This window comes from Escherichia sp. WS1451 (assembly GCF_046487365.1).
In the GTDB taxonomy this organism is placed as follows: Bacteria; Pseudomonadota; Gammaproteobacteria; order Enterobacterales; family Enterobacteriaceae; genus Escherichia; species Escherichia coli.
On record NZ_JBJQJP010000011.1, the window covers coordinates 112,535 to 170,205 of the forward strand.

General features: G+C 48.4%; 46 protein-coding genes and 3 pseudogenes (1 of these 49 cut by a window edge). 30 read left to right on the top strand and 19 right to left on the bottom strand.

The features are described 5' to 3' along the window. On the bottom strand, positions 1 to 473 hold the 5' portion of the coding sequence (locus ACJHX7_RS15405) for an N-acyl-D-amino-acid deacylase family protein (protein WP_094030251.1). It extends 970 nt beyond the left edge of the window; the window shows 473 of its 1,443 coding nt (coding positions 1-473); its start codon is at positions 471 to 473; the stop codon falls past the left edge of the window. 200 nt (positions 474 to 673) lie between these two features. Here ACJHX7_RS15405 and ACJHX7_RS15410 point away from each other — a divergent pair, with 200 nt between their 5' ends. The 4 genes from ACJHX7_RS15410 (at position 674) to yjiA (ending at position 5,532) form a co-directional block, all read left to right on the top strand. Beyond that, entirely contained in the window at positions 674 to 1,894 is a 1,221-nt protein-coding gene (locus ACJHX7_RS15410; protein WP_001561360.1) for an amino acid deaminase, read from the top strand. Between the two features lie 267 nt (positions 1,895 to 2,161). Continuing rightward, the gene (btsT, locus tag ACJHX7_RS15415) at positions 2,162 to 4,312 is read left to right on the top strand and encodes a pyruvate/proton symporter BtsT (RefSeq protein WP_001314407.1); all 2,151 of its coding nucleotides are present in this window, start codon (positions 2,162 to 2,164) and stop codon (positions 4,310 to 4,312) included. Positions 4,313 to 4,361: 49 nt separating this feature from the next. Continuing rightward, entirely contained in the window at positions 4,362 to 4,565 is a 204-nt protein-coding gene (locus tag ACJHX7_RS15420; RefSeq protein ID WP_000467859.1) for a YbdD/YjiX family protein, read from the top strand. A gap of 10 nt (positions 4,566 to 4,575) precedes the next feature. Next, positions 4,576 to 5,532, top strand: coding sequence for a GTPase (yjiA, locus tag ACJHX7_RS15425; RefSeq protein WP_053292465.1), 957 nt, complete (start codon positions 4,576 to 4,578; stop codon positions 5,530 to 5,532). Positions 5,533 to 5,565: 33 nt separating this feature from the next. On the opposite strand, the gene ACJHX7_RS15430 is transcribed toward yjiA, so the two are convergent. Together ACJHX7_RS15430 and ACJHX7_RS15435 are read right to left on the bottom strand one after the other, a co-directional pair. Continuing rightward, on the bottom strand, positions 5,566 to 5,868 hold the full coding sequence (locus tag ACJHX7_RS15430) for a BrnA antitoxin family protein (protein ID WP_000063158.1): 303 nt from the start codon (positions 5,866 to 5,868) through the stop codon (positions 5,566 to 5,568). Further along, positions 5,855 to 6,142 (bottom strand): BrnT family toxin, encoded by a 288-nt coding sequence (locus tag ACJHX7_RS15435; protein ID WP_001131965.1) that lies wholly within the window; start codon positions 6,140 to 6,142, stop codon positions 5,855 to 5,857. Before ACJHX7_RS15435 ends, ACJHX7_RS15430 begins: the two co-directional genes overlap by 14 nt. Before the next feature lie 196 nt (positions 6,143 to 6,338). Between ACJHX7_RS15435 and ACJHX7_RS15440 the strand changes: the two genes are divergently transcribed. The 4 genes and pseudogenes from ACJHX7_RS15440 to symE all read left to right on the top strand — a co-directional run bounded on the left by ACJHX7_RS15440 (position 6,339) and on the right by symE (position 8,938). After that, a complete protein-coding gene (locus ACJHX7_RS15440) occupies positions 6,339 to 7,505 on the top strand; it encodes a restriction endonuclease (protein ID WP_000800823.1) in 1,167 nt (388 codons plus the stop codon). 44 nt (positions 7,506 to 7,549) lie between these two features. Beyond that, positions 7,550 to 7,723 (top strand): annotated as a pseudogene (locus tag ACJHX7_RS15445) (type I restriction-modification system subunit M N-terminal domain-containing protein); the annotation flags it as partial. Further along, a pseudogene (locus ACJHX7_RS15450) lies at positions 7,717 to 8,385 on the top strand (type I restriction enzyme endonuclease domain-containing protein); the annotation flags it as partial. The pseudogenes ACJHX7_RS15445 and ACJHX7_RS15450, both read left to right, overlap by 7 nt. 214 nt (positions 8,386 to 8,599) lie before the next feature. Next, positions 8,600 to 8,938: an endoribonuclease SymE gene (gene symE / locus ACJHX7_RS15455; protein WP_094030252.1), complete on the top strand. Its 339-nt coding sequence runs from the start codon at positions 8,600 to 8,602 to the stop codon at positions 8,936 to 8,938. A 41-nt stretch (positions 8,939 to 8,979) separates the two neighbouring features. Here symE and ACJHX7_RS15460 read toward each other — a convergent pair whose 3' ends face one another. Then, a complete protein-coding gene (locus ACJHX7_RS15460) occupies positions 8,980 to 9,144 on the bottom strand; it encodes a DUF1127 domain-containing protein (RefSeq protein WP_094030253.1) in 165 nt (54 codons plus the stop codon). Between the two features lie 176 nt (positions 9,145 to 9,320). On the opposite strand from ACJHX7_RS15460, the gene ACJHX7_RS15465 reads away from it, so the two are divergent. Beyond that, positions 9,321 to 10,733 (top strand): PLP-dependent aminotransferase family protein, encoded by a 1,413-nt coding sequence (locus ACJHX7_RS15465; RefSeq protein ID WP_410231649.1) that lies wholly within the window; start codon positions 9,321 to 9,323, stop codon positions 10,731 to 10,733. A 242-nt stretch (positions 10,734 to 10,975) separates the two neighbouring features. Here ACJHX7_RS15465 and ACJHX7_RS15470 read toward each other — a convergent pair whose 3' ends face one another. Beyond that, positions 10,976 to 11,932: an Rpn family recombination-promoting nuclease/putative transposase gene (locus ACJHX7_RS15470; protein WP_094030255.1), complete on the bottom strand. Its 957-nt coding sequence runs from the start codon at positions 11,930 to 11,932 to the stop codon at positions 10,976 to 10,978. Positions 11,933 to 12,398: 466 nt separating this feature from the next. Between ACJHX7_RS15470 and mdtM the strand changes: the two genes are divergently transcribed. From mdtM to iatD, 9 genes are all read left to right on the top strand, one after another. After that, on the top strand, positions 12,399 to 13,631 hold the full coding sequence (gene mdtM / locus ACJHX7_RS15475; RefSeq protein WP_410231651.1) for a multidrug efflux MFS transporter MdtM: 1,233 nt from the start codon (positions 12,399 to 12,401) through the stop codon (positions 13,629 to 13,631). Between the two features lie 40 nt (positions 13,632 to 13,671). Next, entirely contained in the window at positions 13,672 to 14,952 is a 1,281-nt protein-coding gene (locus ACJHX7_RS15480) for a DUF445 domain-containing protein (protein ID WP_001037380.1), read from the top strand. Positions 14,953 to 15,067: 115 nt separating this feature from the next. Continuing rightward, a complete protein-coding gene (locus tag ACJHX7_RS15485; RefSeq protein WP_094030257.1) occupies positions 15,068 to 16,219 on the top strand; it encodes a double-cubane-cluster-containing anaerobic reductase in 1,152 nt (383 codons plus the stop codon). Between the two features lie 9 nt (positions 16,220 to 16,228). Next, positions 16,229 to 16,996 carry a putative 2-hydroxyacyl-CoA dehydratase activator YjiL gene (gene yjiL, locus ACJHX7_RS15490; protein WP_032172284.1) on the top strand — a complete coding sequence of 256 codons (768 nt, stop codon included), beginning with the start codon at positions 16,229 to 16,231 and terminating at the stop codon, positions 16,994 to 16,996. Then, positions 16,993 to 17,259, top strand: a complete 267-nt coding sequence (locus ACJHX7_RS15495; RefSeq protein ID WP_000657671.1) for a DUF3343 domain-containing protein — start codon at positions 16,993 to 16,995, stop codon at positions 17,257 to 17,259. Before yjiL ends, ACJHX7_RS15495 begins: the two co-directional genes overlap by 4 nt. 262 nt (positions 17,260 to 17,521) lie before the next feature. Continuing rightward, a complete protein-coding gene (locus ACJHX7_RS15500) occupies positions 17,522 to 19,495 on the top strand; it encodes a pentapeptide repeat-containing protein (RefSeq protein ID WP_094030258.1) in 1,974 nt (657 codons plus the stop codon). 265 nt (positions 19,496 to 19,760) lie between these two features. Next, complete coding sequence (locus tag ACJHX7_RS15505; RefSeq protein WP_122992255.1) at positions 19,761 to 20,603, top strand: SdiA-regulated domain-containing protein; 843 nt, start codon at positions 19,761 to 19,763, stop codon at positions 20,601 to 20,603. Between the two features lie 67 nt (positions 20,604 to 20,670). Continuing rightward, positions 20,671 to 21,849, top strand: coding sequence for an MFS transporter (locus ACJHX7_RS15510; protein WP_001089434.1), 1,179 nt, complete (start codon positions 20,671 to 20,673; stop codon positions 21,847 to 21,849). 210 nt (positions 21,850 to 22,059) lie between these two features. Continuing rightward, the gene (gene iatD, locus ACJHX7_RS15515; RefSeq protein ID WP_122992256.1) at positions 22,060 to 27,300 is read left to right on the top strand and encodes an inverse autotransporter IatD; all 5,241 of its coding nucleotides are present in this window, start codon (positions 22,060 to 22,062) and stop codon (positions 27,298 to 27,300) included. A gap of 120 nt (positions 27,301 to 27,420) precedes the next feature. On the opposite strand, the gene kptA is transcribed toward iatD, so the two are convergent. Further along, positions 27,421 to 28,005, bottom strand: coding sequence for an RNA 2'-phosphotransferase (gene kptA, locus ACJHX7_RS15520; RefSeq protein WP_032172279.1), 585 nt, complete (start codon positions 28,003 to 28,005; stop codon positions 27,421 to 27,423). A 249-nt stretch (positions 28,006 to 28,254) separates the two neighbouring features. Between kptA and ACJHX7_RS15525 the strand changes: the two genes are divergently transcribed. The 4 genes from ACJHX7_RS15525 to hypT all read left to right on the top strand — a co-directional run bounded on the left by ACJHX7_RS15525 (position 28,255) and on the right by hypT (position 31,557). Then, positions 28,255 to 28,938, top strand: a complete 684-nt coding sequence (locus ACJHX7_RS15525; protein WP_001295597.1) for a nucleoside recognition domain-containing protein — start codon at positions 28,255 to 28,257, stop codon at positions 28,936 to 28,938. Continuing rightward, positions 28,935 to 29,396, top strand: a complete 462-nt coding sequence (locus tag ACJHX7_RS15530) for a YjiG family protein (RefSeq protein WP_000211971.1) — start codon at positions 28,935 to 28,937, stop codon at positions 29,394 to 29,396. Before ACJHX7_RS15525 ends, ACJHX7_RS15530 begins: the two co-directional genes overlap by 4 nt. A 12-nt stretch (positions 29,397 to 29,408) precedes the next feature. Continuing rightward, positions 29,409 to 30,581, top strand: coding sequence for a beta-aspartyl-peptidase (gene iadA, locus ACJHX7_RS15535; RefSeq protein WP_094030259.1), 1,173 nt, complete (start codon positions 29,409 to 29,411; stop codon positions 30,579 to 30,581). Between the two features lie 64 nt (positions 30,582 to 30,645). Continuing rightward, positions 30,646 to 31,557 (top strand): hypochlorite stress DNA-binding transcriptional regulator HypT, encoded by a 912-nt coding sequence (gene hypT / locus ACJHX7_RS15540; protein ID WP_000348506.1) that lies wholly within the window; start codon positions 30,646 to 30,648, stop codon positions 31,555 to 31,557. A gap of 86 nt (positions 31,558 to 31,643) precedes the next feature. Here hypT and nhaC read toward each other — a convergent pair whose 3' ends face one another. The 3 genes from nhaC to dhaR form a co-directional block, all read right to left on the bottom strand. Beyond that, positions 31,644 to 33,047, bottom strand: coding sequence for a Na+/H+ antiporter NhaC (gene nhaC, locus ACJHX7_RS15545; RefSeq protein ID WP_001208425.1), 1,404 nt, complete (start codon positions 33,045 to 33,047; stop codon positions 31,644 to 31,646). Positions 33,048 to 33,061: 14 nt separating this feature from the next. Beyond that, on the bottom strand, positions 33,062 to 34,432 hold the full coding sequence (gene ibeA / locus ACJHX7_RS15550) for a putative intracellular survival FAD-dependent oxidoreductase IbeA (RefSeq protein WP_000397938.1): 1,371 nt from the start codon (positions 34,430 to 34,432) through the stop codon (positions 33,062 to 33,064). 286 nt (positions 34,433 to 34,718) lie between these two features. Beyond that, entirely contained in the window at positions 34,719 to 36,653 is a 1,935-nt protein-coding gene (gene dhaR / locus ACJHX7_RS15555) for a dihydroxyacetone kinase operon transcriptional regulator DhaR (protein ID WP_001312419.1), read from the bottom strand. Between the two features lie 393 nt (positions 36,654 to 37,046). Here dhaR and gcl point away from each other — a divergent pair. From gcl to ACJHX7_RS15575, 4 genes and pseudogenes are all read left to right on the top strand, one after another. Continuing rightward, a pseudogene (gene gcl / locus ACJHX7_RS15560) lies at positions 37,047 to 38,773 on the top strand (glyoxylate carboligase). 12 nt (positions 38,774 to 38,785) lie between these two features. Further along, entirely contained in the window at positions 38,786 to 39,568 is a 783-nt protein-coding gene (hyi, locus tag ACJHX7_RS15565) for a hydroxypyruvate isomerase (RefSeq protein WP_094030260.1), read from the top strand. Positions 39,569 to 39,586: 18 nt separating this feature from the next. After that, the gene (locus ACJHX7_RS15570) at positions 39,587 to 40,474 is read left to right on the top strand and encodes a 2-hydroxy-3-oxopropionate reductase (protein ID WP_094030261.1); all 888 of its coding nucleotides are present in this window, start codon (positions 39,587 to 39,589) and stop codon (positions 40,472 to 40,474) included. 74 nt (positions 40,475 to 40,548) lie between these two features. Further along, a complete protein-coding gene (locus ACJHX7_RS15575; RefSeq protein WP_094030262.1) occupies positions 40,549 to 41,691 on the top strand; it encodes a glycerate kinase in 1,143 nt (380 codons plus the stop codon). Between the two features lie 55 nt (positions 41,692 to 41,746). Here the strand turns inward: ACJHX7_RS15575 and ACJHX7_RS15580 are convergent, their stop codons facing one another. The 4 genes from ACJHX7_RS15580 to ACJHX7_RS15595 all read right to left on the bottom strand — a co-directional run bounded on the left by ACJHX7_RS15580 (position 41,747) and on the right by ACJHX7_RS15595 (position 47,389). After that, the gene (locus ACJHX7_RS15580) at positions 41,747 to 43,288 is read right to left on the bottom strand and encodes a BCCT family transporter (protein ID WP_094030263.1); all 1,542 of its coding nucleotides are present in this window, start codon (positions 43,286 to 43,288) and stop codon (positions 41,747 to 41,749) included. Between the two features lie 300 nt (positions 43,289 to 43,588). Beyond that, the gene (locus tag ACJHX7_RS15585; RefSeq protein WP_094030264.1) at positions 43,589 to 44,953 is read right to left on the bottom strand and encodes an FAD-dependent oxidoreductase; all 1,365 of its coding nucleotides are present in this window, start codon (positions 44,951 to 44,953) and stop codon (positions 43,589 to 43,591) included. 17 nt (positions 44,954 to 44,970) lie between these two features. After that, positions 44,971 to 46,239 (bottom strand): MFS transporter, encoded by a 1,269-nt coding sequence (locus ACJHX7_RS15590; protein WP_000203402.1) that lies wholly within the window; start codon positions 46,237 to 46,239, stop codon positions 44,971 to 44,973. A gap of 67 nt (positions 46,240 to 46,306) precedes the next feature. After that, complete coding sequence (locus tag ACJHX7_RS15595) at positions 46,307 to 47,389, bottom strand: glycerol dehydrogenase (RefSeq protein ID WP_001519424.1); 1,083 nt, start codon at positions 47,387 to 47,389, stop codon at positions 46,307 to 46,309. Positions 47,390 to 47,713: 324 nt separating this feature from the next. On the opposite strand from ACJHX7_RS15595, the gene dhaK reads away from it, so the two are divergent. The 3 genes from dhaK to ptsP are packed head-to-tail and all read left to right on the top strand — an operon-like array spanning position 47,714 to position 51,808. Next, positions 47,714 to 48,778 (top strand): dihydroxyacetone kinase subunit DhaK, encoded by a 1,065-nt coding sequence (dhaK, locus tag ACJHX7_RS15600; protein WP_000733759.1) that lies wholly within the window; start codon positions 47,714 to 47,716, stop codon positions 48,776 to 48,778. Positions 48,779 to 48,790: 12 nt separating this feature from the next. Beyond that, positions 48,791 to 49,423, top strand: coding sequence for a dihydroxyacetone kinase subunit DhaL (gene dhaL / locus ACJHX7_RS15605; protein WP_000701653.1), 633 nt, complete (start codon positions 48,791 to 48,793; stop codon positions 49,421 to 49,423). 3 nt (positions 49,424 to 49,426) lie between these two features. After that, positions 49,427 to 51,808: a phosphoenolpyruvate--protein phosphotransferase gene (gene ptsP / locus ACJHX7_RS15610; RefSeq protein WP_094030266.1), complete on the top strand. Its 2,382-nt coding sequence runs from the start codon at positions 49,427 to 49,429 to the stop codon at positions 51,806 to 51,808. Between the two features lie 47 nt (positions 51,809 to 51,855). Here the strand turns inward: ptsP and iraD are convergent, their stop codons facing one another. From iraD to ACJHX7_RS15625, 3 genes are all read right to left on the bottom strand, one after another. Beyond that, positions 51,856 to 52,239: an anti-adapter protein IraD gene (gene iraD / locus ACJHX7_RS15615; RefSeq protein WP_000986218.1), complete on the bottom strand. Its 384-nt coding sequence runs from the start codon at positions 52,237 to 52,239 to the stop codon at positions 51,856 to 51,858. Next, positions 52,236 to 52,319, bottom strand: coding sequence for an iraD leader peptide IdlP (gene idlP, locus ACJHX7_RS15620; protein ID WP_120795393.1), 84 nt, complete (start codon positions 52,317 to 52,319; stop codon positions 52,236 to 52,238). The genes iraD and idlP overlap by 4 nt, the downstream gene beginning before the upstream one ends. Positions 52,320 to 52,434: 115 nt before the next feature. Then, positions 52,435 to 52,578: a hypothetical protein gene (locus ACJHX7_RS15625; protein ID WP_269217157.1), complete on the bottom strand. Its 144-nt coding sequence runs from the start codon at positions 52,576 to 52,578 to the stop codon at positions 52,435 to 52,437. A gap of 332 nt (positions 52,579 to 52,910) precedes the next feature. Here ACJHX7_RS15625 and ACJHX7_RS15630 point away from each other — a divergent pair, with 332 nt between their 5' ends. Further along, positions 52,911 to 53,741, top strand: coding sequence for a DUF2686 family protein (locus ACJHX7_RS15630; RefSeq protein WP_094030267.1), 831 nt, complete (start codon positions 52,911 to 52,913; stop codon positions 53,739 to 53,741). 140 nt (positions 53,742 to 53,881) lie between these two features. Here ACJHX7_RS15630 and uxuR read toward each other — a convergent pair whose 3' ends face one another. From uxuR to uxuA, 3 genes are all read right to left on the bottom strand, one after another. After that, entirely contained in the window at positions 53,882 to 54,655 is a 774-nt protein-coding gene (gene uxuR, locus ACJHX7_RS15635; protein ID WP_025210144.1) for a Uxu operon transcriptional regulator, read from the bottom strand. Between the two features lie 214 nt (positions 54,656 to 54,869). Beyond that, positions 54,870 to 56,330, bottom strand: coding sequence for a fructuronate reductase (locus ACJHX7_RS15640; RefSeq protein WP_000208180.1), 1,461 nt, complete (start codon positions 56,328 to 56,330; stop codon positions 54,870 to 54,872). A gap of 80 nt (positions 56,331 to 56,410) precedes the next feature. Then, complete coding sequence (gene uxuA, locus ACJHX7_RS15645) at positions 56,411 to 57,595, bottom strand: mannonate dehydratase (protein WP_000438582.1); 1,185 nt, start codon at positions 57,593 to 57,595, stop codon at positions 56,411 to 56,413. Positions 57,596 to 57,671 lie beyond the last annotated feature (76 nt).

Sequence of the window (57,671 nt, forward strand, 5' to 3'; positions counted from 1 at the left end):
GGGCGAAACAGGTCGTCCATATGGTTATTACGCAGCGCCGTATGACCAATCAGCGTGCCAACGTTCAGTGACGGCCTGGCTGCTTCCACTGCCTGGGCATAGCTTTCAACGGTAGGATAAATAAAGTGCTCTGCTTCCCCCAACAGATTCATCGGGTCAGGAACTTCACCTTTCATTTTCGCCGACGCCGCACTAATCCCGCAGTTACCGACAATCACCGTAGTGATCCCCTGGCTGATCTTTGGCAGATATCCCGGGATGCGAATAACGTTGATATCGTCATGGGTATGAACGTCGATAAACCCTGGTGCCAGCACCCGCCCTTCCCCGTCAATGACCTGCTGCGCCGTAACGTTAAGCGCAGGGGCAATATCGACAATCCGATCACCTGTTATTGCCACGTCACCGCGAAATTCAGGGCCGCCGCTACCGTCGATAACGGTCACATTTTTGATTAACCAGTCAACCTGCATGTTCGTCACTCCATTTCTGCAATGGTGACAAGTTAACCATTTACAAGGACGAAAAACAGTGGAAAACTACGCAAAACCCAGATGATTTTATGATACTTTTATTCATAAATAATAAGATAAATAAACTAAATATTTATATTTCATTTAGTTACAAATGATACTCACATCCGATACGGTGAAAAACTTAAAAGGTAAATGTTATGAAATACCACTCAGAACCTCTGGTTCCCCATAAATCTGCCCTGATGCAAATGCCCGCAAATCTCCTTGCCGAAGATGTCTGTTTACCTGCCGCGATCATTAAAAAGCAGGCCCTGGAGAACAACATTACGTGGATGCAACGCTACGCTGACGCGCGCGGCGTTTCACTGGCACCGCACGGTAAAACCACCATGACGCCGTGGATTTTTCAGGCGCAGCAGGCGGCTGGTGCCTGGGCAATAGGTGTCGGTAGCGCATGGCAGGCTGGTGCGGCAATGGCGAGCGGTATTCAGCGAGTGCTGATGGTTAACCAGCTGGTCGGCAAGGCGAATATGCAGTTGATTGCCCAGTTGCAACGACATTACCCGACGGTCGATTTTATCTGCTGTATCGACAGCATTGAGAACGCCCGCGCTTTGTCTGCCTTTTTTGCCAGTCAGCAACAGACACTGAACGTGATGATTGAGTTGGGTGTCCCCGGCGGGCGCTGTGGTTGCCGCTCAAGGGATGCCGCACTGACACTGGCTAAACAGGCAGCCCAATTACCGGGGTTACGCCTGCGGGGGCTTGAGTTATATGAAGGCGTTTTACACGGTGACGATCCACAACCGCAGGTAGAAGCTCTGCTGCGGGATGCCGCACAACTGGCCTGTGATATGGCAAGTCTGGTTGATGGCGAGTTTATTCTCACCGGAGCAGGCACGGTCTGGTATGACGTGGTGTGCAATATCTGGCTGGCGGCAGAAAAGCCTGATAACTGCCGCATTGTTATTCGCCCTGGCTGCTACATCACTCACGACACCGGGATCTACGACGCGGCACAACAACAGTTGCTTGCCCGTGATCCTGTGGCCTGCGATCTGGCAGGCGATCTCACATCTGCGCTGGAACTGGTCGCCATGGTGCAATCGGTGCCGGAAGCTGATCGTGCGGTGGTAAATTTTGGTAAGCGTGATTGCGCCTTCGACGCCGGACTGCCGCAACCAGTCGCCCACTACCGCAACGGCAAATCACTGGCATTTGATCCACAGGCGATTCGCAGTACAGGTATTATGGATCAGCACTGCATGTTGCAACTGTCAGCTAATAGCGACGTGCAAGTGGGGGATATTCTGGTGTTTGGCACATCGCATCCGTGCCTGACCTTCGACAAATGGAAAACGTTGTTATTGACTGATGACGACTACAACGTACTGGCAGAATTAGACACTCTCTTCTAAGAACGCCCCTTCGGTTAATTATCGAAGGGGCATTTTTATTGTGATCTCAATCACATATCCACCCGACGAATAATTCTTGCCCAACCGCTCACCGCCATTCCTGACCGCTTACATCCCTAAAATAACCACTCAGTTATTTACCTTACTTTACGCGCGCGTAACTCTGGCAACATCACTGCAGGATAGCGGTCAATTTACCTCCTCAAACGCAACGCAAACCTAGAACGGCTTCGGCCAACTATTAATCAATACATGCCAGGTTTTACTATGGATACTAAAAAGATATTCAAGCACATACCCTGGGTGATTCTCGGAATCATCGGTGCATTCTGCCTCGCGGTAGTTGCATTACGTCGGGGGGAGCACGTCAGTGCCCTGTGGATCGTGGTCGCCTCTGTGTCGGTGTATCTGGTGGCTTATCGCTACTACAGTCTGTACATCGCCCAGAAGGTGATGAAACTCGACCCCACGCGCGCGACGCCTGCGGTTATTAACAACGACGGTCTGAACTATGTTCCGACCAACCGTTACGTGTTGTTTGGTCACCACTTCGCCGCTATCGCCGGTGCTGGTCCGCTGGTTGGTCCGGTTCTCGCCGCGCAGATGGGCTACCTGCCTGGCACGCTGTGGCTGCTGGCGGGGGTAGTGCTGGCCGGTGCGGTACAGGACTTTATGGTGCTGTTTATCTCCTCTCGCCGTAACGGCGCATCTCTCGGTGAGATGATCAAAGAAGAGATGGGACCAGTACCGGGGACTATCGCGCTGTTTGGCTGTTTCTTAATCATGATCATCATCCTTGCCGTCCTGGCGCTGATTGTGGTTAAAGCCCTGGCCGAAAGTCCGTGGGGTGTCTTCACCGTTTGCTCAACCGTACCGATTGCGCTGTTTATGGGTATCTACATGCGCTTTATTCGTCCGGGGCGTGTGGGTGAAGTCTCTGTCATTGGTATCGTGCTGCTGGTTGCCTCTATCTACTTCGGTGGCGTGATTGCTCACGATCCGTACTGGGGTCCGGCACTGACCTTTAAAGACACCACCATTACCTTCGCGCTGATTGGCTATGCGTTTGTTTCCGCACTGCTGCCAGTGTGGCTGATCCTCGCACCGCGCGACTATCTGGCAACCTTCCTGAAAATCGGCGTTATCGTCGGCCTGGCGCTGGGTATCGTGGTGCTGAACCCGGAACTGAAAATGCCTGCGATGACCCAGTACATTGACGGTACTGGCCCGCTGTGGAAAGGCGCTCTGTTCCCGTTCCTGTTCATCACCATCGCCTGTGGTGCGGTATCTGGCTTCCACGCGCTGATCTCTTCCGGTACGACGCCGAAACTGCTGGCTAACGAAACCGACGCGCGTTTCATTGGCTACGGCGCAATGCTGATGGAGTCCTTCGTGGCGATTATGGCGCTGGTTGCTGCGTCCATCATCGAACCGGGTCTTTACTTCGCGATGAACACCCCGCCTGCTGGCCTTGGCATCACCATGCCTAACCTGCATGAAATGGGTGGCGAGAACGCGCCGATCATCATGGCGCAGCTGAAAGACGTTACCGCACACGCGGCAGCGACCGTCAGCTCCTGGGGCTTCGTGATTTCGCCAGAGCAGATCCTGCAAACAGCGAAAGATATTGGTGAGCCTTCTGTCCTGAACCGTGCAGGTGGTGCGCCGACGCTGGCGGTAGGTATCGCTCACGTGTTCCACAAAGTGCTGCCGATGGCTGACATGGGCTTCTGGTATCACTTCGGTATTCTGTTCGAAGCCCTGTTCATCCTGACCGCGCTGGATGCGGGTACCCGTTCTGGTCGCTTTATGCTTCAAGACCTGCTGGGTAACTTCATCCCGTTCCTGAAAAAAACCGACTCTCTGGTTGCCGGTATCATCGGTACTGCGGGCTGTGTGGGTCTGTGGGGCTACCTGCTGTATCAGGGCGTGGTCGATCCGCTGGGCGGCGTTAAGAGCCTGTGGCCGCTGTTCGGTATCTCCAACCAGATGCTGGCAGCCGTAGCACTGGTACTGGGCACCGTTGTGCTGATTAAGATGAAGCGCACCCAATACATCTGGGTAACTGTTGTTCCGGCTGTATGGCTGCTTATCTGCACCACCTGGGCGCTGGGCCTGAAACTGTTCAGCACCAACCCGCAGATGGAAGGCTTCTTCTACATGGCAAGCCAGTACAAAGAGAAGATTGCTAACGGTACTGACCTGACGGCACAGCAGATTGCCAACATGAACCACATCGTGGTGAACAACTACACCAACGCGGGCCTGAGTATTCTGTTCCTGATCGTGGTGTACAGCATCATCTTCTACGGTTTCAAAACCTGGCTGAAGGTGCGTAACAGCGACAAACGTACTGACAAAGAAACTCCGTACGTTCCAATCCCGGAAGGCGGCGTGAAGATCTCTTCGCACCACTAACCGTGTTTAGCCCCGCTTCGGCGGGGCTTTGTTCTTATCAGAGTGAACTATGTTTGGTAACTTAGGACAGGCAAAAAAATATCTCGGCCAGGCGGCGAAGATGTTGATTGGCATTCCAGACTACGACAACTACGTCGAGCATATGAAGACCAACCATCCCGACAAGCCGTACATGAGCTATGAAGAATTCTTCCGCGAACGCCAGAACGCACGCTACGGCGGCGATGGTAAAGGCGGTATGCGCTGTTGTTAACGGAGAGAGCATGAACCCGATTGCAGTTACCCTACTCACCGGTTTTTTAGGCGCGGGCAAAACTACCCTGCTGCGCCATATTCTTAACGAACAGCACGGCTACAAGATTGCCGTGATTGAAAACGAATTCGGCGAAGTCTCCGTTGATGATCAACTGATTGGCGACCGCGCCACGCAGATCAAAACGCTGACCAACGGCTGCATCTGCTGTTCGCGCTCCAACGAGCTGGAAGACGCACTACTCGACCTGCTGGATAATCTCGACAAGGGCAATATTCAGTTCGACCGTCTGGTCATTGAATGCACCGGCATGGCCGATCCCGGCCCGATTATTCAGACCTTTTTCTCCCATGAGATTTTATGCCAGCGCTACCTGCTGGACGGCGTGATTGCGCTGGTGGATGCGGTACATGCCGATGAGCAGATGAACCAGTTCACCATCGCCCAGTCACAGGTTGGCTACGCCGACCGTATTCTGCTGACTAAAACCGACGTCGCAGGCGAAGCAGAAAAACTGCGTGAACGCCTGGCGCGCATCAACGCCCGTGCACCGATCTACACCGTCACCCACGGCGACATCGACCTGGGCCTGCTGTTCAACACCAACGGTTTTATGCTGGAAGAGAACGTCGTCAGCACCAAACCGCGTTTCCACTTTATCGCGGATAAACAAAACGATATTTCGTCGATTGTGGTGGAACTGGATTACCCGGTAGATATCAGCGAAGTTTCCCGCGTGATGGAAAACCTGCTGCTGGAATCGGCAGATAAACTGCTGCGTTACAAAGGGATGCTGTGGATTGACGGCGAACCTAACCGCCTGCTGTTCCAGGGCGTCCAGCGCCTCTACAGCGCCGACTGGGACAGGCCGTGGGGCGATGAAAAACCGCATAGCACGATGGTGTTTATCGGGATTCAGTTGCCGGAGGAAGAGATTCGGGCGGCGTTTGCGGGGTTGAGGAAGTAATTTTGGATGATGGCCGCCATGTGGCGGCCTGAATTATTTTTTGTTCTGATCGCGCAGCATCGCTTCACGTAAAATTGCGTTCAGGCGAGTTTGATAGCCTTTACCTGGTCGCTTCAACCATTCCATCACATCAGAATCAATACGCACCGAGGCCTGAGTTTTCAATGGCCGATAAAACTTACCGCGTTCTGCGTTAGACCATTGCTCATCGCTGGAAGGTGGGATATCACTGTAATCAATATCTTCGTCGGATTTATTCGCCAGCGCCTTCAGTTCGGCCTCATGCTGCACATCGAGTGTAGAGGAGGTCCCTCGTTTATGTTTAACCATGCTCATAGCGATTCCTCTCTTTACGATCTGCTTTTCGTGCACTGATGATTCGAATAATTTCATTTCCGCTTTCGAAACGGATGGTATGCGCAACCAGAATAACCACGATGCCGTAAACCAGGCCGATTGTCTGCCAGCGATACTCACCGTTTTCTATGCGTTCTTGCTGTGACAAATGTTGTGGATCATCAAACACTAACACCGCATCTTCAAAGCGGATGCCATGTTTCACCCGATTACTTTTGGCCTTGTTTGCATCCCATTCAAACTCCATTGGCATAGTTGCCATCCCTAATTGTATATACAAAAATGTATCTACAATTATTCTGCAATTATAGCGTTGATGTTGGAAATAGCATCACGTTTTGGATAATCAACCATGAAATTGACAATGAGTGAGTTGGACTTGATTCATCCAATAGAATTTCTCGCCTGACATGGCACACTAAACACCTCGCTGTCGTTAAGGGATTACCGTGAAAAACTACAAAGTCATTACCCCGCTTTTTCCTACCTATGCGCAAGTTAAGGCTATGATGAAAGCCGTCTCAGGCTATTCCCTGAAAGCGGTGCGCAATATGATTACTGCCATTCACGAGCAAACCGGTACGCCGCAAAAACCCGTTGACTGGTCAGAACCCGACCTGTGGATCAGCGAGCGCTTAACGGGTGAAGATGCCGACATCGCCCGTCGTATTTGGGATACCGATAATCACATCTTGAACCCGCGCCACAGCTACGGCTGCTACTTATTCCTCAACTATCCCCAGTTTGAGCTGATGGAAAGCACACCAGATGATATCTGGCAGCCCACCTCGCGCGGGCAAAAATTCCTGCAAGATGACGAAAAAACGCTGCGTTCACTGGACGACCAGGAAGGCATTCTGCAACTGCTTGAGCTGCTGGCTGGCCGGGAAATGTCGCGCCGCGCCGATTTATTGCCGGAATGGCAGGCCTTTTTGCATCAGCATTCGAAATTCGCGTCAGCAAGTTCAGTGAAAAGCACGCTCTACTCCCGTCTCTATAACCTTATCGACCGTGACATGGTTAACCGTGAAGGCATGAGCTATCGCATCACCGATACCGGGCGCGCCTGGCTTGGAAAAGCGTTGCCAGCACGAAAAAGCGATCCGCGTAAAGAGCTGTTGGAAGCGGTAAAACGCTATAACGAACAGCAAAAAGAGCTGCTGCGCGAACAAATCAGCACGATGAACCCGTACAAATTTGAGCAACTGGTTGGTCAATTACTGGAAGCAATGGGCTACGAGCAGGTCGAAGTGACCAAAGCCTCAGGCGACAAAGGTGTGGACGTGATTGGTCAGGTGCAGGTCGGCATCACCACTATTACCGAAGTGGTGCAGGTCAAAAGAATGCAGAACACTATCACTCGCCCGTATATCGACCAGTTGCGCGGGGCGTTGCCTTACCACAAAGCCATTCGCGGTACGCTCATCACCACCGGGAAATTTGCGGCGAAATGTGCAGAAGCGGCGCTCTTTCCGGGTGCCGCGCCCATTACGCTTATCGACGGCGATCGTTTACTGGAACTGTTAATCGAAAATAACGTCGGCATTCGCCGCAGCAATGCAGTGGAATTGCTGGATGTGGATTTGCAGTTGTTTGATGAGCTGGAGATGGATTAAAGGGCGAAATCTGCCGCCTCTACCATTACAATACGGAGTTCATCGTGGTCAAAGCACCAACTAAAAAAGCCAAAGCAAAGAAAAGCTCTGAAGAAACATTATGTGATACCACAAACCAATTTCGTGGTAGCGTTGAGTCCTCCGAATACAAGCACGTGGTGTTAAGCCTCGTGCTCCAGAAACTCATCAGCGATAAGTTTGAAGCACGCCGCAAAAAATGATTGCCGAAGCGTTAAAAGCTGATGGGATGGAAGAAATTTATTTTTCTGGCGACAAAAAAGCGGAATCTATCGATATTTTTGACGAAGATTATCTGGCGCGAATTAACAAGATCAAACTTCCAGCAACGAAGATCCTGTTATTACAAAAATTACTGGAAAAAGCGATCAGCGAGTTCAGGAAAGTGAACCAGTTGCAAGGGATTAACTTCACCCGCCGCTTCCAGGCGATTATAGATCGTTATAATGAGCAGCGAGAAGATGATGTACTCAACGGTGAAGAATTCGATACATTCAGTCAGGAAATGATTGATATTATCTATGATATTAAAACCGAAATGGGCACCTGGGCCGATTTAGGCATTGATATTGAAGAAAAAGCCTTTTTCGACATTCTTGCTCATATGCGCGATAAATATCAGTTCACCTATGACGATGAAAAAATGCTGTCACTGGCAAAAGAGATGAAAAGCGTTGTTGACAACACATCGAAATATCCTGACTGGAGTAAACGCGATGATATTAAAGCGAAACTGAAAGTTGAACTTATTCTGCTTCTACACAAGCATAAGTTCCCGCCAGTAGCGAATGATGATGTTTATATGGGTGTGCTGGCACAGGCAGAGAATTTTAAAGAACATCATATGAGTGCTTTAAATTAATTATGAAGGCCGGATACACTTTGTTATCCGGCCATTCTGAATTAACGTTAATTTCTCTTCCAGATCTTTCCAGTAACGCTTTTATTATTTTCTATTTTTAGCTGGACTTTCCCTGTATTTACTGATGATATATCCAGGTATTTAGCGCGGTGCGAATGTGCGCCAACACACCCGCACCGCTCATCACAATCCCTATTTCACGAGAATAGTAATCATGACTGACACGCATTCTATTGCACAACCGTTCGAAGCAGAAGTCTCCCCGGCAAATAACCGTCAATTAACCGTGAGTTATGCGAGCCGCTACCCGGATTACAGCCGTATTCCCGCCATCACCCTGAAAGGTCAGTGGCTGGAAACCGCCGGTTTTGCTACCGGCACGGCGGTAGATGTCAAAGTGATGGAAGGCTGTATTGTCCTCACCGCCCACCCACCCGCCGCCGAAGAGAGCGAACTGATGCAGTCACTGCGCCAGGTGTGCAAGTTGTCGGCGCGTAAACAAAGGCAGGTGCAGGATTTTATTGGGGTGATTAGTAGCAAAACGCCACGCTAAGTTTCTCTCCCCTTCCCCATACGGGAAGGGGAATTGCCCCATCACTCCACATCCTCCCTGCGTAACCCAATATCCCTCAACCGCTCATCACTCATCTGCTGTAACACTCGTCGGGTCTGCATTTGCCGCCGCCAAAGCCTCACCGCCTGCCAGAGTTGCACAAGTCTGATAAACGGCGTTTTGGCTTTGTTTTCGTGAAATTCCATCTGCTGCCTCCTCATCTTTCAGAGGCTTCATCATCCGCCTTCTGGCAGTTCACAATACAGATGCAAATATTAGTTTTATTTAACATACAGACAGGTTAAAACAGCATCTGCATCCGGTTTTTTAGCCTCATCTGTACCGGTTTTTCCCTCTGTATGGTCCAAATAAGGAATACAGCATGACGCGTTATCAACATCTGGCGACTCTGCTTGCCGAGCGGATTGAGCAAGGGCTGTATCGTCACGGGGAGAAATTGCCGTCGGTGCGCAGCTTGAGTCAGGAGCACAGCGTCAGTATTAGCACCGTGCAGCAGGCGTACCAGACGCTGGAGACGATGAAGCTCATCACTCCGCAGCCGCGTTCGGGTTATTTTGTCGCACAACGTAAAGCCCAGCCGCCAGTACCGCCGATGACGCGTCCGGTGCAGCGCCCGGTGGAAATTACCCAGTGGGATCAGGTGCTGGATATGCTGGAGGCGCATAGCGACAGTTCCATTGTTCCGTTAAGTAAAAGCACGCCGGATGTCGAAACGCCCAGACTGAAACCGCTGCGGCGGGAGCTAAGCCGGGTGGTGCAGCATAATCTGCAAACCGTTCTCGGTTATGACTTGTTAGCCGGTCAGCGAGTGTTGCGCGAGCAGATTGCCCGCCTGATGCTCGACAGCGGCTCGGTAGTCACCGCCGATGACATCATCATTACCAGCGGCTGCCATAACTCGATGTCGCTGGCGTTAATGGCGGTGTGTAAACCGGGCGATATTGTCGCGGTCGAATCCCCCTGTTATTACGGTTCGATGCAGATGCTGCGTGGCATGGGCGTGAAAGTGATTGAAATCCCCACCGATCCAGAAACAGGCATCAGCGTTGAAGCGCTGGAACTGGCGCTGGAACAGTGGCCGATTAAAGGCATCATTCTGGTGCCAAACTGTAATAATCCGCTGGGATTTATTATGCCGGACGCGCGCAAACGGGCCGTTCTCTCTCTCGCTCAGCGTCATGATATTGTGATTTTTGAAGATGATGTCTACGGCGAACTGGCAACGGAGTATCCGCGCCCGCGGACCATTCATTCCTGGGATATCGACGGGCGAGTGCTGTTGTGCAGCTCGTTCAGTAAAAGTATTGCTCCAGGCCTGCGCGTGGGTTGGGTCGCACCGGGGCGTTATCACGATAAACTGCTGCATATGAAATATGCCATCAGCAGCTTTAATGTGCCGTCCACGCAAATGGCGGCGGCAACGTTTGTGCTGGAAGGTCACTATCATCGCCATATCCGGCGGATGCGGCAGAATTATCAGCGCAATCTGGCACTTTATACCTGCTGGATACGGGAATATTTTCCCTGCGAAATCTGTATTACGCGCCCGAAAGGCGGATTTTTACTGTGGATAGAATTGCCTGAACAGGTCGATATGGTCTGCGTCGCGCGGCAGCTGTGCCGCATGAAAATCCAGGTGGCGGCAGGCTCGATTTTCTCAGCTTCCGGCAAATACCGTAATTGTCTGCGCATCAACTGCGCTTTGCCGCTCAGCGAAACCTATCGCGAAGCACTGAAGCAAATTGGCGAAGCCGTGTATCGGGCAATGGAATGAATTCGAAATAGTGGCGAGCCCCCTGATTTCCTCTCACGAATAGCGTGTGACTCGTTTTATCTTTGCAGGGTCATCTCCACGTTCCAGCATGGCTTAGGCAAAATGCGCTTCGTTCATGCCGGATGCCATGTGAACGCCTTACCAGGTCTACAAAATTTTTAAAGTTCAATATATTGAATGGGTTATGTAGACCTGATAAGCGTAGCGCATCAGGCAGCTTTGCGTTTGTCATCGGCCTCTGATTAGTACTCGATCCATGGATCGCGCTTGCTTTCAGGCAAGGGCTGATCTAATGCCTGCATTTGCTCCGCCGAAAGTCCGGTAATCTTTTGTATCCATTCAGGATCCGCCCCATTCTGCAACAACAATCGGAGGAGGCTCTGTTCCCCTTCTTCTTTCCCTTCTTTCCTCCCCCTCTCCCTTCCCAACAGCCATCCATCATTATGAATTCGCTCTGCAATCGTCATTATTCGCTCCCTGTGTTGTGGCATTCGACTGGTTAGTTCGCTGATAAACTCTTTAAAACTCGCTTCATCGCCAGCCAGTAAAATGTAATTTAACAGCGCGGTTATCTGGCTGTCATTAGCGCACCCTGTAACCAGTAATACTGCCAGTTGATCAATAAGCCCCATTAGATCGCGCTGGCGAATATGCTTTTGGATCAACTCCAGCAGGGCGACTCTGCGATGCTGCACAATCTCGTCGTCTGGCACGACAGTGACATCCACCAGCGGGAACGCTGCGGTATAAAGCTTCCGTGCGGTAGCCGGGTCGGCAAATTCATCCAGCCAGCACAAAGACCAGGGGTAAGGACTACGGCTACCGTGATAAAACAGCATCGGGATGACCAGCGGTAGCGGCCGGCGTTTATCATGCTCGATATGGCGCTGCATCACCGCCATGGAATATCGCATCAGGCGAAAGGCCATATGGATATCCTCGCGGCTCTGATGTTCAATCACCACATAAATATAGCCATCTCCTTCGCGGGTCTTTACCGACCACAGAATATCGGAATGTAGCGCCCGCAATTTTTCATCGACAAAGCTGGCGTATTCCAGTTTTAAGCTGTCGAGATCGCACAGTTCACGTAAATCTTTGGGTAAGTGGATCTCCATAAAATCCCGCGCGGTGTCAGGGTGGGTGAGAAAAGATTTAAATAATGCGTCATGCGGCGTGCTGGTCGTGAAGTTTGTCATGGCGATCCGTCACCTGTAGATAAGATGGCCCGACTGTAGCGACTAACAAAACCATTCTCACCCGGCAATTTCTCGTTCCCCGAGGTGCTTTCCAGGCTATTTTTGTTCCTCTGCAAACGATACATTTTTCCGGAAACAGGCTCGCATTTTACATTTCCTGTACCCGGCAGATATTCCCCTTTCCACCGCACTCTTTTGATTAACCGCAAATTTTAATTACACTTAAGGTGTATATTTTCTATGCAACCCATCAATTCAAGAGGTGTAATGTGCTGATGACTATTTGTAATCGTTATACATTCTGACCTGGAGTCAGAAGGTATTTCTCTGTCTGTATGTTCACAGGCAGTGTGGTTGATTACATGAAATTCAGTACATTTGCCCGTCTCGCCTGCCTTTCGTCATTACCGACGGTATTGAATTTCGTTTTCCCCATTGGGGTTCTCCGGACAAGGAGTTGTTTGTTATGCCACGTTTTTTTGCCCACCATGCCGCCACGCTGTTTTTCCCGATGGCGTTGATTTTGTATGACTTTGCTGCGTATCTGTCGACGGACCTGATCCAGCCAGGGATCATTAATGTGGTCCGTGATTTTAATGCCGATGTCAGTCTGGCCCCTGCTGCCGTCAGTCTCTATCTCGCTGGAGGCATGGCATTGCAGTGGCTGCTGGGGCCGCTTTCCGACAGGATTGGCCGCAGGCCGGTGCTGATTACCGGGGCGTTAATTTTTACCCTTGCCTGCGCCGCGACAATGTTCACCACGTCAATGACACAATTTCTTATCGCGCGTGCAATTCAGGGCACCAGTATCTGTTTTATTGCCACCGTTGGTTATGTCACGGTGCAGGAGGCGTTCGGACAGACAAAAGGGATCAAGTTGATGGCGATTATCACCTCCATCGTACTGATTGCGCCGATTATTGGCCCGCTTTCCGGCGCAGCTCTGATGCACTTTGTGCACTGGAAAGTCCTTTTTGCCATCATTGCGGTTATGGGTTTTATCTCATTTGTCGGCTTGCTGCTGGCGATGCCAGAGACGGTGAAGCGCGGCGCGGTTCCGTTTAGCGCCAAAAGCGTCTTGCGCGATTTTCGCAATGTCTTTTGCAACCGGCTGTTCCTCTTTGGCGCGGCAACCATCGCCCTCAGCTATATCCCAATGATGAGCTGGGTGGCTGTCTCGCCGGTGATCCTGATCGATGCGGGCGGCTTAACAACTTCGCAGTTCGCCTGGACGCAGGTTCCGGTATTCGGCGCGGTGATTGTCGCCAACACCATCGTGGCGCGATTTATCAAAGATCCGACCGAACCGCGGTTTATCTGGCGTGCCGTGCCCATTCAACTGGCCGGCCTCGCACTGTTGATTGTCGGCAATTTGCTGTCGCCACACGTCTGGCTGTGGTCGGTGCTCGGCACCAGTCTGTATGCTTTCGGGATTGGTTTAATCTTCCCGACCTTATTCCGCTTTACGCTGTTTTCCAATAACTTACCGAAAGGGACCGTCTCCGCATCGCTGAATATGGTGATCCTGATGGTGATGTCTGTCTCGGTCGAAATCGGCCGCTGGCTGTGGTTTAACGGCGGTCGCTTGCCGTTTCATCTGTTAGCCGTCGTAGCGGGCGTTATCGTCGTTTTCACCCTGGCGGGATTGCTCAATCGCGTGCGCCAGCATCAGGCTGCCGAGCTGGCGGAGGAGCGGTGATTTTTGCGCGATCCTGCCGTCAGGCTCTATTCTTAACGTTATGAATAAACTCATTGAACTCAGACGCGCCAAAATGTTGGCGCTCTCTTTACTGCTTATCGCCGCTGCTACCTTTGTCGTTACGCTGTTTTTGCCACCCAATTTTTGGGTGAGCGGCGTGAAGGCGATTGCTGAAGCGGCGATGGTCGGCGCGCTGGCGGACTGGTTTGCGGTGGTGGCGCTGTTTCGCCGCGTGCCGATTCCGATCATTTCTCGTCATACGGCGATTATCCCGCGTAATAAAGACCGGATTGGCGAAAATCTCGGTCAGTTCGTGCAGGAAAAATTTCTCGATACCCAATCGCTGGTGGCATTGATTCGACGTCACGAACCGGCGTTGTTGATTGGCAACTGGTTTAGTCAGCCAGAAAACGCCCGCCGCGTTGGTCAGCATCTGTTGCAGATCATGAGTGGTTTTCTTGAACTGACCGATGATGCGCGTATTCAGCGCCTGCTTAAGCGCGCAGTCCATCGGGCGATTGATAAGGTCGATCTTTCCGGCACCAGTGCGTTGATGCTGGAGAGTATGACCAAAAACGATCGTCATCAGGTGCTGCTGGATACGCTGATCGCACAGTTGATCGCCCTTCTCCAGCGCGATAAATCGCGCAAGTTTATCGCCCAGCAGATTGTTCGCTGGCTGGAGAGTGAGCATCCACTGAAAGCCAAAATTTTGCCCACTGAATGGCTGGGCGAACATAGCGCGGAGTTGGTTTCTGACGCGGTGAATTCTTTGCTTGATGATATTAGTCGCGATCGTGCGCATCAGATCCGCCATGCGTTTGATCGCGCCACCTTCGCCCTGATCGACAAGCTGAAAAACGATCCGGAAATGGCAGCGCGAGCCGATGCCGTAAAAAGCTATCTGAAAGAAGATGAAGCTTTTAATCGCTATCTCAGTGAATTGTGGGGGGATTTACGGGAATGGCTGAAAGTGGATATCAACAGTGAAGATTCTCGTGTGAAAGAACGTATCGCACGAGCGGGTCAATGGTTTGGTGAAACGTTAATTGCCGATGATGCCTTGCGGGCGTCGTTAAATGGTCACCTGGAACAAGCCGCGCACCGCGTCGCGCCTGAGTTTTCCGCATTCCTGACGCGCCACATCAGCGATACAGTAAAAAGCTGGGATGCGCGGGATATGTCGCGGCAAATCGAGTTAAATATTGGCAAAGATCTGCAGTTTATCCGTGTCAACGGTACGCTAGTTGGCGGTTGTATTGGGCTAATTTTGTATTTGCTGTCGCAGCTCCCGGCTTTGTTCCCCCTCGGCAATTTTTAGAAATCCATGAAAAACTAAGTGGCTAACCGCGAGAGAGATCAAATAAACCGCACTAAAAGAATGGTAATAATGTGGCCTCTTTTCATTATCTCCCGTGGTACGGGGAAGGAAAATCATGTCACTTGTCACCGATCTACCCGCCATTTTCGATCAGTTCTCTGAAGCTCGCCAGAAAGGCTTTCTAACCGTCATGGATCTCAAGGAGCGCGGCATTCCGCTGGTTGGCACCTACTGCACCTTTATGCCGCAAGAGATCCCGATGGCAGCCGGTGCGGTTGTGGTTTCGCTATGTTCCACCTCTGATGAAACCATTGAAGAAGCCGAGAAAGATCTGCCGCGCAACCTCTGCCCGCTGATTAAAAGCAGCTACGGCTTCGGCAAAACCGATAAATGCCCCTACTTCTACTTTTCTGATCTGGTGGTCGGTGAAACCACCTGCGACGGCAAAAAGAAAATGTATGAATACATGGCGGAGTTTAAGCCCGTTCATGTGATGCAACTGCCAAACAGCGTTAAGGACGATGCCTCACGCGCGTTATGGAAAGCCGAGATGCTGCGCTTGCATAAAACGGTAGAAGAACGTTTTGGGCACGAGATTAGCGAAGATGCTCTACGCGATGCCATTGTGCTGAAAAACCGCGAACGTCGCGCACTGGCCAACTTTTATCATTTGGGGCAGTTAAATCCTCCGGCGCTTAGCGGCAGCGACATTCTGAAAGTAGTCTACGGCGCAACCTTCCGGTTCGATAAAGAGGCGTTGATCAATGAACTGGATGCAATGACCGCCCGCGTTCGTCAGCAGTGGGAAGAAGGCCAGCGACTGGACCCGCGCCCACGCATTTTAATCACCGGCTGCCCGATTGGCGGCGCAGCAGAAAAAGTGGTGCGCGCGATTGAAGAGAATGGCGGCTGGGTTGTCGGTTATGAAAACTGCACCGGGGCGAAAGCGACCGAGCAATGCGTGGCAGAAACGGGCGATGTGTACGACGCGCTGGCGGATAAATATCTGGCGATTGGCTGCTCCTGTGTTTCGCCGAACGATCAGCGCCTGCAAATGCTCAGCCAGATGGTTGAAGAATATCAGGTCGATGGCGTAGTTGATGTGATTTTGCAGGCGTGCCATACCTACGCGGTGGAATCGCTGGCGATTAAACGTCATGTGCGTCAGCAGCACAACATTCCTTATATCGCTATTGAAACAGACTACTCCACCTCAGATGTCGGGCAGCTCAGCACCCGTGTCGCGGCCTTTATTGAGATGCTGTAAGGAGTGGCAGTGGCATATTCGATTGGCATTGATTCCGGCTCAACCGCCACCAAAGGGATCTTACTGGCAGACGGCGTGATTACGCGCCGTTTCCTCGTTCCAACACCCTTTCGCCCGGCAACAGCAATTACTGAAGCCTGGGAAACTCTGCGCGAAGGGTTAGAAACAACGCCGTTTCTGACGCTCACCGGCTACGGACGGCAACTGGTGGATTTTGCCGATAAACAGGTGACGGAAATCTCCTGTCACGGGCTGGGCGCACGGTTTCTTGCGCCAGCAACGCGCGCAGTAATCGACATCGGTGGTCAGGACAGCAAAGTGATTCAGCTTGATGATGACGGTAACCTGTGCGATTTCCTGATGAATGACAAATGCGCGGCGGGCACCGGGCGTTTCCTGGAGGTGATCTCGCGCACGCTTGGCACCAGCGTCGAGCAACTCGACAGCATTACTGAAAATGTCAGACCGCACGCCATCACGAGTATGTGCACAGTGTTTGCCGAATCAGAAGTGATCAGCCTGCGCTCAGCGGGCGTCGCGCCAGAAGCGATTCTCGCCGGAGTGATTAACGCGATGGCGCGGCGGAGTGCCAATTTCATTGCTCGTCTCTCCTGTGAAGCGCCGATTCTGTTTACTGGTGGCGTTAGTCATTGCCAGACGTTTGCCCGGATGCTGGAATCTCATCTGGGAATGCCGGTAAATACCCATCCTGATGCGCAATTTGCTGGCGCAATTGGCGCAGCGGTAATTGGTCAACGAGTGAGAAAACGCCGATGAAAGAGTTTTTATTTTTATTTCACTCCACGGTCGGCGTCATACAAACCCGTAAGGCGTTGCAGGCAGCGGGCATGACTTTTCGCGTCAGCGATATTCCCCGTGATTTACGCGGCGGCTGCGGGTTATGCATTTGGCTGACCTGTCTGCCCGGCGAGGAAATACAATGGGTGATCCCTGGGCAGACCGAAGCGATATATTGCCAGCAGGGCAGCGACTGGCAGTGCGTGGTGCATTACGATTCAGAAGCGTCAACCAGGCAATAAGACCTTTAAATATAACGCCCGGATATTTGGCTGCACATAATCCTGCATGAAGGAAGTTGTATTAAATATCTCGCCTGATGTGAAATATTTCCCATCCACAAAATGAGCGATTTTTGATAGCACCTTACTATTGCGCGTCTAAAATACAATATACCTTGTATTATACTTAAACCCATAATTATACATAGAGCAATAAAATGATTACCACACCCCCTGATTATTTTAGATTTAGAAGAACATTTCACAATTCAAGGATAAAATTATGGACTCAACATTTAACATATACCAGGATATTCTCCCAGCATTCAACATGTATTCGGGACTAAAACCTTGCCATGAAAAAAATAACCAACCATTTGATATTAACACGGAAATTGAAACCATACAAAAACAAATTAATTATGATATAAATCATTTGAATGACGGTTTGATTAAGCGTGTTCTGAATCTTTTTATTCACCTTATCTCTAATCCCGACAATCTCGAATTAACCTTAAATCGATATTCATCAACAACAGAGCAAATCATCGGCAGAACCAAAAGAAATAGTTTACATGAGTTTGAAGTTGGCGATCTAAAAATAATATTTAATCGACAAGATGATAATGAAAGCGTATTAACTGTTAAACACAAAGATATAAGTCATGGTTGCAATGTTAAAACCGAGCAACTGCAGCAGTTTATTAAAATAATGGAACAAAAAGCGCAACTACCAATCTATATTGACAAGAACAATTTGAAAGAGAGTATTTTCTCTGTTTTGCGAAATGACCCACAGCACGTAGATAAAGAGCAATACCTTCCCTGTGATAAGTTTTTAACACATGCCTGCAAAAGTTCAAATTCATTTGAAGTGAAATTAGATGCCACTCATCAATATCAACATCTGAATAACTTCATGATTTCTTTTGACCCAGTAGAAAATCAATTAACAATACGGGATAACAATAACGAGACTGAAACTATCTCGTTGACAAACTTACAATGGGAAAATGTGCTGCAATACTACAGAGAAAACCACCAGCAGCCAAATATAGCAGGATCACGAAATCTCACGGATAATAGAGATAAAATTAAAAATACAATATCCACCTCTGAAATTATAGAGTGCGCCTCTCCTGAAATAAGAAGTAGCGTCCTGAACGATCTTTATAGCATTGCTAATTTCCTCCCGGACAAAAATCTGACACCAAATGAGAGCTGGAAAAGATTTTGCCATACATGCGAGCGCTTTTATGTTGCTCAGAAGAGTATCACTGGAGATAACAGTGAACGTCTTACGCGAAAAGTCTCTATCTCTGATGCAGGAATTACAATGACCTTCAAGATAGGTGATGTTGTCATCAATACTATTAGCACTGCTATCCCTGAAGATGAATCGGGTCAACGGTGTATAGAAGGGTTGAATTTAGCAGAGATGGATTTAACCGGCATAGACTTGTCGAAAATGGCGCTAAGGAATGTCAATTTTAATGGCAGCATTCTTAGAAATGCGGATTTCTCCGGTACGATCTGTGAAGGCGTGGATTTTACCGATTGTGATCTCCGTTATGCAACCTTTATTGACGCCTCATTAGAAAAAATCGATTTTCGTAAAGTTCGCCACTTGTTTAATATAAATTTTACAAATGCAAATCTACGGAACAGCAACTTCAGCGGAAAAGTTCTCACTGGCGTTAATTTTACTGGAAGTGACCTTAGTAACGCTTATCTTGAACACATAGATTTCACAAAAGTGATTTTCTTTCCGTCATTAATTATTGGAGCAGTATTTGATAATTCCAATCTATCAGAGAAAAATCTTTCAGACAAAGATCTTACTAATATTAGCTGCATGTATACCAATTTTACTAACGCTAATTTAACAAAATGCAAACTCTTAAATACAAACTTTTCGGCTGCAAAATTTGACAATACTAATTTCACTGGTACAAAAGGTTCTAATATTCTGTTTAACCATGCATGGTTGTTCAATACGATATTTATAGATACGATTTTTAAAAATGCCTGTTTTTTCAATGCCAAAGTGAATAATGTTTCTCTTAAGAAAGCATATATTTACAATGATAATATCGATAAAAAAGCCAATGACAGTACCGATAAACAAGCCAAGAACAGTACCGAGCAACAGGACAGTACCAGTTTTAATCAAGCCCGTTTAAAGAAAGAAGTGAATAGCAGTTTTTCCATTCCGGGTTTAACGTCTTATCAGCCAACGTATATAGTTGAAGAATAGTTCAATAATCACCCAAACAGAGTGGGTATGGCAGAGGATATAAATTAACATTTAAACGTTAACCGCCTCATCTATCATTCATGGATGAGGCGCATTTATCAGTCGATGTAAGCTGAAAATGTTCTGCCATCCAGAGACAACCGCCGCCCCCTGCGGCGTTTACTATTTCATCGCCCGCGTTAAGAATTCATTAAGCTTCATCCGTATACTCCTTATCTGTCGCACTGAATTTGACGAGAAAAAAGCAATAATAAGGAGCAACAAGTTGAAAAAGCGCATCACCTTTATCGTTTTTCTTTGCGCCATCGTGGCGGTAAGCCTGTTTTTTGTGCAATCCTGCGTCCGTAAAAGCCAGCATGTCGCAGGGTTTCAGAATTATCAGGCCACTATCGATGGTAAAGAGATTACAGGAGTAACTAAAAATATCTCCTCACTGACCTGGTCTGCGCAGAGCAATACCTTGTTTAGCACTATCAACAAACCTGCAACCATCGTTGAAATGACGACCGAGGGTGACCTGATCCGCACCATTCCGCTCGATTTTGTTAAGGATCTCGAGACGATTGAATACATTGGTGATAATAAATTTGTCATCAGTGATGAACGTGATTATGCCATTTATGTGATTTCACTTAACGCTGATTCGGAAGTGAGCATCCTCAAAAAAATTAAAATCCCATTGCAGGAAACGCCAACCAACTGTGGCTTTGAAGGGCTGGCTTATTCCTCTCAGGACCATACCTTCTGGTTTTTTAAAGAGAAAAATCCGATAGAGGTCTACAAAGTAACCGGGCTATTGCGTAGCGATGAGTTGCATATCAGCAAAGATAAAGCGTTGCAGCGTCAGTTTACTTTAGACGATGTTTCTGGCGCGGAATTTAACCCACAGAAAAATACGTTGCTGGTGTTGTCACATGAGTCACGCGCCCTGCAGGAAGTGACCGTGACAGGTGACGTGATCGGCGAAATGTCGTTAACCAAAGGCAGGTATGGCCTTTCACACAATATCAAGCAGGCGGAAGGGATAGCGATGGATGCCAGTGGCAACATCTATATCGTTGGCGAACCCAATCTTTTTTATCGCTTTACGTCGACAAAATCACGATAACAGTCTGGCAGGTTCTCCTTTTTTGTTATTAACTTGTTAACTCAAAATAATACAAACAAGGAAGAACATGAATTCGACATCGCATCCCGTAGAACGTTTTTCTTTCAGCACCGCGTTATTCGGGATGCTGGTTCTGACCTTAGGTATGGGTTTAGGCCGCTTTCTCTATACGCCGATGCTGCCAGTCATGCTGGCGGAAGGCGAATTTTCCTTTAGCGAACTCTCATGGATCGCCAGTGGTAACTATGCCGGGTATCTGGCGGGGAGCCTGCTGTTTTCATTCGGCGCGTTTCATTTACCCTCACGCCTGCGCCCGTTCTTGTTAGCTTCCGCCCTCGCAACCGGATTATTAATCCTCGCGATGGCGTGGCTGCCGCCGTTTCTTCTGGTTTTCATCATTCGCTTTCTGGCGGGGGTCGCCAGCGCCGGGATGTTGATTTTCGGCTCAACGCTCATCATGCAGCATACTCGTCATCCCTTTGTCCTTGCGGCGCTATTTTCTGGTGTTGGCGTCGGCATCGCTCTGGGCAATGAATATGTGCTGGCAGGCCTGCATTTTGCCCTCTCTTCACAAACGTTGTGGCAAGGTGCCGGAGCACTTTCTGCCATTATATTGCTTGCTCTGGCGCTGCTCATCCCGTCGAATAAACACGTTATCCCGCCAGCGCCATTGGCAAAAATCGCGCAACAACCCATGAGCTGGTGGTTACTGGCGATTCTGTATGGTCTGGCGGGTTTTGGTTATATCATCGTCGCCACCTACCTGCCGCTCATGGCGAAAGACGCGGGCCAGCCTGTGCTGACGGCTCACCTCTGGACACTGGTCGGCTTGTCGATTGTCCCAGGTTGCTTTGGCTGGCTGTGGGCAGCCAAACGGTGGGGAGCATTACCTTGCCTGACCGCGAATTTGCTGGTGCAGGCGATCTGCGTGCTGTTAACCCTCGCCAGCAGCTCTCCTTTATTACTCATCATCAGCAGTATTGGTTTTGGCGGCACCTTTATGGGAACGACCTCGCTGGTGATGACCATCGCCCGCCAGCTTAGCGTGCCGGGAAATCTTAACCTTTTGGGCTTTGTGACACTCATTTATGGTATCGGGCAAATTCTTGGCCCGGCGCTGACCAGTATGCTCGGCAACGGAACGTCGGCCCTCGCCAGTGCCACGCTCTGCGGCGCGGCGGCGCTATTTATCGCAGCATTAATCTGCGGGATGCAAATATTCAAATTGCATACGAATGATTCTTAAGTAATTTAACGAATTTAACTTTTCAGTACATCACGTAAAATAATTAAAACATCCTTTTTCTTTGGAGGTACTCAGCCACCGCCGTTATTAATCCTGGTTTAGCAATTCCACGGCTAATTCATTATTTCTGGTCATATTATAGTCAGGATCGCATTATATCTCCGTGCTAGAAAAAACAAGTTTAATTCTGTTTTTTCACGGAAGGTCACTATGGCTTCAACAAATGCGCATCAAATAAAAAATAATGATCAAAACTCTTTATGTGGTCTGGGTGACAAAATACGCCGCCTGACCGCCGGAGTTTGTTTATTTACACAAATTTTTTTCCCCGTCATGGCGACGGCACAAAATGTGGTACACGCTAAACCTCAGACGACAGTTTCATCTCCGTCCCCTCTAATAGAAAATAATACTGTGCCTTACACGCTTGGTGCGCTGGAATCAGCGCAAAGCGTTGCTGATCGATTCGGTATTTCACTGGAGGAGCTTCGTCGTCTTAATCAGTTCCGTACTTTTGCTCGCGGCTTTGATAACGTGCGCCAGGGTGAAGAGCTGGATGTTCCGGCAACAACCTTGCAGAAAAGTCATGAGCAACAAAATGCCGTACCGCCTGCGAATGGCGAAAACACGCTGGAGAATCAAATAGCCAGCACTTCGCAGCGAGTTGGCACCCTGCTTTCACAAGATATGAATAGTGAGCAGGCCAGCGGCATGGCGCGTGGTTGGGCGTCTTCAGAAGCCTCAGGCGCGATGACTGATTGGTTAAATAACTTTGGCACTGCGAGAATCTCTCTGGGTGTGGATGAAGATTTCAGCCTGAAAAATTCGCAATTCGACTTCCTGCATCCGTGGTATGACACACCTGATTATCTGCTCTTCAGCCAGCATACCCTTCACCGAACAGACGATCGTACCCAGATCAACACCGGTTTGGGCTGGCGTCATTTCACCCCCAGCTGGATGTCAGGCATCAACCTGTTTTTTGACCACGACCTGAGCCGCTATCACTCCCGCGCGGGGCTTGGCGCAGAATACTGGCGTGATTATCTGAAGTTGAGCAGCAACGCTTATATCGGCCTGACCGGCTGGCGTAGCGCACCGGAATTGGATAATGACTACGAAGCCCGCCCGGCCAACGGCTGGGATTTACGCGCGGAAGGCTGGTTACCAGCCTGGCCACAACTGGGTGGAAAACTGGTCTATGAACAATACTATGGTGATGAAGTGGCGCTGTTTGACAAGAATGATCGTCAAAGTAACCCCCATGCTATTACCGCAGGCCTCAACTATACCCCCTTCCCGCTTCTGACTCTCAGTGCGGAACAGCGTCAGGGGAAACAAGGTGAAAATGACACACGTTTTGCCGTTGATCTGACCTGGCAACCCAGCAGTTCAATGCAGAAACAGCTTAATCCGGACGAAGTGGCCGGACGGCGCAGTCTGGCCGGTAGTCGTTATGACCTGATTGATCGCAACAACAACATCGTTCTTGAATATCGCAAGAAAGAGCTGATTCACCTGAGTCTGCAGGATCCGGTGAAAGGAAAGTCTGGAGAAATAAAACCGCTGGTTTCCTCGCTACAGACCAAATATGCCCTGAAAGGCTATAACATCGAAGCCGCTGCGCTGGAAGCTGCCGGAGGTAAAGTCAGGACGTCTGGAAAAGATATCACGGTCACACTGCCAGGTTATCGCTTCACTAACACTCCAGAAACCGATAATACATGGTCGATAGACGTTACCGCCGAGGATGTAAAAGGTAACCTGTCTCGTCATGAACAAAGCATGGTAGTTATTCAGGCTCCGACATTAAGCCAGAAAGATTCTCTGTTATCCGTTAATCCGCTAACCGTGGCTGCAGATAAAAAATCGACGACCACATTGACCGTTACTGCACACGATTCCGACGGAACTCCGGTGCCGGGGCTGGCGCTGCAAACCCGCAGTGAAGGCGTTCAGGATATCACCCTGTCTGACTGGACAGATAACGGAGATGGTAGTTACACACAGATGCTGACCGCCGGAACGACATCAGGTTCAGTAACACTGACGCCGCAAATTAACGGTGAGAGTGCGGTAAAAGAATCCATCGTTGTTAATATCGTCCCTGTTGTCTCATCCCGCGACCATTCATCAATAACAATTGATAACGTATCGTATTATGCCGGAGACGACATCAAGGTTAGGGTGGAACTGAAAGACGACAGCAATCAACCGGTTGCATATCAAAAAGAGGAATTGGTAAAAGCCGTTACTGTCGAAAACAGCAAACCTGGAGCCACGATTGTCTGGCACGAAGAGCAGCCGGGCGTTTATGCCGCGAATTATCCGGCCCATAAGCAAGGGACAGCACTAAGGGCACAACTTAGCCCTCACAACTGGAATGCTCCACTGCAATCGCATATTTATAACATTGAGGCAAACCAGAATAAGGCTCGCGTTGCCACATTATCAGCGACAAATAATGACGTTTACGCCGATAAAAAGACATTTAATACCCTCACGATCAACGTCACTGATGAGAGTGATAATCCCCTGACAAATCATCAGGTCACCTTTAAGAATGAAAAAGGAAGCGCTGAATTTGTCGAACCGCCGCAGCAAAATACGGATGCATATGGTGTTGCCACAATCAACATGGTAAGTCAGGTTGCGGAAGAAAATACGATTAGTGCCACGCTGCCAAATGGTTTCTCACAACGGATAATTGCGAAATTCGTTAGCGATTCGAGTACGCCAAAATTCAAACAACTGGTTGCCGATCCAGATACCATTATTGCTGGCAACAGCCAGGGCAGTACTCTGACCGCCACCGTCACAGACTTTCATAACAACCCGTTAAAAGATATGAAAGTGAATTTTGTGGCACCTGGTGGCTCGCAACTGGACAACACGACCGCCACAACAGACCAGTCCGGTATTGTGCGAGTGCACCTGACCAGTTCAAAAGCTGGTAGCTATTCCGTCGATGCCTCGCTTGAGGCGGATAAAAATATTCACCAGTCGGTCACGATCACCGTGGTCCCAAACAGGGAACAATCGGTAATGACCTTAAATGCCGGGTCGGGCAGTGCGATCGCTAACAATACAAATACCGTTATCCTGACAGCCAGTGTGAAAGATGTTTATGGACACCCGTTGCCGGATGAGGATGTGAAATTTACCTTGCCAGCCTCCATGACCGGGAACTTCACGCTAAGTAGTGAGACCGCCCGCACCGATGCAAACGGTGATGCCGTGGTTACATTGCGAGGCACAAAAGCGGGTGAGTTTACAGTTACGGCGACGCTGACCAGAAATAACACCGTTGCTCATCAGCAAGTCACTTTTATTGGGGATACAAACAGTGCGCAGCTCCAGCCGCTGACTGCCTCATTAAATACCATTGTTGCGGGTGACAGTACGGGGAGTACCCTGACGGCAACGATCCTGGACGCTTACCAAAATCCGCTTAAAGACCAGCTGGTCACTTTCCAGAGTAACGATGTCACTCTAAGTGGAACAGAAGTCACCACCAATACGCTGGGTCAGGCGACGGTAACAATGACCAGCAATATTGCCGGGCAACATAACGTCGTGGTGAGCCGGAAAGCGCAAGTCTCCGATAATAAAACGTTTAGTTTATCAGTGCTGCCGGATGAAAGTTCGGCGAAGGTAATAAGTATAACCGGAGCCGAAAAAACGATAACGGTTGGCGAAAACATCACGCTACGGATACTCGTCCAGGACGCGTTTAACAATGTAATATCAGGTCAACGCGTCAGATTAAGTGCGCAGCCAACAGCTAACATTACGATAGGCGATACGGCTTACACCGATAATAACGGTTATGCATACGTTAACCTTATTAGCACCCAGCCTGGGGTTTATCAGGTGACGGCAACGCTGGACAATAACAGTAGTAGTAAGGTTGACGTGAATGTGGCAAATGGCAAGCTCGAGTTAACATCATCGAAGCCAGAAACCACGGTCCATAACAGTGAAGGTATTACGCTTACCGCAACGGCGAGAAATGCGCGGGATGAATTGATGCCTGGGCAAATTATCACCTTTAGCGTAACGCCTGAAGGTGCAACGCTAAGCAATACAGGGGAAATCCTTACTGACCAGTCTGGTCAGGCCAAAGTGACGCTGACCAGTAACAAAGTGAATGTCTATACCGTTACGGCCACAATGGGCAAAGATGTTCCCGTTCAGAGCCAGGTAACGGTTGCGGTTAAGGCAGATGCTAAAACGGCACATGTTGTGAGCGTCGTGGCTTCTCCTGACACCATAACCGCCGACGGCGTTGATAGCAGCACCATCACGTCACGAGTAGAAGATGATTACGGATTCCCGGTTGAAGGTGTCGATGTTAGTTATGCCTTAGACACCAAAGGCAGCCCGGTAGTTAATATTCCAACTACGCGTACCGATCAGTCCGGGCAAGTCACGGCGACAATAACCAGTACATTGGCAGAAACCTTAATAGTCAATGTGCAAGTTCCTGGTACAGCCAACCAATCCGCAACCATTACATTGGTTGCCGGCACGGCCGATGAAAGTAAGTCAATTTTGAAATCCGACGTTGACACTCTGAAGGCTGACTACCAGCAGAGCGCAAAACTTACGCTAACATTGCAAGACAAGTACGGTAACCCGATAGTGACGTCTGATCATCTGGAATTTGTCCAGTCAGGCCCCTTCGTGAACTTTCTCAAGTTGAGCGATATTGATTACAGCCAAAGAAATTATGGCGAGTACACCGTGACTGTCACTGGCGGAAAAGAGGGAACTGCGACCCTCATTCCCATGCTGAACGGAGTTCATCAGGCAAACTTAAGCGTATCGCTGAATCTCATCCACTCGATAAAAGAAATGTCCGGTCATGTCACTGCAAACAACCATACCTTCTCCACGGCTAAATTCCCGAGCGAAGGTTTTGCAGGGGCGTATTACACACTCAACAATGATAACTTTGAAGCGGGTAAAACCGTTGATGATTATATGTTTTCAAGTTCACAGAGTTGGGTGTCTGTCGATGCGTCAGGTAAAGTTTCTTTCTCAAATATCGGCGATCAAACGTCAGTCACAATAAGCGCTGTTCCCCGACAAGGAGGTACAACCTACCAGACCTTAATTAAGCTGAAAGGCTGGTGGGTGAATAATGGAAATCATACCAATATCTGGCTAGCTGCCAATGCGCTCTGTCATGCTAAAAATGATGGATATAATCTTCCTGGCATCACACATTTGACGTCTGGAGAAAACCAACGCACACAGGGATCGCTATATGGTGAATGGGGGAACGTTGGAGCGTTTTCCAGTAATTCGCAATTTACACAAGGAGCTTACTGGACAAGTGAATCTGATGATTACAATCGGCACTACTATGTGCAGATGCTAACGGGTATGACCGGAAGCGACGCTGATTCCAGCCCCCAACTGACCGCCTGCCGTAAATCACTTTAATTTCAGCAGGTTATTAAGGATACCCTTGTGCGAGGGTATCCTTTCAGACTGATAACAAACGCTACATTGCCTGATCCGCTGCGCTTATCAGTCCTATATAACCCCTGCAATATCTTGAATTTATTGTTTTTGTAACCCAGCCGGCATGAACGGCCACTCAAGAAACTCAACAGCAACCGTTGATGTCAGCCAGACCCCGTTTTCCGCTTGCCAGAAAGGGAGGCCTCGTTTCGCCATTTCCTGTGCTTTGACGGTTAAGATAACCGGCGATCCGTGTCTTGCTCCCACTTTGCGTGCCGTTGCTTCATCAGCAGAGAGATGTACGTAGTGACGCTCACCTGCAATCAGCCCCTGTTTTTTTATCTCGTCAAGGAAACGGCTTGCCGTACCGTGGTAGAGAAACTGTGGCGGTGTTTTTTCGGCAAAGGAAATAGCGACCTGCGAAGTCGAATGCCCCTGAACCGCGCGGATGCACCTACCATCACTGGAATAACTAAAACGCTTTTTATCGCTGGTGGCGACAACGGTATCCAGCAATGCACGGGTTAACCGCTTGCCCGCTTTTTGGGCACAAAGTATGAGCTTATCGATATCCGCCCATCCTTCACGGTCCAGTACGATACCAATCGCCTCCGGTTTGTGTCGGAGGACAAAACTTAAAAACTTGCTCGTATCCGCCAGCTCTTTTTCGTTGTACTTTGCCATCTCGTTTTCGTCCCTGGATTTTCTGTTTTTATTTACTTATGTCATTGTCACTGGGTTTATGAATTTACTGCAACTCAATCCAGCGCAGAACCTTTTCCCTATAGCGTAATTTTTCCGCTATGCAAAAAACGCATAGCCAGAAACATACTTGCATTTTCCCCATACCCACATGGCTGATAAGGTTTTTCAGCTCCAGGAGTTTTCCTGGCTCAAGCAACACACAAACACAAAAAAACAATGGGGATTGTTATGACACAACAAGGGGATGCTGTAGCCGGGGAGCTGGCGACAGAAAAAGTGGGCATTAAAGGGTATCTGGCTTTTTTTCTCACCATAATCTTTTTTTCCGGTGTTTTTTCCGGAACAGACAGCTGGTGGCGCGTTTTTGATTTTTCCGTTCTGAACGGATCGTTTGGGCAACTGCCTGGTGCGAACGGAGCCACCACCTCGTTTCGCGGGGCGGGTGGCGCGGGGGCTAAAGATGGCTTTCTCTTTGCGCTGGAGCTGGCACCGTCAGTCATTCTCTCTCTGGGAATTATCTCGATTACCGATGGTCTTGGCGGATTGCGCGCCGCGCAGCAGTTAATGACGCCCGTGCTAAAACCGTTGTTGGGCATTCCAGGGATCTGCTCGCTGGCGCTGATCGCTAACCTGCAAAACACCGATGCCGCCGCCGGTATGACCAAAGAGCTGGCGCAGGAAGGTGAAATTACCGAACGCGATAAAGTGATTTTCGCCGCATATCAAACCAGCGGTAGCGCCATCATCACCAACTACTTCTCTTCCGGCGTCGCGGTGTTTGCCTTTCTGGGCACGTCCGTAATCGTACCTTTAGCCGTCATCCTGGTGTTTAAATTTGTCGGAGCCAACATTTTGCGCGTCTGGCTTAACTTCGAAGAACGTCGCAACCCAACGCAAGGAGCGCAAGCATGACAACTCAGGTCCGCAAAAACGTCATGGATATGTTTATCGATGGCGCGCGCCGTGGCTTTACTATCGCCACGACCAACCTGCTGCCAAACGTGGTGATGGCGTTTGTCATCATTCAGGCGCTGAAAATTACCGGCCTGCTCGACTGGGTGGGGCATATCTGTGAACCCGTAATGGCGCTGTGGGGATTACCCGGTGAAGCGGCAACCGTCCTTTTAGCCGCATTAATGAGTATGGGCGGCGCAGTCGGTGTTGCCGCCAGTCTGGCAACCGCTGGCGCATTAACCGGTCACGATGTCACCGTTTTACTGCCCGCGATGTATTTAATGGGCAACCCGGTGCAAAATGTCGGTCGCTGCCTGGGGACAGCCGAAGTGAATGCCAAATATTACCCGCATATCATTACGGTCTGCGTGATTAACGCATTGCTGTCGATCTGGGTTATGCAGCTTATTGTTTAACAAGGAGTTACCATGATTGATTATACCGCAGCCGGTTTTACCCTGCTGCAGGGAGCGCATTTGTATGCGCCGGAAAATCGGGGAGTTTGCGATGTCCTCGTCGCTAACGGCAAAATTATCGCCGTTGCCAGTAATATCCCTTCTGACATTGTACCGGACTGCACGGTTGTCGATCTCCGCGGGCAGATCCTCTGCCCAGGTTTTATTGATCAACACGTTCATTTGATTGGCGGTGGCGGTGAAGCAGGTCCCACGACGCGCACGCCGGAAGTGGCGTTAAGTCGTCTGACGGAAGCGGGCGTCACGTCAGTGGTTGGTCTGCTGGGCACCGACTCTATCTCTCGCCACCCGGAATCCCTGCTCGCCAAGACCCGTGCGCTCAATGAAGAAGGCATCAGCGCCTGGATGCTGACCGGCGCTTATCATGTCCCTTCCCGCACTATTACGGGTTCCGTGGAAAAAGACGTGGCGATTATCGATCGCGTGATTGGTGTGAAATGCGCCATCTCTGATCACCGTTCTGCCGCACCGGACGTTTATCACCTGGCTAATATGGCGGCGGAATCCCGCGTTGGCGGTTTGCTCGGCGGTAAACCTGGCGTCACCGTGTTCCACATGGGCGACAGTAAAAAGGCATTACAGCCTGTCTATGACCTGCTGGAAAACTGCGATGTGCCGATCAGCAAGCTGCTGCCGACCCACGTTAACCGCAACGTTCCGTTGTTTGAGCAGGCGCTGGAGTTCGCGCGCAAAGGCGGCACTATCGACATCACCAGCAGCATTGACGAACCGGTCGCCCCTGCCGAAGGTATTGCCCGCGCCGTTCAGGCCGGTATTCCGCTGGCACGCGTCACCCTCAGCTCCGACGGCAACGGTAGCCAGCCGTTCTTCGATGACGAAGGAAATTTAACCCATATCGGTGTTGCCGGTTTTGAAACGTTGCTGGAAACCGTGCAGGTGCTGGTCAAAGACTATGATTTCAGTATCAGCGATGCCCTGCGCCCGCTCACCAGTAGCGTAGCCGGTTTCCTTAACCTGAGCGGGAAAGGCGAAATTCTGCCAGGCAATGACGCAGACTTACTGGTCATGACGCCAGAATTGCGCATTGAGCAGGTATACGCTCGCGGCAAACTGATGGTCAAAGACGGCAAAGCCTGCGTGAAAGGAACGTTTGAAACGGCTTAAACGGTTGTCAGCCGCCCGAATGGACGTAGAATGCCCGCAAGGGCGGCTGACAGAGTAAAACGTAATGGATGGCTGTGGTGCGGTTTTGCATAATATTGAAACAAAATGGCTTTATGATTTTCTGACCCTGGAAAAATGCCGCAACTTTTCCCAGGCGGCAGTCAGTCGCAACGTCTCGCAACCGGCATTCAGCCGCCGCATCCGTGCACTGGAACAGGCGATTGGCGTTGAATTGTTTAACCGCCAGGTGACGCCGCTGCAACTCTCGGAACAAGGGAAAATCTTTCATTCGCAGATCCGCCATCTGTTGCAACAGTTAGAAAGCAATCTGGCAGAGCTGCGTGGCGGCAGCGATTACGCGCAACGTAAAATCAAGATAGCCGCTGCACACTCTCTTTCCCTCGGTCTGTTACCGTCCATTATCAGCCAGATGCCGCCGCTCTTTACCTGGGCAATTGAAGCCATTGATGTCGATGAAGCGGTCGATAAACTGCGCGAAGGGCAAAGTGATTGTATTTTTTCTTTTCACGACGAAGACTTACTGGAAGCGCCGTTCGACCACATTCGCTTATTTGAATCTCAATTGTTCCCCGTCTGCGCCAGTGACGAACACGGAGAAGCACTTTTTAACCTCGCGCAGCCACACTTTCCGTTACTGAATTACAGCCGCAACTCCTACATGGGGCGATTGATTAATCGCACCCTGACGCGCCACAGTGAGTTAAGTTTCAGCACCTTTTTTGTCTCTTCGATGAGCGAGCTTTTAAAGCAGGTTGCCCTCGACGGCTGTGGAATTGCCTGGTTGCCGGAGTATGCCATCCAACAAGAAATTCGCAGCGGGAAGCTCGTTGTGCTTAATCGGGACGAACTGGTGATCCCGATTCAAGCCTACGCATACCGGATGAATACCCGCATGAATCCCGTTGCCGAACGCTTCTGGCGTGAACTGCGCGAGCTGGAGATTGTGCTTAGCTGACATTATTCTGCAAAACATGGAATTTTGACATTAACGCCGGATGGAGATTAATCCATCCGGCAAACGCATTTATTATCTTGAATAACTCAGGCCTTTGCTTCGTTGAAGCGCAGTAAACGGAAACCTGTAGAAGCATAGATCAACGCAAATATCATCGAGCAGAAACAGAATACACAGTACGGCAAGTAACTAAACGTCGGCACGCCTAGTGTTGTCGCCATATACAATCCGGCAGCTGACCACGGAATAATTGGCGCGCTCATGGTGCCAAAATCTTCCAGCGTTCGGGCTAAGACTAACGGTGATAAATTAAGATCTTCGAATTTCTTCATCATCAATTCAGATATAACAATCTTATTCAAACCATCAGAACCGGTAAGTAAGTTAATGATGATCGCTAAAACACCGCTTGCCAGAATAGCACCAAAGGCACTTTTTATTTTGTTTGCCGCACTTTGTAATGTGACATCCATCATTCCTGTTCCCGTCAGGATGCCAGCAAACATCATGGCGCAGATAATAAATGACAGGAATCCGCCCTGATTATTCAGGCCGCCTTGTTCAAGCAGTTCTTTCACAGAAGGTAACAGCGTCGTTGAATCAGTGATCATCGTCAGACGGAAACCACTCATTGTGGCCTTAATACCTTCGGCCAGCGGGAAACCTTGATACAGCCATCCAACCAATACGGCCACGAACGCACTGCTTAATAATGCCGGTACTGTAGGCAAACGCAAAAAGGTAAAGCACAGAACAATAAGCATAGGCAGTAGCGGTAACAGACCAAACTTATATAACTCTTTGAGCTGTACCAGCATCTGCATGCTTTCTGGTGAAATAGAGCCCGTAGAAGTATGAATCATTCCCAGCCAGGTAAAAAACAGCAGGCTAATAATCGTTGATGGGATGGTCGTCCAGAGTAGATATTTAATCAGATCATAAAGTTTAGTTTTGGTTACCGCTGAAGTCAGGTTGGTGGTATCACTTAACGGTGAAAGTTTGTCGCCAAAATAAGCCCCGGTAACAATGGCTGCCGCCAGAATTGGAAGATCGGCATGTAAGCCGGAACCGATGCCCATTAATGCAACACCAATAGAAGCGACAGATCCCCATGATGCCCCGGAAACATAGGACAATACTGCGTTCAGAAAAAACGCTATGGCATAAAGCCATGCGGGCGCAACCAGTAACATACCGTAATAAACCAGCATCGGCAGTGTACCTGCATAGCTCCATGTCGCGACCATAAAGCCAACGAAAATAACGATAAGTACCGGTGCCATCACCGCCGAAATCTTATCGATAATAAACCCCTGGATTTCATCCCAGGTATATTTCAGCTTAGCCATTGCAATAATGCAGGAAAACGCCGCTGAAATTAATAAACAGACGCTGGCAGGCCAGCCCATAACACCGATGCCAACAACCAACACGATCATCATAAAAATGATCGGTGTAAGCGCGACATAAAAACTGGGTTTTTCTCTCATAACTTTATTCCCTGTTAAAAGACTTTTACGCCATTTTGCTGTAAGCGTTCCTGTACCGTCTGAATATCTACCTGTGAAACGGTAGTGTTATTTTTAATGGCAATAGCAGCGGCAGTCCCTGCACCTTCTCCAGTGACAATACAACACCCCATATTACGGATTGTCGCATAGGCGAAATTATCTGCATCGATTGCCCGTCCGCAAACCAACAGGTTTTCAACTTGCTGCGGAATCATTACGCCATAAGGGATTTGAAAATAGTTCGCTTCAAGAGGTAATTTAAGATGACCATTTCCATCTATAAACTCAGGGAATACCCCTATTGAATCCGCATGACGTCCCTCATTACAAATATCATTTTCCGTAAGCTGGACTCGCCCAATAATATGTCTTGATTCTCTTGTTCCCACCGTCATACCGAAATTTTTTAATTGTGCCTGTTCAAATCCTGGCTGGAATTGACGCAACGCTTCAATCGCCTGCATGGCTTGCTTGCGGCCTTCTATTTCTGCACGCGTCAGGTCAAAAACATCCGTACAATCGACGGCAGGGATGCTGACAACGTTCAAGTAATTCGCATCACCATACTCGGTGACCGTACTCCAGGAACCGCCTAACGTCACATCTTTTGGAATAATTCCTGCCGACTTTCCTTTCGCAAAGACTTTACCCAGATAAGGGCTAAACATATCGCGACAAGATTCATGAACATCATAAGACCAGTTTTTATTTTCTTCATCCGCCCCCCAGTCTCCATATTTAGGTTCCGTGCTCTTAATATTTTGCATGAACGCGTTTTTATTTATATTTGCGCAACTAAAAACGGTTGTCATACACATTAGCTCTTCGCGTTCACGCTTAATAAATGGTGCTCCGGCAAACCATGCAATATCGGCATCGCCAGTACAGTCAATAATGACATTCGCCAAAATAGCCTGACGACCAGATTTACTCTCTGTTATTACGCCGAGTAAATTATTGCCCTGCTTAATAACATCAACGGCGGTAATGTGTAGTACGCGGCGCACACCTGCCTGTTCAAGCATTGCATCCGCAACCAGTTTGAAACGCTCGGCGTTAATAGCCTGACTATTCGATTGCGGCTCAGGGCTGGACGCCCCCATTGATTTTGCCGTTTCTTCTATTTCGCGTGCCAGTCCACCTGACTCTACCGTATTTTCATGACGCCACCAGGCAATTGACTCGACGCCAGCCGTTGTCATCATTCCGCCAAAACAACCGAAACGTTCAATCAGCATAGTAGCTGCGCCTTCACGAGCGGCACTCATTGCTGCGGCAATACCCGATGGACCACCACCAACAACTAACACTTCCGTGGTTGCCAGTACAGGTATATTACGAGCGGGTTCCAGATAAAATTCCATACTTTATCTCCGTATTCAATAATTGAGTAAAACAATCCCCCGAGCTTATATAAGCGCGTTGATATTTTTAATTATTAACAAGCAACATCATGCTAATACAGACATACAAGGAGATCATCTCTCTTTGCCTGTTTTTTATTATTTCAGGAGTGTAAACACATTTTCCGTCTCCCTGGCTAATAACCACATTGGCATTTATGGAGCACATCACAATATTTCAATACCATTAAAGCACTGCATCAAAATGAAACACTGCGATATTAAAATTCTTTCAATTTGAAAAGCATCAATCTGCATGCTCAACATTTGGATAGAGATTATAGATTTTAAGCTTGCGCCATAATGTTGTACGACCAATTTTTAATACTTCAGCTGCTTTAGTTAGATTCCATTCGCAGACACGACATGTATGCTCAATAGCTTGCATCTCCAATTCTGCCAGTGAAGTAAGATGAGGGATATCATCGTCGCCACTACTGTTATTTTGTCGGATATCCAGAGGAATATTCTCTAATCCGAGGACAAGCCGATTGCAGTTAATAAATACCTTCTCCATTCGATTTTTGAACTCGGAGATGTTTCCAGGCCAACGGTACTCAAGCAGAACTGAATTTGCGTCAGGCGTGATTGTCATTTTTTTTCGAGTGCGCTCCTGATACTTATCAATAATATCGTCAATCATTTGCTTGAGATCTTCACGACGTTTGCGCAATGGCGGAATTTCAATTTCATTCATGGAGATCTCATAATATAGCTGTCGGCTAAAAGCCCCTTGTTGCACGTACTCACGTAAAGAACTACTGGTACATGTAATCAGGCGAAAGCGTACGGGGATCAAACGATGGCTGTCTGAGCGAGTAACAAGCCCCGTTTTCAATACTTTCAATAAAACACTCTGAACTTCCCCTGATAGATATTCGACTTTATCCAGATATAAGGTGCCATTATGAGCCAGTTCAAATTTCGATGGCGAAGGGCCAACATCAGAGCCAAGAAGTTCGTGTAAGATATTTTCTGGTGATAGCATCTGACAATCTACAGAAATAAATGGCCCATCACGTTGCTCGCTCTCATTATGTATTGCCATCGCCAAACTCAATTTTCCCACACCTTCTTCGCCATTGATCAAAATCGGAGAGATGGATTTAATTGCCCGGCGAGCGATAAGTAATACCTGCTTCATACCACCTGAAGCCGCATGTAAACTGTCAAAGGTAAAATTTGCATTAGTGCTTATTTGCTGTTGGGCTATTTTCCTGATTTTGTCTAATGGATGAAGAAAAAGCAAAAACGAACCATCGCTTAACGGGCGAAGGGTAACCATAAGTTCAATAAATTCGCCACGGCATTCGAGGACAATTTGCTTTTGCGATAGTTTGTTCCGTTGTGTAATTGCCTCATTCAAAATCGGCGGAAATACGAATCCTTTTCGGATGTTCTGACCAATTAAACTTTCTTTATCAATATTCAGTAGTGTTTGTGCTTGAGAATTAACCATCGTAATTAAAGAATGACTATTCCAACAAATAAAACCGTCATCCATGCATTCAATCACAGCATTATGCTGGCAAAGTACTTTGTTTATTAACTTTTGTTCATTCTCAATATAGATATAATTAGCGATTTCTGTTGCACATGAATATGATGTTTTTAATTTAACAAGCTCGGCGGTAGTTTCAATTATACATACAATGTATCCATGGATATTACCATAATAATCAATGACCGGAGCAGCGCTCATCGCATAACAATGTAGCTGTTCACTAAAATGTTCTGCTCCTTCCAGTTGTGTATATAAATTTGTTTCCCGACAAAGACTATATACATTGGTTCCAATGCCATCTTCGGCCCATGACATACCAGATTCAATTCCTAACTCTCGCAATTGACTGGAATAATCGCCTGCTGCATTCAACGATAGAACCCAGCCGTGTGGGTCAATGATCAAAAATGCCAACCGGTCGTCACCAGCCAGGGTGAAATGGTCTTCAACAACTCTTTGTGAAATTCTAATAAACTCTTCGTTACGAGAAAAAATCGTCTGCAATGTTTGCCCGGAAGCTTTGACAGGCGTGTTCCAGTGGCGAGGGTCACAATGCTTGAGACATTTTTGCCATGACCTCAGCATCACATGATTAGTCGAATTTGTCGCGACCCAACCATGCTTAACAAACATTTTCCATTTATTTTTTAGATCATTATGATACGACTCTTTATTCATTATAATAATATCCATTCAAGTCATTTTCAGAACTTGTATCAGAATGCTATGCCAGTAAGCTTGATCAAACGCAATAATATCTAGTCTGGATCATTACAAAAACAGACCTTATCAACAATGTAACCATACATACATTAGAAAGAATAACCGTTAAAGCAATAAAAAACGAATAATACATTAGATAAATTTTAAAACTGCCAACAACATCTGAAATCTTTGCGTTTGATATTTATCATTATTCAAACTGAAACAACACAGGCATATGAGTTGTTTCACTGTGAAACAGTGCAGCGAAATTTGTTCTGCCCTTTTATTTCCTCAAAGATATTTCGTCGTTAAATTCCAAAATTGACTGACTATTCAACTCAGCGTAAATATCAGGAGAAATAATGTATGGCGAGGATGCGTGCAATCGAAGCTGCAGTAGAAATACTGAAAAAAGAAGGCATTAGCGTTGCTTTTGGTGTACCCGGCGCAGCAATCAACCCACTCTATGCCGCGATGAAAAAATCAGGCGGTATTGATCATATTCTGGCCCGTCATGTTGAGGGCGCCTCGCATATGGCTGAAGGTTACACCCGCAGTCAGAATGGCAATATTGGCGTGTGTATTGGCACATCAGGCCCTGCGGGCACTGATATGATTACGGGGCTTTATTCCGCCTCTGCGGATTCCATTCCTATTCTCTGCATTACTGGTCAAGCTCCCGTAGGAAAACTTCATAAAGAAGATTTCCAGGCCGTCGATATTGAGGCTATCGCCACGCCAGTGACCAAAATGGCCCGCACAATTCTCGAAGCGGGTCAGTTACCGGGAATATTCCAGAAAGCCTTCTGGGAAATGCGTTCAGGCCGCCCTGGCCCGGTTCTTTTGGATCTCCCTTTTGATGTTCAGATGACCGAAATTGAGTTTGATATCGATCTCTATCAGCCACTCACTCCCTGGAAACCCCAGGCGACGCTGGCCCAGGCAGTACGTGCATTGAAAATGCTTAACAGTGCAGAAAAACCAGTCATCATTGCTGGCGGCGGCATTATTAATGCCGAAGCGAGCGAACTGTTGCGCGAGTTTGTTGAGTTAACCGGCGTTCCCGTTATTCAAACCTTACGCGGTTGGGGCGCATTATCAGACGATCACCCTTTAATGATTGGCCGCATGGGATGTCAGGCGGGTCACCGCTATGGTAACGCCAGTTATCTTGCCTCTGATTTTGTTTTTGGCATCGGTAACCGTTGGGCAAACCGTCATACTGGAGCCATTGAAACCTATACAGAAGGCCGCAAATTTATTCATGTTGATATCGAGCCAGCGCAAATTGGCCGGATATTTGCGCCGGATCTGGGTATTGTTTCAGATGCTGAAAGCGCCTTAACGTTATTTATTCAGGTTGCCCGTGATATGAAGTCGCGCGGAGAACTGAAAGACCGTAGTATCTGGGCTGACGAATGTGCCGAGCGTAAACGTACAATGCTCCGCCGCTCAGACTTTGACTGCAATCCGATTAAACCGCAGCGCGTGTACCATGAAATGAATAAGGTTTTTGGGCCAGAGACGCGCTATATTTCGACAATTGGTCTGGCGCAAATTGCTGCGAACCAATTTTTGCATGTTTACCGCCCACGCCACTGGATTAATGCCTGCTAGGCTGGACAATGCCCGCAGCATTGGGCGCGGTAAAAGCAGATCCGTCTGTTCCCGTTGTGGCAATATCCGGTGATTACGATTTTCAATTCTTGATCGAAGAGTTAGCCGTCGGCGCACAATTTAATCTTCCATATATCCATATTTTACTTAATAACGCTTACCTTGGTTTGATTCGTCAATCACAACGCGCATTTGATATTGATTATTGCGTTCAACTGTCATTTGAAAATATTAATGCTCCCGAAATTAATGGTTATGGCGTTGATCATAAAGCTGTGGTTGAAGGATTAGGATGTAAAGCTATTCGCGTATTCGCCCCACAAGATATTGGGCCTGCACTGCAAGAAGCCCAGCGTTTGCGTGACGAATTTCACGTACCTGTTGTCGTAGAGATTATTACCGAGCGCGTGACTAATATCGCTATGGGACCTGACATTAATAAAGTCACAGAATTTGAAGAAACTCTCGACTTATAAGGAAACAGGATTATGGCAAAGTTTGCAGCGAATTTATCTATGCTCTTTACCGAGTATCCATTTATTGAACGTTTTGCACAGGCAAGTCACGCAGGATTCCACGGCGTTGAATATCTTTTTCCCTATGACTTTTCCACTGACGAGCTGGCTTCGCAACTGCATCAACATAATCTGACTCAGGTTTTGTTTAATCTTCCTGCGGGTAACTGGCAAGAGGGTGAACGGGGTATTGCATGTCATCCTGGTCGGGCAAAAGAATTTCAGGAGGGTGTTTGCAGAGCGATAGAATATGCCCAGGCCCTTAATTGTTCACAAGTTAACTGCCTTGCGGGGAAACATCCAGGTGGTTATTCGCATGAACAATGTCATGAAACACTGGTCGAAAATTTGCGCTATGCGGTAGATAAATTGGCTTCTCATGGGATAAAGTTAGTTCTGGAAGCCATTAATACAAAAGATATTCCCGGTTTTTTTGTTAACAACACCAGACAAGCCCTCAATATTATTCATGATGTAAAACATCCTGATTTGCGCTACCAATACGATATTTATCATATGCAAATTATGGAAGGGAATATTGCTATTACGATAAAAAACAATCTGGATAACATTGGACATATTCAATTAGCCGATAATCCAGGACGTCATGAACCTGGCACGGGAGAGATTAATTATCCATGGTTGCTGGATTATATTGATCAGTTAGGATATCAGGGGTGGATTGGTTGCGAATATATACCATCCACGACCACGATGGAAAGTCTACGCTGGCTCAAAAACGAGACGCATATTTAACCTATAAGGATATTTATCATGAATATTGGATTTATCGGCACAGGTATAATGGGTAAGCCGATGGCTTATAATTTACAACAGGCCGGACATACCCTTTATTTTTCAGCACATTTTGAACCTGCACCGCAAGAACTGATTGGTGAGCGTGGCCATGTTTGCTCTACACCGCGTGAAGTCGCGCAGGAGTGTGAGGTCATCATCACCATGCTCCCTGATACACCGCATGTTGAAGATGTTCTTTTTCATCCTCACTATGGCGTAATACATGGTTTAAGCCACGGGAAAATTGTGATTGATATGAGTTCAATTTCCCCGGTTGCCACCAAAGTATTTGCACAACGTATTATCGCGGCAGGCGCGGAATATATCGATGCGCCCGTCTCTGGCGGTGAAGTTGGCGCGAAAGCTGGAACGCTTTCCATTATGGCTGGCGGACGTGAAGACATTTATTTGCAGATCAAACCGATTCTGGAATTGATGGGTAAAAATATCACTCTGGTCGGTAACGTCGGTGATGGTCAAACGTGCAAAGTCGCTAACCAAATTATTGTTGCATTGAATATTGAAGCGGTGGCTGAAGCCTTGCTCTTTGCCAGTAAATCAGGTGCCGATCCCGCCCGCGTACGTGAAGCTCTGATGGGGGGTTTTGCTTCCTCTCGTGTATTGGAAGTTCATGGCGAACGGATGATCAAAGGGACATTCGCCCCTGGTTTTCGAATTAGCCTGCATCAAAAAGATCTGAATCTGGCACTGGAGAATGCTCGCCTGTTGAATACCCCGCTTCCTAACACGGCTATGACGCAACAATTATTTAGCGCCTGCGCCGCGCTTGGTGGTAAAGAGTGGGATCATTCTGCGCTAATTCGGGCGCTTGAAACACAAGCCAATTTCACTATCCGTAAATAATGAATTAAGGGAACCACCGGTTCCCTTCGTTCACTCGTTGCCCTGCCCCATTCCCCTATTTTGAGAGACCTGCTATGAAGATAGTTATCTCCCCCGACTCCTTTAAAGAATGCCTTCCCGCATGGAAAGTCGCCGAAGCGCTGGCAACCGGCTGGCGCAAGGTCCTGCCTGGCAGCCAACTGGTGTGTTTGCCCGTGGCTGACGGCGGCGAAGGCACGCTCGAAACACTCATTCATGCGACTGACGGTACGTTTTACACTAAAAAAGTCACCGGACCGCTTGGCGAATCAATACATGCGCAATACGGTATTTTAGGCAACCAAACCACCGCAGTGATAGAACTGGCACAAGCTTCAGGGCTAGAACTGGTTTCTCCTGTCCAGCGTTCTCCCCTTTATACGACGTCGTTTGGCACTGGCGAACTTATTCTCGCCGCCCTGGAACACAATATTGATACCGTTATTCTATGCCTGGGTGGCAGTGCTACAAATGATGGCGGTATTGGGTTGATGTCGGCACTTGGCGCATCGTTTACAGACGCCGAAGGGCAATCAGTCTCCGTTAATGGGATGGGGCTGGCGGCAATTCACCACATTGACTTACAGCACCTCGATCCACGATTGAAAAATGTGAAATTTATTGCAGCCTGTGATGTCACCAACCCACTAACCGGCGATAACGGCGCGACTCGGGTTTTTGCTCAACAAAAAGGGGCCAGTGCTGACAACCTTGAGCAACTGGAACAGGGAATGAAAAACTATGCCCGTTGCATCTACCGTTGTTGTGGTAAAGAAGTCGATACGATACCCGGTTCTGGGGCGGCTGGCGGCGTTGGCGCGGCCTTGATGGCTTTTCTCGATGCTCGCTTACAACCGGGTATTTCGCTCGTGCTGGAAGCGATTCAATATACCCAACATTTAAAATATGCAGCATTGGCGATTGTCGGTGAAGGTAAATTAGACCGTCAAAGCCTGAATGGCAAAGCACCTGTGGGGGCGGCCAAAATCGCCCAGATGATGGGCGTTCCGGTTATCGCAATTGCCGGGTATATCGATGATCAACTTGATTTGAATGAGTTACGCCAGTGTGGAATCGAAGCCTGTTTTTCCGTCGTCAATGGTCCTTGTGATTTACCCACCGCGCTGAGTCAGGGGGAAAATAATTTAATTCGTCTCGGAGAAAATTTGGCAGGGTATTTTCATGCAGTCCTGAGTTAATTCCCGTTCGGTAAAATGCCCGATAATGCAAATTACCGGGCATTCCTGAACATCATTATTCATCTCTCGCGGTTTTCTCTTCAGCCGCAAACTGTGTCAAAAAACTCTTCAATAAAATAAACACTACGCCGCAAAGCGGTAGTCCGGCCAGTATAGAGACCGTTTGTAGCGGTTGCAGACTTTGCGCATCAAGAAGATAGAGTGTGATGGCGACGATTCCGGTCATAATCAACCAAAATGCCACGTTCCAGAATGCCGGTTCACTCTCACTATCTGCCCGTTTTTGCGTCGCAAAACCGAGGGCATAACCCACAGTACAGTGTCCGGTAATATATGAAATTAATGCTATAGCCCCAAAAGCAACCAAAAACACCTGACTTGCGGGTAGCTGCTCCAGTAAACGAGAAACGACAACGCCTCGCCCTTGTTCGTTAAGTATGGGAACAAAATCGATGACATGAGTTGTCTGCAACGATAAGCCGAAATTAGCCAGTACCATGTAAAAAACCATGCATCCCAATGAACCTGCCAGAGTTCCACATACAATCAATTGCCGGATCGTCCTTCCTTTTGAAATACGGGCGATAAATAAACCGAATGGGATGGCATACACGACCCACCATGAAAAATAAAATACGGTCCACATCTGTGGAAATCCGCTACGACCAATAGCATCGGTACTTAAACTCATCGCTACAAAATTTTGCAGCATCAGGCCGAAACCATCAATTGATTGGTTAAGTATAAAAGCTGTCGGTCCACAAATCAGTATTGCCAGTAGCATAAAAATATCGGCACGAATATTCCAGTTACTGGCCCATGCCACACCTTTTTTAAGTCCAAAAAAGAGAATTAATAATGGCACTAGCGTCCAGATAAAAATAACCATGACATTGATAAACTGCCCGGCAGGATCCAGATGGAACACATGGCAAAATACGGCAGAAATCATCGGCGTTCCCAGCGCCAGAGACGTTACCGCGCCGCCGAGCAAACCAAACATGTAGAAAAAATTCACACAATGCCCGCAAAAACCATCAGCACGTGCCCCCAGACACCCACGGCATAAATCACTGACCTTTAATGAGTTCGTTTTCTTAACATGCATAAACCAACCAATGGGAACGGCACAAATCAGATACCATGCCCATGCGGACGGCCCCCAATGGAACATGCCATAAGCAGAGGCCCAACGAGCAGCCTGAGCGCTTCCTGCTGCCGCGCCAAAAGGCGGTTGCTGAATGATCCAAATCCACTCTACAGAGGCCAGATATAACAAGCTGCCCCCCGTTCCAGAAGTAAAAATAAGTCCAAGCCAGGTTAACAAGCTGAAGTCAGGTTTTTCTCCCGACTGACCTAACAAGATATCGCCATAACGTGAGAAGGCCAGCCACAGACAACAAAGTACAACCAGAAAAGTCATGACCAGAAAAATCCCGCCCATTTCCCAGGTTAAAAAATGATGTATTTTATTTATATACCGGCTGGTATCTTGTGGATATATCGTCAAACACAGAATGATTACCGCAATAAATAATATTGCTGGGATAAACACATTCAGTTCAATCAAAGAAAAGCGTTTTTTTAAATATTGCATTTCAGTCTCCTGAATGTTTTCATTCAATGAGGACGAATATTTCGCCGTTCCTTTTTCATGTGTTGCAATTGTCGGGAAAGGCGTAAAGAAAAAAAGGCGCAAATAAGTGAAAGTACCGCAATACAATACAGAGCTAAACCACACTGATGCTGTTGCAGCATGAACAGGAATATCCCCAAAAAGAGGCCGCAGAGAACTGTGGTTATCCAGTAATTGGCACTTAAGTGCTCAAGGTCATCATCCCTCATGGTCTTTCTCCTGCAAGGCGCAGAGAGGCTTTCAGCTCTCTGCGCCTTGTTGTTATGCCAGACGTACGCCCTGCTGTTGCAGCGTGTTTTGCAAATCAGGAATAGCAACCTGACGCACGGTGCAATGTTGCTGTAGCGAAACCACGGCGGCAGTGCCTGCGGCCTCACCGGTAACGGCACAACACATCATGTTGCGCATAGAAGTATGTGCAACTACGCCTGCGGAAATACAGCGACCGGCGACCAAAAGGTTCTCCACTTTTTGTGGCACCAGACAGCCATAGGGGATCTGAAAGAAACGCCCGGTCGTTGGCAAAATGAGATAACCGGAACCATCAATAAATTCCGGGAAAATCCCTACACTGTCCGAACAACGCCCCTGATTAAGGACGTAATCATCAGCAATACGTATTTCCCCCTCAATAAGCCGTGATTCGCGTGTACCCAGCGTGGCGCCAAAATTGCGTAACCGTACATTTTCAAAGCCCGGAACATAATGGCGTAGAGCGTCAATTGCCCATAATGCTTGCTGCCTTCCGGCGATTTCTGCTTTGGTTAAATCGAAGACATCGGTACAGTCAAAACCAAAGGCGTACACCATATTCATCTGAAACGCTTCGCCGCTTTCAGAAAAGGTTGACCAGGTTCCGGCAATCGCCTGGGCGTCGCCAGGAATCACACCATCCTGCTGCGCCCGGGTAAAAATATCCTCCATATAAGGGCTAAACATCGGGTCTTCTTTGCCCGTGGTTTGAATCGTCCAGTTTTTTCCCCAATCCGCGTAGGTCGGCTTAAGTTCTTCCGCAACAAAACGGTTAAAGCGCGCCACATCGACACCTGCGCAACTGAACATCACGGTGACGCCCATCAGTTGGTCTTTTCCCCGTTTCGTCCAGGGCGCGCCTGCACGAGCAGCAATATCAGCATCCCCCGTGCAATCGACGATTCTTTTCGCCAGAATTGCCCCTCGTCCTGATTTGTTCTCGACAATAACACCGCATAACGTATCCCCTTCCTTGATCACATCCACAACCCAGGAGTGATATAACGGCTCAACGCCAGCTTCCGTTATCATCTGATCGGCAACAACTTTAAATCCTTCAGTATCTATAACTTCGCTAATTGACTGAGGTTCTGGTCGCGTGAAGCCCAATGCTCGCGCGCGGCCTTCATATTCACGACAAATCCCTTCACAATCTTCCGTCCCCGGATGGCGATACCAGGCAAAACTTTCCACACCAACCTGCGTCAATACGCCGCCTAGTGAGCCGTAACGCTCAACAATCATGGTTCTGGCACCTAGCCGCCCCGCCGCTATCGCCGCCGTTAATCCTGCCGGACCGCCCCCGATAACCAGAACGTCCGTTTGTGCAATGACTGGCGTTTGCCGTGCACTTTCATTAATCATGTCCACCATTGGTTCCCCCATCAGATTCAGGATGCACAATCCGCATTGTTTTCAGTGATTTCATTGACTTGATTTTTACTTTTACGATTCACACGCTGGAGGACCAGTGCGGCGATAAGGCCGATGAATGCGCAAACCAACATGAACAGGAAAACATCCTGATAACCGGCAATACCCGGTTTGCGGTCGACCATATTGCCCACCATCGTGTAGCAGTAGATTTCCGGGAAATAGGTCAGTAAAGAGATCAGACCCGCAGCAGTCCCTGTGACTTTTGCCGGGATCCGAACCTCATCAATAATTGAGAAGAACACGGCATTCGCAGAGTAAATAAACACGCCCAACGCAACCATATTCGCCAGCGCAATAGTGACGTAGCGCGACTCACCGGGCAGGAAGAAATAAACGGTAGTAAAGACAATCATGCCGATAAAGGCGTAAATCATAAAACGCGTGCGTGACGCACAGCGGTCGGCCAGTTGTCCGCCAATTAATCCCCCCATCGCAAATAACACATAGGCGCGAAGAATACTGGCAACTGCCACTTCCGATTCGCCCATATGCAGGATCTGCGTGAGATACGGCGTGACCATGCCAAAGCCGATATAAATTGACCACATACAAAAGGTCACAACACCTGCCAGCCAAACCGTCGGCATTTTCAGCACGAATGCCATATCTGCCAGACGGAAATTCGCTTTATCTTCGCTGTGCGTTTCATCCTGACAAACAAACCAGGCTAAAACACCTGCCAGAATAGTCACTACGGAATAAAAAATAATTGTCGCCCGTAAACCATCAACACCTTCGCCAAATTTGGCAAATACCGGCACGGAAAGAAATCCCAGTACAATGGAGGTTAATCCCTTACCCAGAAACCAGTAACCGTATAAGCGACCTTGTTCTTCGCTGGTTCCCAGGGTACGAATAATTCGCACACACACGGCCCAAAACGTAAATACGGTTGTAACAGCCCAAAGTGCATGTAACAAACAGATCATAGTATACGAGGGGAAGGTCGCATAATAAAAACCACTTATCCCGGTGGAAATTAATGAAAAGGTCATTAATTTACGTGCAGAAAATCTATCGGCAGCCCAACCGCCAGGTAGATATAATAAAAAGTTCACCAGACCATAGGCTGTCATTAGAAAACCAAGTTCAGCATTAGTCGCTCCTGTAGCCTGCTGCATCGCGTCGTAATAGGTTTCCCGTAAATAAGGCAATTTATATATTGCACTTCCGGCAATACCACATAACGCCAGCGTGATCCAACGTTTCCAGTTACTGGTCATATTTATTCCCGAATGAAGTATTTAAAATGACACCAACGGCCTGCTTTGCACAGGCCGTATTATTTTTTTAAAGTCCCAAATGATGTGCAGTTAAAATTGCGCAAAGAACGTCCTGCGCTGTTACTACGAATGGCATATTATGGATAGTTTCCCCTTCAGCAGTCGCGGCTTCAGCCACTGCCCGTAATTTATCTTTATTAATTTCCTTCACGCCTAACATATGAAGATTTGTCGGCAGACCAACGCTATGGCAGAAATTGAGTACGGTTTCAATTTCCTCCTGTGGTGCGTTTTCCAGTACGAGCTGTACCAGGACGCCAAATGCCACTTTTTCACCGTGGTAGCAATGATGGCATTCCTCCAGTTGCGTCATGCCGTTATGAATGGCATGAGCTGCCGCCAGGCCGCTACTTTCAAATCCAATGCCGCTAAGATAGGTATTAGCTTCGATAATATTCTCTACCGCTTTGGTGCTAACACCTTGTTCAACCGCGACTTTTGCCTTATAGCCATCTTCCAGTAGCGTGGTATAACAGAGTCGGGCAATAGCCAGTGCCGCCAGTGTCGACGCCCCACCTGCCATTGTGGCTTTTCCTGACGCCTGATTGGCTCTCGCCTCAAACCAGGTTGACAATGCATCTCCCATACCGGCCACCAGCAGACGCACTGGCGCGGCTGAAATGACGCCAGTATCCATAATCACCATATCCGGGTTTTTCGGGAAAAACAGATATTCGCTAAACTGACCTTCCGGGGTGTAAATTACTGCCAGAGAACTGGTTGGCGCATCTGTGGAAGCAATTGTCGGCACCACCACCACCGGAATTTTTTGGTAATACGCTACGGCTTTTGCCGTATCCAACGTTTTACCGCCGCCAATACCAATAACGACATTATATTTACGCTGATTAAATTTCTCACGAATTCGAGAAATTTCATTTTGCGAGCATTCACCACAAAAGATATCAAAATCTGCAGTAATATTTTCTTTTGCAAAGCTCTGGCTTACTCTGTCACCCACCAGACCGGTCACAAATTCATCTGCAATAATTAATGGTTCTGTTCCCAAACTCGCCGCATATGTAGCAATATTATCCAGAGAACCATTTCCCTGGATATATTTAGCCGGACTTATAATAATCTTATCCATATCATTCCTCGCGTAACTTGTTTTGCTTCACTGTTAACCTACTCGTTGCATCCAGTGGCGGCAAACATTTCATTCGCGAAAAATTATGTTTTATGATCGCGCTGTAAAAAACATCATTCCAAAGCAATAATAAAAATATTTTTTATGCTTTAATCACAAACCCCTAATCTTGTCACCGATCCCATTTCATTTTGGAACAACACAATGAATTAACTGTTTCATTATGAATCTTATTATCGTGCGATTTGTTTTATTGCGGCTGGAGAATTAATCTCGCAAGCATATTTAGCGCGATTTACGTAATTTATCAGAACAGGAATGACTATGAAGAAATTAATTAACCAGATTGATTCTGTTGTCACAGAACAAATGGAAGGACTCATCGCCACCTGGCCACACCTGCAGGCAAATTACGCGCCCCGATATGTGTGGTGCAAACAAACCGATAATGCAGTGGCGCTGATTTCAGGCGGCGGCTCAGGCCATGAACCACTGCATGCAGGTTTTGTCGGTATGGGAATGTTAACCGGTGCATGTCCTGGTGAAATCTTCACATCGCCCACACCAGACCAAATGATCGAATGTGCCAAAGCGGTTGATAATGGTTCTGGCGTTCTGTTTTTCATCAAAAATTACACTGGCGATATTCTGAATTTCGAAACGGCAGTCGAGATGTTACACGAAGAAGGCATCGCCGTTGGGACCGTCATTATTGATGATGATGTAGCGGTAAAAGATAGCCTGTATACAGCCGGACGTCGCGGTGTTGCGGGTACAGTTTTTGTTGAAAAGATTGTCGGTGCGGCTGCACTTCAGGGATATAACCTGGGGCAGTGCGAGCAACTTGGCAAAGATGTTAACAATGCCACCCGTTCTTTTGGCATCGCACTGTCAGCCTGTACGGTTCCCGCCGCGGGAAAACCCTCATTTGAACTGGCTGATAATGAAATCGAATTTGGTGTCGGGATCCACGGTGAACCCGGCATTGAACGCCGCACTTTGCAAGATCTGAACACTTTAATCGACAGCGTGATAGCGCAATTACTGGATAATACCCCCTGGCGACGCACATTACGCCATTGGGATCGCCATGCGGGGGGATGGATTGACGCATCATCAATGAATGAGTCATTCGATCAAAATGCCGAATATATTGTGTTAATTAACGGACTTGGCAGCACGCCTGAATCAGAGTTATATGGTGTAGCCAGGGTATTTATGTGCGCCGCACAGCGCCAGGGAATTAAAATTAGCCGCCAGTTGGTCGGTAATTATTGTACATCATTAGATATGGCCGGATTTTCCATTAGCCTGCTGAAATGTACCCCAGAGTTTTTGCAACTTTGGGATGCCCCAGTCAATACGCCAGCGCTTCGTTGGGGATGTTAATAAGGACATTATATGAAAATTCAAAACAAACATGTTATTGCCTGGCTGGAGAGTTGTGCTGCACATCTTACTGAACAACAAGATTTTCTAACCGCACTTGACAGAGATATTGGTGATGCCGACCACGGCCTCAATATGAATCGTGGTTTCAGTGCAGTGAAAGCGACGTTGCCCGACATTGAACGTCAGCATATTGGCAATATTCTTAAAAATACTGGCATGAAACTACTTTCCAGCGTTGGCGGTGCCAGTGGTCCTCTTTACGGCACATTATTTATTCGCGCTTCTGCGGCAGTGGGAGCCAGAACAGAATTAACTCTGGAAGAGTGGCTGGCATGTCTGGAAGAAGGGATTGCAGGCGTTATCGCACGAGGAAAAGCAGAACAAGGGGATAAAACACTGTGTGATGTCTGGGTTCCAGTTCTCCACGAAGCCAAAAAGAACCTGCAAGCCGGAATGTCGCCTTCCCTTCTGCTGAATACGATGGTGCAAGATGCGGCAACAGCCGTCGATAACACCATCAATATGCAGGCGAAAAAAGGACGTGCCAGTTATCTCGGCGCTCGCAGTGTGGGCCATCAGGATCCAGGCGCGACCTCCTCCTGGCTGATGATTAAGGCTATGCAGGAAGGATTCGCGGGATAAATTATGGTTGCCATTGTTATTGTTTCTCATAGTCTACGTCTCGCCCAGGGGATTGAGGAATTAGCACTACAGATGTCTGGAGGGGACGTTCCTCTGGCCATTGCTGCAGGTATTGATGATCCGCAAAATCCGATTGGCACTGATGCTATTGCCATTATGTCTGCGATTGAATCGGTCTGGTCACCGGATGGCGTTCTGGTACTCATGGATATGGGCAGTGCGCTGCTTAGTACCGAGATGGCGCTGGAGCTGCTTTCTGAAGAGCAAAGAAGTGCAATTTATCTGCTCGCCGCCCCTGTAGTGGAAGGTACCATGTCAGCGGTAACGTCTGCCGCAGCGGGGCTTTCGGTGACGGAGATTATCGCTGAAGTGGATCTTGCGCTGTGTGCTAAACAGCAGCAACTCACGCCATCCTCAACTGCAGGCGAGGTTATTCCAGCAATATCACCAATCAATCATTGCGATGAATGGCAAACTTTTTGCTGGACGATACGTAATCCCCACGGCATTCATGCTCGTCCGGCAGCCAGCATCCTGAAAGTATCCGCACAATATTCGGCAAACATTATCGTCATCAAAGGCGATAAACGCGCCAGCACCCGCAGTCTCAACGAACTGGCAATGCTGGGCGTCCGCTGTGGCGATGAAATCATCTTCCAGGCCGAAGGCACCGATGCCAGTGACGCTCTCAAGGCAATTGAAACGTTGGCGAAAAATCATTTTGGTGAAGCTCACCTGCTCGCTTCTTCAGAGATTCCGCTAACGGAAACGCCGGTGGTCAGCGCCCCTGTCGATGGCGCAATATCAGGCTTGTCAGTACAAAATGGTATCGCTATTGGTCCTGTTAAATGGTTTACCTGCGAACGACCAGAAATTACGCAGCGCACCGTCGATTCTCCGCAAGAAGAGCTGTCGCGAATCGAGTCTGCTATCGACATTGTTGTTTGTGAACTTGCCGATAAAGCGGCAGGCCCTGAAGGCGATATTTTTGCCGCCCATAAAATGATGCTTGAAGATCCAGAGATTAACCGGCAACTACAACAAAGTCTGGCAAAGGGTCAACAGGCAGAATTCGCATGGTTAGAAGTCATGCAGGCATTAGCAGAGCAATATTGTCAGGCGGAAACACTGTATTTACGTGAACGCGAGGCAGATATCCGTGACCTTACACGTCAGGTACTGAACCAGCTTTGCGGGGTAAGTGAACAACACTTTATCACTACCGCGCCCTGCATTTTGTTAGCCAACGATCTGTTGCCATCACAGATAACCAGCCTGAATAAAGCACACATTCTTGGCATTTGTCTTCATAATGGCGGAACAACTTCACATACAGCGATCCTTGCCAGAGCAATGGGTATTCCTGCCATTGTGAAGGCAGCTATTACCCCGCAAAACGTCCGCGATAACGACACGGTCATTCTTGATGGTGAAACAGGCCGTTTGTGGCTACAGCCGGATGAGGTCACCCGCCTGGATTTACTGCAACGCGCCGAAGCATGGCGGCAACAAAGGGATCGTCAGTTAGCTGATGCCATGCTGCCCGCTGTCACGCAAGGTGGGCGAAAAATCAGCGTGCTGGCGAATATTGGTGACCTGCAAGATATTGAGGCTGCGCTATCTCACGGGGCTGAGGGCGTGGGTTTACTGCGCACAGAGTTTTTATTCCATGAGTCTGCAACATTACCCGATGAAGAAGAGCAGTTTCGCGTGTATTGTTCTGTTGCTCAGGCTTTTGGCGATAAACCAGTCACCATCCGCACTCTGGATATTGGCGGTGACAAGCCATTACCTTCGTACCCTTTACCCGCAGAGGACAACCCGTTCCTGGGACTTCGCGGTATCCGGTTGTGCCTGGCGCATCCGCAAATATTTATTCCGCAATTACGCGCACTTCTCCGGGCCGGGAAAGAATACCCAACGCTGCAAATTATGCTGCCGATGGTTTCAACGCTCGAGGAGGTCAACGCCGTCAAAACGCTGATACAAACGCAGGCAAAACTGCTGGGACTTACTGCAGAAAATCTTCCGGCGCTGGGAATTATGATTGAGGTTCCTGCTGCAGTCATGATTGCAGAAAAATTAGCCAGTGAAGTCGATTTCTTTTCCATCGGCACCAACGATCTGACGCAATATATTATGGCGGCAGACAGAGGAAATAGCACCGTCGCGGAACTGGTCGATTATCGTAATGACGCGGTGATTAACGCTATTGCTATGGTGTGTCAGGCCGGACGTAATAATGAAATTCCGGTCAGTATGTGCGGCGAAATGGCTGGAGATACCCAGCAAACAGCACGACTGCTCACCATGGGGATTGATAAGCTCAGTGCCAGTCCGTCCCGGCTTCCGGCCTTGAAAGCAGCAATCAGAACCTCCCACTAATTGTGACCTAACGCGATACGTCTTGCGCGTATCGCGTTTCCCGTCATTTACTGCGGCATCGTGCGATGCCAACTCCCCTTCTGCCAGACCAGATCAAACGTTAGCGGTTCATCGTCGTGGTACAGCATTATCTCAAGGCTGATCGCCAGCGTGTGGCAGTACGCTTCTTTCAAATTGACCTGCAACGCCGCAATCCGTGGCTCATGAAATAACAGTGCAGAACGCAGCTGACGGCAATACCAGCTCTGAAGATGTTTGTCGCTCTGGTTATGCAGTTGCCACTCGGGCATGCCTGAAACAAGTAATGACGGTAATGCCGAATGAGGAGAATTAAAAAGTGTGAGGAGATCGCTGCATACCGATTTACGCAGCGATGACGTTTTATTGCCTGAAATTTCAGGTAAAACAGCCTGAAGTGATTGGCGCATCATTTTGCGCACTCCTGACGTTTAGCAACATATGCGGCTTGCCCTGAACACCGGGCACCACTGTATTGATGCTCATTTTCCATAGCCATTCCCTTTTGTTCATTACATCCATGTCAGTCTGAGACAGGCCTGAATCCTGTCAGCAAAGTATAAAACCTTACTTGCCTATGAATATCTACTGACTTTTCAGGAAAAAAGTCATGATTTGATAAAAATCATCAAACTCAAAAAAAAACTGCTAGTATATTCTGAATATTCCGAATAGTTATGTAGATGAAAATACTTGTCACCGCCGCTACTTAATTCCGGTGGGAAATTATTTATTTCCGCATAATCAGCCATGTATTACTTGAAACAATTAGTTTGTAAATAATATAAATTGATAACATATCAAATACATCAAAAATACCATTCATAGGCATTATTAATATAGACATAAATATAGCAACATCAAATTCCAATTAGTAATAAGATATGCTTTTTAATTGCATGAAAATAATTTCAAATGAGCGTTTTTTGATACTTTAGAGTGTTTCCCACCCTTTAATATCACCGTGTAGAGTTGATATCACTACAACAGAAACATGCATGTCATTTTTTTACTTCTTTTTTACTACAGAAAAATTTATCTATTTTTCTAAACATCAGTGAAATACTCATAAAAGGTAACTATTATGTCTATGCCATTAAGCAATGCCGCTAATAACCAATTCAATACAAATAATCACTTCCTTCATCACCCAAGAGTCGACAATAAGTTAACACGTGAATATGAATATGCACGCATGGATACGGAAAATATCTATCTTCTGCCTCTTGCTCGTGGCAATAACCATAATTACGATGGAAAAAGTGTTGTCGAAATTAGAAAACTTAATATTAGCAAACAGTCCTGGCCATTTAATTATGTGACAGAAACATGCAGAGAATTCAATGGTATTACAACAACAGGACGTATGCTCTATCGAAACTTGAAAATCACCTCAGCTTTAGACGAAATATATGGTGGTATATGTAAAAAGGCGCATGCTGCCACAGAGTTAGCGGAAGGATTACAACTAAATTTATTTATGAAGAGCCCCTCCGATCCTGTAGAGGACTATACTGTGCATGAAATAACATTAGGCCCTGGCTGCAATGTTCCTGGTTATGCCGGAACCACGATAGGATATATTTCAACCCTTCCAGCTTCTCAGGCAAAAAGATGGACCAATGAACAGCCAAGGATTGATATCTATATTGATCAGATAATGACGGTAACAGGGGTAGCAAATTCTTCCGGATTCGCCGTTGCCGCATTACTTAATGCTAATATTGAGATGGGAAATGACCCAATAATTGGTATAGAAGCCTATCCCGGTACCGCGGAGATCCATGCAAAAATGGGATATAAAGTTATCCCCGGTGATGAAGATGCGCCACTCAAACGCATGACTCTGCAACCGTCATCTCTTCCAGAACTGTTTGAATTAAAAAATGGTGAATGGAATTATATTGGTAAATGACTACTGAGAAGAATGAGTACTAACATTCAGGTTATACAGATATTTAAACAATACCCTGCAATTTACAAAGTAATACTCATTGCGACTTCTTAATTTAAGAAAGCGCAAGGAACGTTTACCCTTGCGCTTATCATAATAAGTCAGGCGTCGACTTTATCCAGCGGCCATGAATCAAACAGATAGCCGTCAAAATAAATATCGTCAACGTTCGAGAATTCCAGCAGACGTTGCTTAACGTTTTCCAGATGCTGCCACATTGCCAACTTCGCCGCTCGGGCATCTTTTTTGATTAACGCGGCGAGGATCTGTTTGTGATCGCCCAACCACTCTTTGCGATACAGGCTGTCATCCAGATGGCTGTGCAATTGGATCCACATTGGATTGTTTTCCCGCCACTGCCAGGACTGACGGAATAGCTCCACCAGCATGCTGTTATGCGTCGCTTCGGCAATGGCGAGATGGAACTGCATATCACCGCTTTCGCTGCTGCCCGGCGCGCTGGAAGCCAGTTCACGCTCTTCCAGTTGCAATGCCTGACGCATTTTGACGATATCTTCGCGGGTAGCCTGCAAAGCGGCAAATTCCGCGATGTTACTTTCCAGTAACTGACGCGCCTGTAACAGCTCAAAAGGACCGGCATCATTACAGACGTTGGCATCCGGACTGTCTGTGTTCTGGCTGTCTGAGCTATCAAGAACATAAATACCGGCACCCCGGCGCACTTCCACCAGCCCTTTGATCTCCAGCATGATCAGCGCTTCACGTACCACCGTCCGCGTGACATCAAGCATTTCTGCAATTTCACGCTCCGGCGGCAGCCGTTCGCCAGGATTGTACGGCGTCTTTATGATCAGATCGCGGATCATCGCCCCGACTTCCTGGTAAGGTCTTTGCGCAGAGGTGACAGATTTCATGGTGTTGTGTCCGTTAGGTGCGGTTAATCAAATTTTTTCCGGATGCGGCGTGAACGCCTTATCCGACCTACAACGGGCAATTTTACGGCACCCGTTAAGCTCAAACTATACCATTAGCACTGGATGTTGGCACGTACAGGTGGGCAAAAAAACGAAAACTGGTCAACCAAATATTAGTTTGATTGACCAGTAAGTCTGTAGGGTAATCAGTTAGTTACAGCGCAGCCACACACTCGCGCGCACCGCGCTCACACAGCTGCTGATATGCCGCCGTCACCGCGCCAACAAAGTCGGCGTTCTGCGGCAGATCATCGGCAAAGATACCGCTCAGGCCCAGCAGTGCTTTCACGCGGTCTGCACCCTGATACTGCGCGTTGATCTTCTGGAACTCCGCCAGCATCGGGTCAACCACGTCAATGGCATTACCCTGCTCATCCACGCCCTGGGTGTAACGCATCCAGCCCGCCACGCCCAGCGCCAGGTGACGCCAGCTACCGCCGTTTTGCAGGTGCAGACGCACCGGGTCCAGCAGACGCTGCGGTAACTTCTGGCTGCCGTCCATTGCAATCTGCCAGGTACGGTGACGCAGAGACGGGTTGCTGAAACGCTCGATCAGCAGCGTCGCATAAGCGTTCAGGTCTGTACCTTCCGGCATCGACAGCGTTGGCGCTTGTTCCTGCATCATCAGGGCAAAGGCCGCTTTGCGATAAGCCGGGTTAGTCATGGTGTCGGCAATAGTTTCATAGCCGCCGAGGTAACCGAGGTACGCCAGGAAAGAGTGGCTACCGTTCAGCATACGCAGCTTCATCATTTCGAACGGTACAACATCCGCAACAAACTGCGCGCCGACTTTATCCCAGTCCGGACGACCATTAACGAAGTTATCTTCAATTACCCACTGACGGAACGGTTCGCAGGCAATGGCGCACGGGTCGTAAACACCCAGCTGGTCAGCAATTTCCTGTAAGGTTTCTGGCGTCGCCGCCGGAACGATGCGGTCAACCATGGTGCACGGGAAGGTGACGTTTTCTTCAATCCATGCCGCCAGTTGCGGGTCACGCGCCTGAGCCAGCCCAAGAACGGCAACCTTCGCCACATGACCGTTTTCACGCACGTTGTCGCAGGACATCACCGTAAATGCTTTCAGCCCTTTTTCACGACGCAGACGCAGGGCTTCTACGATGTAACCAATCGCGGACTTCGGCGCAGTCGGGTTTTCGAGATCGTGCTTGATCAGCGGGTTATTGAGATCCAGCTGACCGCTTGCCGCATCGGCGCAATAACCTTTCTCTGTGACCGTCAGAGAGACAATCGCCGTCTGCGGACGCGCCATCGCGTTGAGAATACCTTCGCAACCGTCGATTTCCGGATGCAGCGCTTCTTTCATCGAACCGATAATTTTCAGCTCGGTGCTTTCTGCGCCTTTTTCCGCCACGGTGTACAGCAGTTGCTGTTTTTTCAGGTTTTCGATCAGCACGCGGTCGTTGCCTGGCATCAGGTTAACTTCGCAGATACCCCAGTCGCTGTCGGTACTTTCCAGCAGATGATGGGTATACAGCGCCTGGTGCGCGCGGTGAAACGCCCCGCAACCGAGATGCACAATGCGTGATTCCAGACGAGAATGATCCCATGACGGGCGGGCAACCGGCAGATTGCTGTCAACAATAGTAGTCATCGTAAACTCCAGAATCCGTCTTCAGAGAGTGACGGCAAGGAAGAAGGAACCGGCACGGCGCGCAGCCATGCCGGTGGATATTAACGGCTAAAGAAAGCGCGCTGGATCGCCAGTTCGACACCGCGAACTTCGGCCAGGCCTTTCAGACGACCAATTGCGGAGTAACCTGGGTTGGTTTTCTTCTTCAGGTCGTCCAGCATCTGATGACCGTGGTCCGGACGCATCGGGATCAGGTCTTCTTTGCCTTCCGCTTTACGACGGTGTTCTTCTTCAACAATCGCTTTCACCACTTCGTACATATCAACGTCACCGTTCAGGTGCGCCGCTTCGTGGAAGGTTTTCGGGTTATCTTCACGCATGGTGGAACGCAGATGGGTGAAGTAAATACGCGGACCGAACTGCTTGATCATATCAACCAGATCGTTGTCAGCACGCACGCCGTAGGAACCGGTGCACATGGTGAAACCGTTCGCCATGCTGTTTACGGTATCAACCATCCACTGCATATCTTCAATGGTGGAAACAATGCGCGGCAGGCCGAGGATTGGGCGCGGCGGATCGTCCGGGTGAACAGCCATACGGACGCCAACTTCTTCCGCAACTGGAATGATCGCCTTCAGGAAGACCGCAAAGTTTTCGCGCAGTTTGGCTTTGTCGATATCTTTGTACAGCTCCAGGTGCTTACGGAACTGGTCGAGGGTATACCCTTCTTCCGCACCTGGCAGACCGGCAATGATGTTACGGGTCAGACGCGCTTTGTCTTCGTCGCTCATAGTGGCGAAGCGTTCAGCGGCCTGAGCAATTTCTTCTTCGGTGTAATCCGCTTCCGCGCCTGGACGCTTCAGGATATGCATTTCGAATGCAGCGAATTCGATCTGGTCGAAGCGCAGAGCTTTGGAGCCGTCTGGCAGCACGTATTCGAGGTCAGTACGGGTCCAGTCGAGCACCGGCATGAAGTTGTAGCACACGGTGCGAATGCCGCACTGCGCCAGGTTGCGCAGAGTCTGCTGATAGTTAGCGATCCACTGCTCATAGTTGCCAGTGTGGGTTTTGATATCTTCGTGAATTGGCACGCTTTCTACGACAGACCACACCAGGCCTGCGTCTTCAACGATCGCCTTGCGTTTGAGGATCTCTTCTACGGACCATACTTCGCCGTTCGGGATATGGTGCAGCGCGGTAACCACGCCAGTTGCGCCCGCCTGACGGACATCAGCTAAAGAAACCGGATCGTTTGGGCCGTACCAGCGCCAGGTCTGTTCCATGATTTTTCCTCTTTCACATAGTGGGTTCCACAGCAAAGAGACGTGGAGCCCCGGAGTTGTTTAGGTATCCGGATGA

What these genes read in the sequence shown, in the direction of transcription:
- ACJHX7_RS15410 (WP_001561360.1), top strand. Translation starts at nt 674, where the DNA reads ATGAAATACCACTCAGAACCTCTGGTTCCCCATAAATCTGCCCTGATG.
- btsT (WP_001314407.1), top strand. Translation starts at nt 2,162, where the DNA reads ATGGATACTAAAAAGATATTCAAGCACATACCCTGGGTGATTCTCGGA.
- ACJHX7_RS15420 (WP_000467859.1), top strand. Translation starts at nt 4,362, where the DNA reads ATGTTTGGTAACTTAGGACAGGCAAAAAAATATCTCGGCCAGGCGGCG.
- yjiA (WP_053292465.1), top strand. Translation starts at nt 4,576, where the DNA reads ATGAACCCGATTGCAGTTACCCTACTCACCGGTTTTTTAGGCGCGGGC.
- ACJHX7_RS15430 (WP_000063158.1), bottom strand. Translation starts at nt 5,868, where the DNA reads ATGAGCATGGTTAAACATAAACGAGGGACCTCCTCTACACTCGATGTG.
- ACJHX7_RS15435 (WP_001131965.1), bottom strand. Translation starts at nt 6,142, where the DNA reads ATGCCAATGGAGTTTGAATGGGATGCAAACAAGGCCAAAAGTAATCGG.
- symE (WP_094030252.1), top strand. Translation starts at nt 8,600, where the DNA reads ATGACTGACACGCATTCTATTGCACAACCGTTCGAAGCAGAAGTCTCC.
- ACJHX7_RS15460 (WP_094030253.1), bottom strand. Translation starts at nt 9,144, where the DNA reads ATGGAATTTCACGAAAACAAAGCCAAAACGCCGTTTATCAGACTTGTG.
- ACJHX7_RS15465 (WP_410231649.1), top strand. Translation starts at nt 9,321, where the DNA reads ATGACGCGTTATCAACATCTGGCGACTCTGCTTGCCGAGCGGATTGAG.
- ACJHX7_RS15470 (WP_094030255.1), bottom strand. Translation starts at nt 11,932, where the DNA reads ATGACAAACTTCACGACCAGCACGCCGCATGACGCATTATTTAAATCT.
- mdtM (WP_410231651.1), top strand. Translation starts at nt 12,399, where the DNA reads ATGCCACGTTTTTTTGCCCACCATGCCGCCACGCTGTTTTTCCCGATG.
- ACJHX7_RS15480 (WP_001037380.1), top strand. Translation starts at nt 13,672, where the DNA reads ATGAATAAACTCATTGAACTCAGACGCGCCAAAATGTTGGCGCTCTCT.
- ACJHX7_RS15485 (WP_094030257.1), top strand. Translation starts at nt 15,068, where the DNA reads ATGTCACTTGTCACCGATCTACCCGCCATTTTCGATCAGTTCTCTGAA.
- ACJHX7_RS15495 (WP_000657671.1), top strand. Translation starts at nt 16,993, where the DNA reads ATGAAAGAGTTTTTATTTTTATTTCACTCCACGGTCGGCGTCATACAA.
- ACJHX7_RS15500 (WP_094030258.1), top strand. Translation starts at nt 17,522, where the DNA reads ATGGACTCAACATTTAACATATACCAGGATATTCTCCCAGCATTCAAC.
- ACJHX7_RS15510 (WP_001089434.1), top strand. Translation starts at nt 20,671, where the DNA reads ATGAATTCGACATCGCATCCCGTAGAACGTTTTTCTTTCAGCACCGCG.
- iatD (WP_122992256.1), top strand. Translation starts at nt 22,060, where the DNA reads ATGGCTTCAACAAATGCGCATCAAATAAAAAATAATGATCAAAACTCT.
- kptA (WP_032172279.1), bottom strand. Translation starts at nt 28,005, where the DNA reads ATGGCAAAGTACAACGAAAAAGAGCTGGCGGATACGAGCAAGTTTTTA.
- ACJHX7_RS15525 (WP_001295597.1), top strand. Translation starts at nt 28,255, where the DNA reads ATGACACAACAAGGGGATGCTGTAGCCGGGGAGCTGGCGACAGAAAAA.
- ACJHX7_RS15530 (WP_000211971.1), top strand. Translation starts at nt 28,935, where the DNA reads ATGACAACTCAGGTCCGCAAAAACGTCATGGATATGTTTATCGATGGC.
- iadA (WP_094030259.1), top strand. Translation starts at nt 29,409, where the DNA reads ATGATTGATTATACCGCAGCCGGTTTTACCCTGCTGCAGGGAGCGCAT.
- hypT (WP_000348506.1), top strand. Translation starts at nt 30,646, where the DNA reads ATGGATGGCTGTGGTGCGGTTTTGCATAATATTGAAACAAAATGGCTT.
- nhaC (WP_001208425.1), bottom strand. Translation starts at nt 33,047, where the DNA reads ATGAGAGAAAAACCCAGTTTTTATGTCGCGCTTACACCGATCATTTTT.
- ibeA (WP_000397938.1), bottom strand. Translation starts at nt 34,432, where the DNA reads ATGGAATTTTATCTGGAACCCGCTCGTAATATACCTGTACTGGCAACC.
- dhaR (WP_001312419.1), bottom strand. Translation starts at nt 36,653, where the DNA reads ATGAATAAAGAGTCGTATCATAATGATCTAAAAAATAAATGGAAAATG.
- hyi (WP_094030260.1), top strand. Translation starts at nt 38,786, where the DNA reads ATGGCAAAGTTTGCAGCGAATTTATCTATGCTCTTTACCGAGTATCCA.
- ACJHX7_RS15570 (WP_094030261.1), top strand. Translation starts at nt 39,587, where the DNA reads ATGAATATTGGATTTATCGGCACAGGTATAATGGGTAAGCCGATGGCT.
- ACJHX7_RS15575 (WP_094030262.1), top strand. Translation starts at nt 40,549, where the DNA reads ATGAAGATAGTTATCTCCCCCGACTCCTTTAAAGAATGCCTTCCCGCA.
- ACJHX7_RS15580 (WP_094030263.1), bottom strand. Translation starts at nt 43,288, where the DNA reads ATGCAATATTTAAAAAAACGCTTTTCTTTGATTGAACTGAATGTGTTT.
- ACJHX7_RS15585 (WP_094030264.1), bottom strand. Translation starts at nt 44,953, where the DNA reads ATGGTGGACATGATTAATGAAAGTGCACGGCAAACGCCAGTCATTGCA.
- ACJHX7_RS15590 (WP_000203402.1), bottom strand. Translation starts at nt 46,239, where the DNA reads ATGACCAGTAACTGGAAACGTTGGATCACGCTGGCGTTATGTGGTATT.
- ACJHX7_RS15595 (WP_001519424.1), bottom strand. Translation starts at nt 47,389, where the DNA reads ATGGATAAGATTATTATAAGTCCGGCTAAATATATCCAGGGAAATGGT.
- dhaK (WP_000733759.1), top strand. Translation starts at nt 47,714, where the DNA reads ATGAAGAAATTAATTAACCAGATTGATTCTGTTGTCACAGAACAAATG.
- dhaL (WP_000701653.1), top strand. Translation starts at nt 48,791, where the DNA reads ATGAAAATTCAAAACAAACATGTTATTGCCTGGCTGGAGAGTTGTGCT.
- ptsP (WP_094030266.1), top strand. Translation starts at nt 49,427, where the DNA reads ATGGTTGCCATTGTTATTGTTTCTCATAGTCTACGTCTCGCCCAGGGG.
- iraD (WP_000986218.1), bottom strand. Translation starts at nt 52,239, where the DNA reads ATGATGCGCCAATCACTTCAGGCTGTTTTACCTGAAATTTCAGGCAAT.
- idlP (WP_120795393.1), bottom strand. Translation starts at nt 52,319, where the DNA reads ATGGAAAATGAGCATCAATACAGTGGTGCCCGGTGTTCAGGGCAAGCC.
- ACJHX7_RS15625 (WP_269217157.1), bottom strand. Translation starts at nt 52,578, where the DNA reads ATGGCTGATTATGCGGAAATAAATAATTTCCCACCGGAATTAAGTAGC.
- ACJHX7_RS15630 (WP_094030267.1), top strand. Translation starts at nt 52,911, where the DNA reads ATGTCTATGCCATTAAGCAATGCCGCTAATAACCAATTCAATACAAAT.
- uxuR (WP_025210144.1), bottom strand. Translation starts at nt 54,655, where the DNA reads ATGAAATCTGTCACCTCTGCGCAAAGACCTTACCAGGAAGTCGGGGCG.
- ACJHX7_RS15640 (WP_000208180.1), bottom strand. Translation starts at nt 56,330, where the DNA reads ATGACTACTATTGTTGACAGCAATCTGCCGGTTGCCCGCCCGTCATGG.
- uxuA (WP_000438582.1), bottom strand. Translation starts at nt 57,595, where the DNA reads ATGGAACAGACCTGGCGCTGGTACGGCCCAAACGATCCGGTTTCTTTA.